The 40,408-nt window shown below is 70.2% G+C and carries 43 protein-coding genes and 2 riboswitches (1 of these 45 cut by a window edge); of the genes, 23 read left to right on the top strand and 20 right to left on the bottom strand.

Features of this window, described 5'->3' with window-relative positions; translation table 11 throughout:
- Window positions 1–527 precede the first annotated feature (527 nt).
- Window positions 528–1,361 (bottom strand): enoyl-CoA hydratase/isomerase family protein, encoded by an 834-nt coding sequence (locus tag LOZ83_RS36735; protein ID WP_236796477.1) that lies wholly within the window; start codon window positions 1,359–1,361, stop codon window positions 528–530.
- Window positions 1,362–1,431: 70 nt separating this feature from the next.
- Here LOZ83_RS36735 and LOZ83_RS36730 point away from each other — a divergent pair, with 70 nt between their 5' ends.
- The 3 genes from LOZ83_RS36730 to LOZ83_RS36720 are packed head-to-tail and all read left to right on the top strand — an operon-like array spanning window position 1,432 to window position 3,914.
- Entirely contained in the window at window positions 1,432–1,908 is a 477-nt protein-coding gene (locus tag LOZ83_RS36730; RefSeq protein WP_236796476.1) for a MerR family transcriptional regulator, read from the top strand.
- Window positions 1,808–2,953, top strand: a complete 1,146-nt coding sequence (locus LOZ83_RS36725) for a M20 family metallopeptidase (protein ID WP_308190385.1) — start codon at window positions 1,808–1,810, stop codon at window positions 2,951–2,953. The genes LOZ83_RS36730 and LOZ83_RS36725 overlap by 101 nt, the downstream gene beginning before the upstream one ends.
- Before the next feature lie 25 nt (window positions 2,954–2,978).
- Entirely contained in the window at window positions 2,979–3,914 is a 936-nt protein-coding gene (locus LOZ83_RS36720) for an o-succinylbenzoate synthase (RefSeq protein ID WP_236796475.1), read from the top strand.
- On the opposite strand, the gene LOZ83_RS36715 is transcribed toward LOZ83_RS36720, so the two are convergent.
- The gene (locus tag LOZ83_RS36715; protein ID WP_236796474.1) at window positions 3,915–6,281 is read right to left on the bottom strand and encodes a xanthine dehydrogenase family protein molybdopterin-binding subunit; all 2,367 of its coding nucleotides are present in this window, start codon (window positions 6,279–6,281) and stop codon (window positions 3,915–3,917) included.
- A 129-nt stretch (window positions 6,282–6,410) separates the two neighbouring features.
- On the opposite strand from LOZ83_RS36715, the gene LOZ83_RS36710 reads away from it, so the two are divergent.
- Complete coding sequence (locus LOZ83_RS36710) at window positions 6,411–6,623, top strand: PspC domain-containing protein (protein ID WP_236796473.1); 213 nt, start codon at window positions 6,411–6,413, stop codon at window positions 6,621–6,623.
- A 57-nt stretch (window positions 6,624–6,680) separates the two neighbouring features.
- Here LOZ83_RS36710 and groL read toward each other — a convergent pair whose 3' ends face one another.
- From groL to LOZ83_RS36690, 4 genes are all read right to left on the bottom strand, one after another.
- Window positions 6,681–8,312: a chaperonin GroEL gene (gene groL, locus LOZ83_RS36705; RefSeq protein ID WP_236796472.1), complete on the bottom strand. Its 1,632-nt coding sequence runs from the start codon at window positions 8,310–8,312 to the stop codon at window positions 6,681–6,683.
- 253 nt (window positions 8,313–8,565) lie between these two features.
- Window positions 8,566–9,963 (bottom strand): serine/threonine-protein kinase, encoded by a 1,398-nt coding sequence (locus LOZ83_RS36700; protein WP_236796471.1) that lies wholly within the window; start codon window positions 9,961–9,963, stop codon window positions 8,566–8,568.
- A 23-nt stretch (window positions 9,964–9,986) separates the two neighbouring features.
- Window positions 9,987–10,193, bottom strand: coding sequence for a cold-shock protein (locus LOZ83_RS36695; protein ID WP_139095718.1), 207 nt, complete (start codon window positions 10,191–10,193; stop codon window positions 9,987–9,989).
- A gap of 101 nt (window positions 10,194–10,294) precedes the next feature.
- On the bottom strand, window positions 10,295–10,909 hold the full coding sequence (locus LOZ83_RS36690; protein WP_236796470.1) for an AIM24 family protein: 615 nt from the start codon (window positions 10,907–10,909) through the stop codon (window positions 10,295–10,297).
- 73 nt (window positions 10,910–10,982) lie between these two features.
- Here LOZ83_RS36690 and glp point away from each other — a divergent pair, with 73 nt between their 5' ends.
- Both glp and LOZ83_RS36680 read left to right on the top strand, forming a co-directional pair.
- Window positions 10,983–12,185 carry a gephyrin-like molybdotransferase Glp gene (gene glp, locus LOZ83_RS36685; RefSeq protein ID WP_236796490.1) on the top strand — a complete coding sequence of 401 codons (1,203 nt, stop codon included), beginning with the start codon at window positions 10,983–10,985 and terminating at the stop codon, window positions 12,183–12,185.
- Between the two features lie 10 nt (window positions 12,186–12,195).
- Entirely contained in the window at window positions 12,196–12,477 is a 282-nt protein-coding gene (locus LOZ83_RS36680; RefSeq protein ID WP_236796469.1) for a GlsB/YeaQ/YmgE family stress response membrane protein, read from the top strand.
- On the opposite strand, the gene LOZ83_RS36675 is transcribed toward LOZ83_RS36680, so the two are convergent.
- Window positions 12,452–12,631 carry a hypothetical protein gene (locus LOZ83_RS36675; protein ID WP_236796468.1) on the bottom strand — a complete coding sequence of 60 codons (180 nt, stop codon included), beginning with the start codon at window positions 12,629–12,631 and terminating at the stop codon, window positions 12,452–12,454. The two genes, LOZ83_RS36680 and LOZ83_RS36675, sit on opposite strands and share 26 nt — an antisense overlap.
- A gap of 199 nt (window positions 12,632–12,830) precedes the next feature.
- Here LOZ83_RS36675 and LOZ83_RS36670 point away from each other — a divergent pair, with 199 nt between their 5' ends.
- Both LOZ83_RS36670 and pssA read left to right on the top strand, forming a co-directional pair.
- The gene (locus tag LOZ83_RS36670) at window positions 12,831–13,550 is read left to right on the top strand and encodes a phosphatidylserine decarboxylase (protein WP_236796467.1); all 720 of its coding nucleotides are present in this window, start codon (window positions 12,831–12,833) and stop codon (window positions 13,548–13,550) included.
- A gap of 3 nt (window positions 13,551–13,553) precedes the next feature.
- Window positions 13,554–14,513 carry a CDP-diacylglycerol--serine O-phosphatidyltransferase gene (pssA, locus tag LOZ83_RS36665; RefSeq protein ID WP_236796466.1) on the top strand — a complete coding sequence of 320 codons (960 nt, stop codon included), beginning with the start codon at window positions 13,554–13,556 and terminating at the stop codon, window positions 14,511–14,513.
- Here pssA and LOZ83_RS36660 read toward each other — a convergent pair.
- On the bottom strand, window positions 14,510–14,980 hold the full coding sequence (locus LOZ83_RS36660; protein ID WP_236796465.1) for a DUF6194 family protein: 471 nt from the start codon (window positions 14,978–14,980) through the stop codon (window positions 14,510–14,512). The genes pssA and LOZ83_RS36660 overlap by 4 nt on opposite strands.
- 41 nt (window positions 14,981–15,021) lie before the next feature.
- On the opposite strand from LOZ83_RS36660, the gene LOZ83_RS36655 reads away from it, so the two are divergent.
- Window positions 15,022–15,759: a MerR family transcriptional regulator gene (locus LOZ83_RS36655; protein ID WP_236796464.1), complete on the top strand. Its 738-nt coding sequence runs from the start codon at window positions 15,022–15,024 to the stop codon at window positions 15,757–15,759.
- A gap of 27 nt (window positions 15,760–15,786) precedes the next feature.
- Here LOZ83_RS36655 and LOZ83_RS36650 read toward each other — a convergent pair whose 3' ends face one another.
- Entirely contained in the window at window positions 15,787–16,656 is an 870-nt protein-coding gene (locus LOZ83_RS36650) for a CPBP family intramembrane glutamic endopeptidase (protein ID WP_236796463.1), read from the bottom strand.
- Between the two features lie 232 nt (window positions 16,657–16,888).
- Between LOZ83_RS36650 and LOZ83_RS36645 the strand changes: the two genes are divergently transcribed.
- Genes LOZ83_RS36645 through LOZ83_RS36635 form a run of 3 tightly spaced genes read left to right on the top strand, consistent with a single transcriptional unit; the run spans window position 16,889 to window position 21,018 of the window.
- Window positions 16,889–18,136 (top strand): sensor histidine kinase, encoded by a 1,248-nt coding sequence (locus tag LOZ83_RS36645; RefSeq protein WP_236796462.1) that lies wholly within the window; start codon window positions 16,889–16,891, stop codon window positions 18,134–18,136.
- Complete coding sequence (locus LOZ83_RS36640) at window positions 18,124–18,792, top strand: response regulator transcription factor (RefSeq protein ID WP_236796461.1); 669 nt, start codon at window positions 18,124–18,126, stop codon at window positions 18,790–18,792. The genes LOZ83_RS36645 and LOZ83_RS36640 overlap by 13 nt, the downstream gene beginning before the upstream one ends.
- Before the next feature lie 9 nt (window positions 18,793–18,801).
- Window positions 18,802–21,018 carry an AAA family ATPase gene (locus LOZ83_RS36635; RefSeq protein WP_236796460.1) on the top strand — a complete coding sequence of 739 codons (2,217 nt, stop codon included), beginning with the start codon at window positions 18,802–18,804 and terminating at the stop codon, window positions 21,016–21,018.
- Window positions 21,019–21,152: 134 nt separating this feature from the next.
- Here LOZ83_RS36635 and LOZ83_RS36630 read toward each other — a convergent pair whose 3' ends face one another.
- Window positions 21,153–21,782, bottom strand: coding sequence for a LytR C-terminal domain-containing protein (locus tag LOZ83_RS36630; protein ID WP_236796459.1), 630 nt, complete (start codon window positions 21,780–21,782; stop codon window positions 21,153–21,155).
- Complete coding sequence (locus LOZ83_RS36625) at window positions 21,779–22,084, bottom strand: DUF3263 domain-containing protein (RefSeq protein ID WP_236796489.1); 306 nt, start codon at window positions 22,082–22,084, stop codon at window positions 21,779–21,781. Before LOZ83_RS36625 ends, LOZ83_RS36630 begins: the two co-directional genes overlap by 4 nt.
- 127 nt (window positions 22,085–22,211) lie before the next feature.
- Here LOZ83_RS36625 and LOZ83_RS36620 point away from each other — a divergent pair, with 127 nt between their 5' ends.
- Complete coding sequence (locus LOZ83_RS36620; RefSeq protein ID WP_236796458.1) at window positions 22,212–22,775, top strand: peptide deformylase; 564 nt, start codon at window positions 22,212–22,214, stop codon at window positions 22,773–22,775.
- Window positions 22,776–22,794: 19 nt separating this feature from the next.
- Here LOZ83_RS36620 and LOZ83_RS36615 read toward each other — a convergent pair whose 3' ends face one another.
- Window positions 22,795–23,574 (bottom strand): excalibur calcium-binding domain-containing protein, encoded by a 780-nt coding sequence (locus tag LOZ83_RS36615; RefSeq protein ID WP_236796457.1) that lies wholly within the window; start codon window positions 23,572–23,574, stop codon window positions 22,795–22,797.
- Window positions 23,575–23,672: 98 nt separating this feature from the next.
- On the opposite strand from LOZ83_RS36615, the gene LOZ83_RS36610 reads away from it, so the two are divergent.
- From LOZ83_RS36610 to thiD (LOZ83_RS36585), 6 genes are all read left to right on the top strand, one after another.
- Window positions 23,673–25,244: an exonuclease domain-containing protein gene (locus tag LOZ83_RS36610; protein WP_236796456.1), complete on the top strand. Its 1,572-nt coding sequence runs from the start codon at window positions 23,673–23,675 to the stop codon at window positions 25,242–25,244.
- Window positions 25,245–25,379: 135 nt separating this feature from the next.
- A complete protein-coding gene (locus tag LOZ83_RS36605) occupies window positions 25,380–26,234 on the top strand; it encodes a S1C family serine protease (RefSeq protein WP_236796488.1) in 855 nt (284 codons plus the stop codon).
- A 142-nt stretch (window positions 26,235–26,376) separates the two neighbouring features.
- Window positions 26,377–26,817 carry a hypothetical protein gene (locus tag LOZ83_RS36600; protein ID WP_236796455.1) on the top strand — a complete coding sequence of 147 codons (441 nt, stop codon included), beginning with the start codon at window positions 26,377–26,379 and terminating at the stop codon, window positions 26,815–26,817.
- A 75-nt stretch (window positions 26,818–26,892) separates the two neighbouring features.
- A riboswitch (TPP riboswitch) is annotated at window positions 26,893–27,021 on the top strand.
- The gene (thiC, locus tag LOZ83_RS36595; RefSeq protein ID WP_304512178.1) at window positions 27,016–28,644 is read left to right on the top strand and encodes a phosphomethylpyrimidine synthase ThiC; all 1,629 of its coding nucleotides are present in this window, start codon (window positions 27,016–27,018) and stop codon (window positions 28,642–28,644) included. (Overlaps the previous riboswitch by 6 nt.)
- Window positions 28,644–29,462 (top strand): bifunctional hydroxymethylpyrimidine kinase/phosphomethylpyrimidine kinase, encoded by an 819-nt coding sequence (thiD, locus tag LOZ83_RS36590; RefSeq protein ID WP_236796454.1) that lies wholly within the window; start codon window positions 28,644–28,646, stop codon window positions 29,460–29,462. Before thiC ends, thiD (LOZ83_RS36590) begins: the two co-directional genes overlap by 1 nt.
- Window positions 29,463–29,466: 4 nt before the next feature.
- Window positions 29,467–30,285, top strand: a complete 819-nt coding sequence (gene thiD / locus LOZ83_RS36585) for a bifunctional hydroxymethylpyrimidine kinase/phosphomethylpyrimidine kinase (RefSeq protein WP_236796453.1) — start codon at window positions 29,467–29,469, stop codon at window positions 30,283–30,285.
- Window positions 30,286–30,813: 528 nt separating this feature from the next.
- On the opposite strand, the gene LOZ83_RS36580 is transcribed toward thiD (LOZ83_RS36585), so the two are convergent.
- The 4 genes from LOZ83_RS36580 to thiO form a co-directional block, all read right to left on the bottom strand.
- Window positions 30,814–31,296 (bottom strand): MarR family transcriptional regulator, encoded by a 483-nt coding sequence (locus tag LOZ83_RS36580; RefSeq protein WP_255826816.1) that lies wholly within the window; start codon window positions 31,294–31,296, stop codon window positions 30,814–30,816.
- A 62-nt stretch (window positions 31,297–31,358) separates the two neighbouring features.
- A complete protein-coding gene (locus LOZ83_RS36575; RefSeq protein ID WP_236796451.1) occupies window positions 31,359–32,120 on the bottom strand; it encodes a thiazole synthase in 762 nt (253 codons plus the stop codon).
- Window positions 32,121–32,124: 4 nt separating this feature from the next.
- Window positions 32,125–32,325, bottom strand: a complete 201-nt coding sequence (gene thiS, locus LOZ83_RS36570; protein WP_236796450.1) for a sulfur carrier protein ThiS — start codon at window positions 32,323–32,325, stop codon at window positions 32,125–32,127.
- Entirely contained in the window at window positions 32,325–33,413 is a 1,089-nt protein-coding gene (thiO, locus tag LOZ83_RS36565) for a glycine oxidase ThiO (RefSeq protein WP_236796449.1), read from the bottom strand. The genes thiS and thiO overlap by 1 nt, the downstream gene beginning before the upstream one ends.
- A riboswitch (TPP riboswitch) is annotated at window positions 33,408–33,516 on the bottom strand. It overlaps the preceding gene by 6 nt.
- Before the next feature lie 30 nt (window positions 33,517–33,546).
- Between thiO and thiE the strand changes: the two genes are divergently transcribed.
- Together thiE and LOZ83_RS36555 are read left to right on the top strand one after the other, a co-directional pair.
- Window positions 33,547–34,215 carry a thiamine phosphate synthase gene (gene thiE, locus LOZ83_RS36560; RefSeq protein ID WP_236796448.1) on the top strand — a complete coding sequence of 223 codons (669 nt, stop codon included), beginning with the start codon at window positions 33,547–33,549 and terminating at the stop codon, window positions 34,213–34,215.
- 54 nt (window positions 34,216–34,269) lie between these two features.
- Window positions 34,270–35,055 carry a DUF899 family protein gene (locus tag LOZ83_RS36555; protein WP_236796447.1) on the top strand — a complete coding sequence of 262 codons (786 nt, stop codon included), beginning with the start codon at window positions 34,270–34,272 and terminating at the stop codon, window positions 35,053–35,055.
- 4 nt (window positions 35,056–35,059) lie between these two features.
- Here LOZ83_RS36555 and LOZ83_RS36550 read toward each other — a convergent pair whose 3' ends face one another.
- From LOZ83_RS36550 to LOZ83_RS36540, 3 genes are all read right to left on the bottom strand, one after another.
- Entirely contained in the window at window positions 35,060–35,884 is an 825-nt protein-coding gene (locus LOZ83_RS36550) for a hypothetical protein (RefSeq protein ID WP_236796446.1), read from the bottom strand.
- Between the two features lie 119 nt (window positions 35,885–36,003).
- The gene (locus LOZ83_RS36545) at window positions 36,004–37,419 is read right to left on the bottom strand and encodes an MFS transporter (RefSeq protein ID WP_236796486.1); all 1,416 of its coding nucleotides are present in this window, start codon (window positions 37,417–37,419) and stop codon (window positions 36,004–36,006) included.
- 62 nt (window positions 37,420–37,481) lie between these two features.
- Window positions 37,482–38,207, bottom strand: coding sequence for a GntR family transcriptional regulator (locus LOZ83_RS36540; RefSeq protein ID WP_236796445.1), 726 nt, complete (start codon window positions 38,205–38,207; stop codon window positions 37,482–37,484).
- A 207-nt stretch (window positions 38,208–38,414) separates the two neighbouring features.
- Between LOZ83_RS36540 and LOZ83_RS36535 the strand changes: the two genes are divergently transcribed.
- Together LOZ83_RS36535 and LOZ83_RS36530 are read left to right on the top strand one after the other, a co-directional pair.
- A complete protein-coding gene (locus tag LOZ83_RS36535) occupies window positions 38,415–39,443 on the top strand; it encodes an SIS domain-containing protein (protein ID WP_374202764.1) in 1,029 nt (342 codons plus the stop codon).
- Window positions 39,440–40,366, top strand: a complete 927-nt coding sequence (locus LOZ83_RS36530; protein ID WP_236796444.1) for an N-acetylglucosamine kinase — start codon at window positions 39,440–39,442, stop codon at window positions 40,364–40,366. The genes LOZ83_RS36535 and LOZ83_RS36530 overlap by 4 nt, the downstream gene beginning before the upstream one ends.
- Here the strand turns inward: LOZ83_RS36530 and LOZ83_RS36525 are convergent.
- Window positions 40,332–40,408: the 3' end of a DUF3159 domain-containing protein gene (locus tag LOZ83_RS36525; protein ID WP_236796443.1), read on the bottom strand. The gene runs 586 nt beyond the window's last position; the window shows 77 of its 663 coding nt (coding positions 587–663); the start codon falls outside the window, past its right edge — the gene reads right to left on this strand; the stop codon is at window positions 40,332–40,334. The two genes, LOZ83_RS36530 and LOZ83_RS36525, sit on opposite strands and share 35 nt — an antisense overlap.

Below are 40,408 nucleotides of genomic sequence, written 5' to 3'. Positions count from 1 at the left end.
GGACCGCCTTCACCACCTCGGCCTTCAATTCCGGCGAATACCTTCTCTGTCTCCTGGCCATAAAAACTCCTCCGGATCCTCCACCAGCCTACTTGGAAGACATGTCCGGAAACCTCGGAGCACCTCACTTCCCATCCTTGACAAACCCTGCTTCCCGCGAACACTCAAAGATCGGGGCGGGGGAGGGCCCACGCTGGGCCGAGGGCGCCTTGCGCCCGGTTCCCGTGGTGGTGAGCCGAAAGATCAAAAGACCCAAAACCAAAAGCAAAAGATCAAAAGATGCCTCGCCGGCGGGCTGGCTCCGGGATGAGGGGGCCCAGGGGATCTCACCTTTTCGAGGTGGTTGAGTTGGGTGGTCATCCCGTCGCCTGCGGTTTTCGAATATCACTTTTCCTCAGAGCCGCAAGCATTGTGTTCTCGGCCGCAAGCCTGGCAAAAAGGTTGCGGCCCTGACGAAAAGTGATCGTTCCTGTGACAGGCGACGGGATGACCACCCAACTCGCCCCATGGGCTTTCGCCCCGTGGCCTTACGCCCCTTGCGCCTCCCTGAGAACCTCCTCGAGCCGAAGCTCACCCTCCCGGCTCTGTACGCCAGCCGCAAGAAGCTTGTGGGCCAGTGCGGCGACGTCCTCGACGGAGAGTCTGCTGACGAAGCTGCTTTCGAGGGCGAGGTCGCGTTTGGTGTAGTCGGCGGCGTCGACGGCTGTCTTGACGATGCCGATGATGGTCGGGCCCACGGAGGCGATGCGGCGTGCCAGGGTGGTGACGAAGTCGTCGAGTTCGTCTGCTGGTAGGGCGCGATTGATGAGGCCGTAGCGCTCGGCGAGTTCGGCGTCGACGAGTTCGCCGCCGAGGATGAGTTCGAGGGCGCGGGAGCGGCCGATGAGGGAGGGCATGTACTGCGTCCCGCCGCCGGCGGGGTAGATGCCCATCAGGGTTTCCGGTTGTGCCTGCCCGGATTTGCCGATCGCCGCGAAACGCATGTCCAGTGCCATCAGGAACTCGTTGCCGCCGCCTCGGGCGAGGCCGGCGAGCTTGCCGATGGTGACCTGCGGCAGCGAGCGGATCTCCTCGTTCACGGCTTGGACCGCGTTGGTGCCGGGTGGCACGTCGCCGCCGGCGTCGATCGGTGCCTGGCCGGTGAGGAAGTGCATGTCGCCGTGGGCGATGAAGAACTCCGGGTCGGCGCTCTGGAAGACGATCACCTGGACCGTGTCGTCGTGGCGTACCTCGGCGGCGAAGCGACGCAGGTCAGGGATCAGTTTTCCGTCGAGCAGGTTGAGTGGCGGGCTGTCGATCGTGACGGTCGCGACGCCCTGCTGGATGTCGACACCGATGGCCGACAGGTTCTCGTAAGTCATACGAGTATGCTAAATTCTCACGTCCATGTGAGTTTCAAGTCTCTGTGGCGACGAACACGCGGAGGACCGGATGCGCATCGGGGATCTGGCGGCACGGGCCGGAGTGAGCATCCGCTCGCTGCGCTACTACGAGGAGCAGGGGCTGCTGACCAGCGCCCGCAGCTCAGGCGGTCATCGCCGCTACACCGAGGATGACGTCGACCGGATCAACTACCTGCAGCGGCTCTACGCGGCGGGTTTGTCGAGCCGGACGATCCTCAGCGTGCTGCCCTGCCTGACGTCGCCGAGCGCCGCCACCTCTGATCAGGCGTTCGCTCATCTCGTCGAGGAGCGCGACAAGCTCATCGACCACATTTCCGGGCTGAGTCGTACCCTCGAGTCCCTCAACGAGTTGATCGACATGAACCGGGCGCGCCGGGCCGCCAACCGCGAGGAGAAGGACCCAAGTGACCGACCCGAAAGCGTTGCTGGACTGGGTGACCGAGCAGCGCGAGGACATGCTGGCCGATCTGCGAACGTACGTCGAGCTGGAATCTCCCAGCAGTGACAAGGAATCCCTGAACGCCACATTGGCGTGGCTGGACTCCTGGCTCGAAGAGCGGCTCGGCGAGGCGGAGCGGATCCGCCGGGTCGACGGCGGCGGGCGAGGCGACATCGAGGTGCGGGACTATCCCGGCCACGGCGACAAGCCGGTCCTGGTGCTGTGTCACTACGACACGGTCTGGCCGCTTGGCACGCTCGCCGAAATCCCGTTCCGGATCGAGGGTGATCGCGGTACCGGGCCGGGGATCTTCGACATGAAATCCGGTCTGGTGCACGCGGTGTGGGCCCTGAAAGCGCTTTCCGCCGCGGGCCTGGAGCGGCCGCCGATCCGGTTGCTGCTCAACGGGGACGAGGAGACGGGCAGCCTGTCCTCGCGCCCGGTGATCGAGGAGGTGGCGGCGGACGCGGCCGCGGCGCTGGTGTTCGAGGCGAGCGCCGACGGTGCGATCAAGACCGCCCGCAAGGGGGTCGGCATCTTCCGCGTCGACGCCACGGGGGTCGAGGCACACGCGGGCCTGGACCCGGCGAAAGGCTGCAGCGCCATCGACGAGATCGCCCGCGTTGTGCTCCACCTGCACGGATTGACCGATCCGGGCAAGGGCACCACGGTCAACGTCGGCGTGCTCGACGGCGGCACCCGGACCAACGTCACCGCCGGCAAGGCCGGCGCGCAGCTGGATGTCCGGGTCGCGAGCCAGGGCGAGGCCGACCGGATCGACCGCGCGCTGGCCGCTCTGCGCCCGCACGACGCGCGCGCCACCCTTACCGTGTCCGGTGCCTGGAACCGGCCGGTGATGGAGCGCAGCGAAACGACGTTCGGGCTCTACGAACGCGCCCGCACGCTCGCCGCCGAGATCGGCCTGGATCTGCGCGAATGCTCGGTCGGTGGGGCGAGTGACGGCAACTTCGTTGCCGCACTGGGCCTTCCGGTGCTCGACGGGTTCGGTGCGGTCGGCGACGGCGCGCACGCGCGGCACGAGCACATCAGCGTCCAGGGCATGCTGGAACGCACCGCCCTCGCCGCCGCCGTGCTGCACGCGCTCAGCTGAAACGCGGCCTGGGACAATGGCGCCCATGACCTTCGTGTACGCCATCCCCCTGCACAACCGGTTCCGCGGCATCACCGTCCGGGAAGGCATGCTGCTGCGGGGGCCGGCGGGCTGGGGCGAGTTCTGCCCGTTCGGGGACTACTCGGACGCGGAGAGCGCGCCGTGGCTGGCCTCGGCGGTCGAGGCCAGTGAGGCCGGCTGGCCCGAGCCGGTGCGGGACCGGATCGAGGTCAACACGACGGTGCCGGTCGTCTCCCCGTCGCGCGCACACGAGCTGGTGGCGGCCTCGGGCTGCCGGACCGCGAAGGTGAAGGTCGCCGACCCCCGTTCGTCCCTTGTGGACGATTGCGACCGGGTCGCCGCCGTCCGCGCCGCCCTGGGCCCCGGCGGCGCGATCCGGATCGATGCGAACATGGCCTGGGATGTCGAGACCGCGGTGAAGTCCATCCGCAAACTCGACCGCGCCGCAGGGGGTTTGGAGTACGTCGAGCAGCCCTGTCCGTCCATTGAGGACTTGGCAGCCGTTCGGCGTCAGGTCGAAGTGCGGATCGCGGCGGATGAGTCGATCCGGCGGGCCGAGGATCCGTTGAAGGTGGCCGTGGCCGGGGCCGCGGATATCGCCGTGATCAAAGTGGCGCCCCTCGGCGGGGTGCGGCGGGCTCTCGAAGTGGCCGAGGCCTGCGGACTCCCCTGCGTGGTCTCGTCCGCGGTGGAGACCAGTGTCGGCCTGGCCGCGGGCCTTGCCCTGGCAGGAGCCCTGCCGTCACTGGACTTCGCCTGCGGGCTGGGCACTCGTTCTCTCCTCACCGGGGATGTGACCAGCAGCGAACTGTCCCCAGTGGACGGTCACCTCCCGGTCCTGCGAACAGCACCGGAACCGGACCTGGTCGAGACGGTGACCGCGCCCCCGGAGGTGGCGGCACACTGGCGGGCGCGGCTGGAGCGCGTGCGCGAGATCTAGCTACGCCACGGCTTCGTCGGCGTCCTCCGACTTCGCGCTCGTCCGCACCGGCAAGGTGTCGAAAGCCGCCGGCGGCTCGCGCCACGGGTCGGCCGGCGTACCCGACTTCGCAGCCTGGATCGCCCGCCACACTCGCTGCGGTGTCGCGGGGATGTCGATGTGCCGGATGCCCAGGTGCCGCACCGCGTCGATCACCGCGTTCTGCACCGCGGGCGTGGAGCCGACCGTGGCGGACTCGCCGATTCCCTTGGCACCCAACGGGTTCCGCGGCGACGGAGTCTCCGTGTTGGACACCTCCAAGTCGGGCACATCGGCAGCCGAAGGCAGCAGGTAATCGGCGAACGAGGCGGTCACGGGGTTGCCGTCCTCATCGAAGGAGACCTGCTCCCACAACGCCTGCGAGATCCCCTGCACCGCGCCACCATGCTGCTGACCCCGCACCAGCAGTGGGTTCAGCACCCGCCCACAGTCGTCAACAGCGATGTGCCGCAACGGTTTCACATAACCGGTTTCGGTATCGACCTCGACGACGGAAACATGCGCACCGAACGGGAAAGTCGCGCCGTCGGGCTTGAAGTCCGCCGACTCCACCAACGGCCGGTCCTCTTCCCCGGCGGCGGCAGCCAGCTCCGCCCAGGTCATCGTCGCCGTCGGAACACCTTGCACGCCAACGGTTCCGTCCTCGGTCAGCACGATGTCCTCGACCGCGGCCTCCAGTTTGGACGCGGCCAGCTCCTTGGCCCGCCGCAGCACGAGGTCCGCCGCAGTGCGCACCGCGCTGCCACCGAGTTGCAACGACCGCGAGCCACCCGTACCAGAACCCCGCGGCACCAACGCGGTGTCCGACTGGACGAAGGTCACCCGCTCCATCGGGATGCCCAGCGCGTCCGCGAGCAGCATCGAAAACGCGGTCGGGTGCCCCTGGCCATGCCCCGAAGTGCCGACCTTGATCGTCGCGCCACCGTCGTCGCCGATCTCGACCGAGGCGAACTCCCCGCCGCCACCACCGGTGATCTCCACATACGCGGACATCCCGATACCCAGCAACACCGTCTCGCCCGCCTCGATCCGCCGCGCCTGCTCGGCCCGCAGGTCTTCGTACCCGGCGATCCGCAGCGCCTCCCGCAACGGCAGGTCGTAGTCACCGGTGTCGTAGCTCGCGCCGGTCAGCGTCGTGAACGGGAACTGTTCAGGCTTCAGGAAGTTCCGCCGCCGCAGCTCGGCCGGATCGACGTCCAGCTCGGCCGCGGCCAGGTCCATCATCCGCTCCAGCATGGCCGCCGCCTCCGGCCGGCCCGCGCCGCGGAAAGCGCCCATCGGCGTGGTGTTCGTCAGCGCGGCGATCCCCGCGTAGCTGACCTTCGGGATGTCGTAGACGCCCTGCACCATGGTGCGCGTCGGGCCGAGCGCGAGGTTGCCGCCGAACCCGGCATAGGCACCCGTGTCACCGATGACCCGGCACCGCAGCCCGACGATCGTGCCGTCCGAGCGCAGGCCCAGCTCGGCGAACTGCACCTGACCCCGGCCGTGCGGCATCGCCTGCATGTTCTCCGAACGGGTCTCGGTCCACCGCACCGCCCGCCCGAGCCGCCGCGACGCCTCGACGACGACCGCGTGCTCGGCGACGATCCCGGCCTTGCCACCGAAGCCGCCACCGACATGCGGGGTCACCACGTGGATCCGCTCGGGCTCCCAGCCGAACACCGTCGCCACGGCGGTCCGGAAACCGTGCGGCATCTGGGTCGAGACGTAGATGGTGGCGTCGTAGTCGCCGTCGCCGGGCAGGGCCGCGATCGCGTTGCCCTCCATCGGCGCGACCGCGAGGCGCTGGTTCTCGATCCGGGCCCGCACCACGACGTCCGCCCCGGCGAGCACGTCGTCATCGGCGTCCCGCACGCCGACCGCGATGTTCGAGCCGAGCTCGGGAAACTGTGCCGGCGCACCGGGTTCGAGCGCCTCCTCGGGGTCGATCGCGGCGGGCAGCGGCTCGTAGTCGACGTCCACCAGCTCCAGCGCGTCCGCCGCGGCGACCGCCGACTCGGCCACGACCGCGACCACCGGCTCACCCACGAACCGCACCCGGTCCGACGCCAGCGGGTACCGCGCGCACCGCGGGTTGACTTCGATGAACACCGGCAGCGACGGCAACCCCAGATCTTCGGCCGTGTAGACGGCCACGACGCCGGGGGCCTTGCCGGCCTCGGTGGTGTCGATCGCGGTGATCAGCGCGTGCGCGAACGGCGAGCGGACGAACGCCACGTGCAGCGCACCGTCGAACCGGAGATTGCCCACGTAACTGCCCTGGCCGCGCAGCAGCTCGGGATCTTCGACACGGCGAACCTCGGTACCCAGCAGTGAACCCGGCATACGACGACTCTATAGCGGACTTCGCTCCCTGCCCACGTGAACCAGCTCCAGCTAGGGGTTGCGAAACCCGGGTCGGCTCAGGGCCGTTCCCTGATGTTCACGGGCCCCGCGCGGCCGAGCATTGATGTCATGACGAACAACGTGGACACAGCCAAGAAACTCCGTCGCAGCAGCAGCGACCGCATGATCTCCGGGGTGTGCGGTGGCTGGGCCGAGTACCTGGGCGCCGACGCCTCGATCGTGCGGATCGCGCTCGTCGCCGCCACGATCTTCACCGGCGGCGCGGCCGCACTCGTGTACGCCGCCTGCTGGTTCATCACCCCGGAAGACACCGCCGAGTAAACCGAAAAGGGGCTCCGGTGCCGAAACACCGAAGCCCCTTCCCGAACAACCGGACTATCAGAAGTCCATGCCGCCCATGCCACCGGTCGGGTCGCCGGCCGGAGCGGCCGGGGCCTTCTCCGGCTTGTCGGCGACGACGGCCTCGGTGGTGAGGAAGAGCGCCGCGATCGAAGCGGCGTTCTGCAGCGCCGAACGGGTGACCTTCGTCGGGTCCGGCACGCCGGCCGCGAGCAGGTCCTCGTACACACCGGTCGCGGCGTTGAGGCCGTGGCCCGCGGGCAGGTTCCGCACCTTCTCCACGACGACGCCGCCCTCGAGGCCGGCGTTGATCGCGATCTGCTTGAGCGGAGCCTCGACCGCCACCTTGACGATGTTGGCACCGGTCGCCTCGTCGCCCGTGAGCTTGAGGCCCTCGAACGCAAGCTGAGCTGCCTGCAGCAGGGCGACGCCACCACCGGCGACGATGCCCTCCTCGACGGCGGCCTTGGCGTTGCGCACCGCGTCCTCGATGCGGTGCTTACGCTCCTTGAGCTCGACCTCGGTCGCGGCACCGGCCTTGATGACGGCCACGCCGCCGGCCAGCTTCGCGAGCCGCTCCTGCAGCTTCTCGCGGTCGTAGTCGGAGTCCGAGTTCTCGATCTCCGCACGGATCTGGTTGACCCGGCCCTGGATCTGGTCGGCGTCGCCGGCACCCTCGACGATGGTCGTCTCGTCCTTGGTGATGACGGCCTTGCGGGCGCGGCCCAGCAGGGTGATGTCGGCGTTCTCCAGCTTGAGGCCCACGTCCTCGCTGATCACCTGGCCACCGGTCAGGATCGCGATGTCCTGCAGGATGGCCTTGCGGCGGTCACCGAAGCCCGGCGCCTTGACGGCGACGGACTTGAAGGTGCCGCGGATCTTGTTGACGACCAGCGTGGCCAGGGCCTCGCCCTCGACGTCCTCGGCGATGATCAGCAGCGGCTTGCCCGACTGCATGACCTTCTCCAGCACCGGGAGCAGGTCCTTGACGTTGGCGATCTTCGAGCCGAACAGGAGGATGTACGGGTCCTCCATGACGGCTTCCTGACGCTCGGCGTCGGTGACGAAGTAGCCCGAGATGTAGCCCTTGTCGAAGCGCATGCCTTCGGTGAGCTCGAGCTCGAGGCCGAAGGTGTTCGACTCCTCGACGGTGACGACGCCTTCCTTGCCGACCTTGTCGAGCGCCTCGGCGATCAGCTCGCCGATGGTGCGGTCCGCGGCCGAGATCGAGGCGGTGGCAGCGATCTGCTCCTTGGTCTCGACCTCCTTGGCGGCCTTGTGCAGCTGCTCGACGACGGCCTCGACGGCCGTCTCGATGCCGCGCTTGAGGCTGATCGGGTCGGCGCCGGCGGCGACGTTGCGCAGGCCCTGCTGCACGAGCGCTTGGGCGAGCACGGTGGCGGTGGTGGTGCCGTCACCCGCGACGTCGTCGGTCTTCTTGGCAACTTCCTTGACGAGCTCGGCCCCGATCTTCTCCCACGGGTCCTCGAGCTCGATCTCCTTGGCGATGGAGACGCCGTCATTGGTGATGGTCGGCGCGCCCCACTTCTTTTCGAGCACGACGTTGCGGCCCCGGGGGCCGAGCGTCACCTTGACGGCTTCGGCGAGGGTGTTGAGGCCGCGCTCGAGACCGCGGCGGGCGTCCTCGTCGAACGCGATCAATTTGGCCATTGCGGTGTTGTCCTCCGGTATTGGGCGCTGCGTGGCCAGTCTGGTTCGTCTGCCAGCAGCAGGACACGTCCTTCGGCCAGGCTCGGTGCCCGCGACGGACGACCCTCCCCGGGTTGCACCCCGGTTCCGGCCTCACCGTCCCGACCTTTCAGGCGAGCGGTCGGCGACCACCCGTCTGGCACTCGACGGTGCCGAGTGCCAATCCCGTGTTTAGCACTCTCGCCCCCAGAGTGCAAGAAGTGGCGGTTGGCGGTCAGGACGACGGGCGGATGGGAATGCTCGCCGGCGGCGGGTTGTTGCCGGGCGAACCGGGGCCGGCGCCGCCACTGGGGCCGACCGGAATATCGGGCGAGGTCGTCTGCGGTGTGCCACCACCGCCGCCACTGCTGAGCAGGATCGCGGCGACCACCCCGCCGGCCACGACGATGGCGCCGAGCAGCAGCCAGAGCCACAGCAGGCTCTGCTTCTTCTTCGGCGGCTGGTGATACCCCTGCGGCGGGCCGAAGCCGGGCTGCGGATAGCCGGGCTGCGGGGCGCCGAACGGCGGGCTGTTGTACCCGGACTGGTACCCGGAAGGCTGGTAGCCGAACTGCTGCGGTGGGCGTTGCTGCGGCGGCGCCCAGGCCGGCTGCTGATGCCAGCCGGCCTGGTGCGGACCCCCTTGCTGCGGCGCGGGCTGCTGGGGATACGCCGTCTGCTGCGTCGGCTGGGATTCGAGGCTCCACGGCTGCGAGTCCGGGCCCCGCTGCTGAGGGCCCTGCTGTCCGGGCGACTGCATCCGCGCCACCTCCGTACGGCCATCCGTCGTGGCAGCCTCGAGCGTCTTGCGCGCGCTCGCGATGAGCTGCACGCAGTTGTCGTACCGGTCGGCCGGGTTCTTGGCCATACCCTTGCGCACGACGTCGTCGATCGCCGTCGGCACCGAGACCACCCGGGAAACCGCGGGCGGCTCCCCGGCCAGATGCCCCTTGATCACGGCGGGCACGTCGCCCTTGAACGGCGGGCCGCCGGTGAGGCACGCGTAGAGCACACAGGCGAGCGCGTACTGGTCGGTCCGGCCGTCGAGCGGTTCGCCACGCAGATGCTCGGGCGCGGCATAAGTCGGCGACCCCAGGAAATCGCCGCCGCGCGTCCGATGTCCTGTCGCACCACGACGCGTGAGCCCGAAGTCCGCGACATAGACGTGTTCGCGCGCCGACTCGCGACTGGTGACCAGCACGTTCGCCGGTTTCACGTCGAGATGCACCAGGCCACGGCTGTGCAGGCTGTCCAGGGCGTCGGCGACCTGGTCCAGCAGACCCAGCGCGCGCTCGGGCGGCATCGGGCCCGCCGAAATCAGGCTGGCCAGATCCGCCCCGTCCACCAGGCGCATCGCGATGTAGTGCATGCCGTCGATCTCGCCGAAGTCGTACAGCGGAACGACATTGGCGTGATCGATGGCCGAGGTGTTCCGGGCCTCGTCGACGAAACGCTCGCGAAACTCAGCGTCCGCACCGAGGTGCTCACCGATCACCTTCAAGGCGACCTTCCGCCCGAGCCGGACGTCGGTGGCCTTGTACATGACACTCATGCCGCCCTTGCCGAGCACTCCGTCAATACGGTAGTTACCCAGCCGGCGACCGGTGAGGTCCCCCGACACATCGCCTGTCACACAGCGCAGCCTAGCCGTTGCCCCTAGGACAGCTTGCGGACGTCCGCTGCCTGACTACGGCCGTCTCGACCGGCCTGGATCTCGAACTCGACCTTGTCTCCCTCGTCGAGAGTGCGGAATCCGTCAGACTGAATCGCCGAGTAATGCACGAATACGTCTGGGCCGTCGGGCGAAGCGATGAACCCGTAGCCTTTTTCGGAATTGAACCACTTGACCGTGCCGACTGCCACGGCGTCCTCCTTGCGACCAAAGAACACTGGGAGACCGCGCCGAACCGGAGTCCCGAGATGCGATCACGCTACCGGATTAATGGCCCCGGGCAATGGTCAATTCACTGAGATTTTCGTGCCTGAACCAGGATCGTGCCCGGTCCGGCGAAGTCAAGCGCGAGTCCTTCGCCCGTCCGGATGGACTGCGGGCCCGACGGATCGAGCGCGCGCAGCCGGCACTGGACGGTGTCCGGGTAGGCCAGCAGGTACGGCGGGCGCACCGTGACGAGCTCGCCCGGCTCGATCTTGAACGCGTCGACCGGGCCCGCGCACGCGAGCACGAGCGGCCCGGTTCCGCTGTAGTGCTCCAGAAAACCGCCGTCCCCGCCGAAAAGCGCCTGCAGCGCCTGCCAACCCGCGTCGACGCGAACCGTGGACGGCCGCGCGAGGAACGCGGCCTTCGCGACGCTCCAGCCGGTGCGGCCGTCGAGTTCGAGCGGATAGACGTCGCCGGGACCGGGGGGTGCGAGATCCACCCAGCCGCCGTCCTTCGGCGCGGTGAACACCGACGGCACGCCCTTGCCGTGGGTGCGCAGGCCGCCGCGCGACTGCTGCACCTCGGTCACCCCGAAGCTGCTGGCGAGCATGGTGTCGGGCACGGCCTGCACCCCTTCGCCGGGCGCGAGGGTCACCCGCGCGACCCCGAAGGCCGGCGTGTGCCGCGTGTGGACCTGCACCGATACCTCCCCCAACGGCTCACCGGACCGGGGTGAGTGTCGCATGCGGCGCCGCCGGGGCAGGATGGTCATCGTGGTTTCCGTCGACGAATACCGTGCCCAGATCGTCTCCCTGCTGGGCACCGCGCCCCCGGTGAGCCTGCCGCTGGCCGACTGCGCCGGGCTGGTGCTGGCCGGGGACGTGCTGGCCGGGGTCTCGCTGCCGCCGTTCGACAACTCCGCGATGGACGGCTACGCCGTGCGCGCGGCGGATGTCGCCGGGGCCAGTGCGGACAATCCGGTCGAGTTGCCGGTCGGTGAAGACATCCCGGCCGGCCGCGTCGATGTGCCCGCACTGCCGGCCGGCACCGCCCACCGGATCATGACCGGCGCGCCGATGCCGCCCGGCGCGGACAGCGTCGTGATGGTGGAGCGCACCGACGGCGGGACGGAGCGCGTCCGCATCCACGAGGCGCCGGAGCCCGACGCGCATGTCCGGCACGTCGGCGAGGACGTCGCCAAGGGTTCGGTCGCCCTGACGCGGGGCACGGTGCTCGGGCCGGCGCAGCTCGGTCTCGCCGCCGCGGTCGGGCTGGACCGGCTGACCGTCCGGAAACCGTTGCGCGTACTGGTCGTCTCGACCGGCTCCGAACTGGTGGTGCCGCCGCACGAGCTGAAGCACGGGCAGATCTACGAGTCCAACAGCATCACGCTCGCGTCCGCCATCCGCGCGCTCGGCTGCGAGGCCGAGGTCTCGATGAGCATCGACGACGTCGGGATGTTCCGCTGGGGCATCGAGCCGCGGCTCGGCGAGTTCGACCTGGTCGTCACGTCGGGCGGGGTCAGCGCGGGCGCCTACGAGGTGGTCAAGGACGCCCTCGACGGGCTCGGCGTCACGTTCCAGAAGGTCGCGATGCAGCCCGGCGGGCCGCAGGGCAACGGCCGCTGGAACGGCATCCCGGTGGTCACGCTGCCGGGCAACCCGGTGAGCGTGCTGGTGTCGTTCGAGGTCTTCCTGCGCCCGGCGCTGCTGAGCGCGCTCGGCCACACCCAGGTCGACCGGCATCGCGTGCGGGCGACGCTGACCGAGGGGCTGCGCTCACCGGCGGGCCGGCGGCAGTTCCGCCGCGGGTACTACTGGCAGCGCGACGGCCAGGTGACCGGCGAGGTCGGCCCGCGCGGCGGCCCCGGTTCGCACCTGCTCGCCGCGTTCACCCAGGCCAACTGCCTGATCGTGCTGCCGGAGGACGTCACCGACGCGCCGCAGGGCACCGAAGTCGACGTCCTGCTGTTTTAAGCTGATCACCATGGGGTTCTTCGCGTGGGTCGTGTTCGGGGCGCTGGCCGGGTGGGCGGCGAACCTCGTCGTCGGCGGGCGTGACCGGCAACGGCAGGGCTGCCTGGTCAGCGTGCTCGTCGGGGTGGTCGGCGCGGCGCTCGGCGGACTGCTCTACCGGCTGGTGACCGGCCACGAGAAGACGTTCGACTTCGACTTCCCCAGCTTCGGCGTCGCCGTGCTCGGCGCCGTCGTGCTGCTCGGCCTGATGCGGCTGGTGCTGGTCCTCACTCGGCGGCGTCCGCGGCGGTGATGTTCCGGGCCGCGCGCTCGCGGGCGGCGCACACGATCGCGACGGCGGTCGGCAGGTCGACCAGGTTCGGCATGGGCGCGCTGCTGATGTCCCTCCGCCATTGTTCGAACAGCTCCTCTAGCCATCCCTCGGATGAGATGCCGGGCGCTGACATGACGGGGTCCTCTCTGCTGTTACTACGTTCTGCATCGGGCGGCACAACTTTGCGTTAACAGATGTGCCCCGCCCGGGTTCCCCCACACAGCGTGCCCGGGCGACGCCGGTAGCGTGGTTACCCAGATCGGCGAACCACCACGCCGGTCGAGGCCCGGTCGATATCAACCGGTTACCTTTGACCAACCCTCGGGAACGTGATGAGCCGTACATCGCCGGAGCAGGCGAGCAACCCGGTTGCCCATGCCCTGCAACTGGCCCGCGAGACCCTTCCTCCGATGCACCCGGCCGGCCGGCCGTTCGTCGCCGGCGGCCTCGCCGCCACCCTGCTGCTGCGCAGACTGTGGAAGCCGCTCGGCACCATCGCCGGGCTGGCCACGCTCGCCACCGCCGCGTTCTTCCGCGAGCCGCGCCGCGTGCCACCGGAACGCGACGGCCTCGCGCTGGCCGCGGCCGACGGTGTCGTGTCGCTGATCGAGGAGGCCACACCGCCGCCCGAGCTGGGCCTGCCGGCCGAGCCGCGGATGCGGGTGAGCATCTTCCTGTCCATCTTCGACGTGCACGTGCAGCGCGCGCCCGCGACCGGCGTCGTCGAGCGGGTCGCCTACCGGCCCGGCAAGTTCCTGTCCGCGGACCTCGACAAGGCCAGCGAGGACAACGAACGCAACGCCGTGCTGCTGCGCACGGCCGACGGTCACGAACTCGTTGTGGTCCAGATCGCGGGACTGATTGCCCGCCGCATCTTGTGCGAGACCGCGGAAGGCGACAAGATCTCGGCCGGTCAGACCTACGGCCTGATCCGCTTCGGCTCACGCGTGGATCTCTACCTCCCCGCGGGTAGCCGGGTACTGGTCAGCAAAGGCCAGCGCACGATCGGCGGCGAAACCCCGCTCGCCGAGCTCCCCCAGGGGAAGGACTAGAGCATGGTCCGAGTGGTGACCCCGACCGTGCGGCTGCTGCCGAACGCGATCACCGTGCTCGCGCTGTGCGCCGGCCTGTCGGCGGTGCAGTTCGCACTGAGCCACGAGTACGTACTGGCGATCGGCGCGATCGGCGTGGCCGCGGTACTGGACAGCCTCGACGGCCGGATCGCGCGCCTGCTCGACGCGACGTCGAAGATGGGCGCCGAGCTGGACTCGCTGTCCGACGCGATCTCCTTCGGTGTCGCGCCCGCACTCGTGCTGTTCATCTGGCACACCGACACGCAGCGCATCAGCTGGGTCGCGTCGCTGGTCTTCGCGGTGTGCATCGTGCTGCGGCTCGCCCGCTTCAACACCCTGCTCGATGTCGAGAAACCGCCGTACGCCAACGAGTTCTTCACGGGTGTACCGGCGCCGGCCGGCGGCCTGCTGGTGCTGCTGCCGCTGATCCTGACCCTGCAGTACGGCGACGGCTGGTGGTCGTCGCTGCCGGTGGTCTGGGCGTGGACGGTGGCGATCGCGGCGCTGCTGATCAGCCGGATCCCGACGCTGTCGCTCAAGACCGTGAAGGCCCCGGCGCGGGCGGTCGCACCGTTGCTGGTCGGGGTCGGCCTGCTGGCCGCGGCGGTCATCCAGTACCCACTGGTCGCGCTGATCGTCGCGCTGCTGCTGTACCTCGTGCACATTCCCTACGCGGCGCGCCGGTACCACTGGCTGGCCAACCACCCGGAGGCGTGGAACGTGCCGTTGCGGGAGCGGCGGGCGATCCGCCGGGCACGCAGTACGCGGCGTTTGCGGTTACGGCGCCCGAAGCTCGCCGGTGCCGGGCGGCTCTCGGTCCGGTTGCCGCGCCCCAGCCCCGGGCACATCGTGCGGGTCCGCACGTTCCCGCCGGACAGCGAGCAGCGCAACCGCCGGCGCAGCTGGCGGCGGATCGGCCTCCGCCAGCGCGGCGACAACTAGCTTGACGCGGACCGGCGTTCGACCCGTCGCCGGTCCGCGGCGTGCGCTTCCCGGAGCGCGGACAGGGCGCGCGGGCTGGTGCGCGGTCCGGGGTTCACGATCGCGACCCACCCGTAGGGTCCGTAGAGCGGGTGCGGCAGAAATACGTCGACCGCGCTGAAGTCGACGGCCGCCGAGTCGATCCGATCGGGCGCGTAACCGATCAGCTCGGCGAACAACGCGGAGCCGGCGTGGATGTTCAAGCGCCACCGGTCCGGCGCGTCCAGTCGCGAGGCGGCGTCGCCGGGGTAGTTCTTCGTGACGATCGTGGCGTAGGGCTGCCGGTTCCGGGGAACCGTGCCGCCGGGTGCGTAGTAGAAGAAGTGGTCGCCCCAGCCCACCTCCGGGAAGTCGCTGCCCGGCTGCGGCGCGATCTCCAGCACACCGGGGAAACCTCTCAACTCCACGAGAATCTCGTTCATGCTCATGGTTCAAGTCTGACCTTGAAGTGCTTATGGAGGCTTCGGCCGTGGAAGAGACGCCGAGCGAGTACACGACGGCCGGCTTGGCGGCCGCGGTCGGCTACTCCGTCCAACAGGTCCGCGACCTCGAACGCGTCGGCGCCATCCCGCCGGCCGTACGGCAGGCCAACGGGTATCGCCGCTTCGGCCCCGACCACTTCATCGCCCTGCGCGCCTACCGCGATCTCGCCAGCGCCGTCGGCCCGGTCGAGGCGCGCAACGCCCTGCGAGAGGCGCGGACCCTGCCCTACGACCAGGCAGTCGCGCGGATCGTCGCACTCCACGTAGGACTGTCACGCTCGCGTGAGGACACCCTGGCCGCCCTGAGAGCGCTCGACGCCATCGTCAGTGAGAGCGCAGGCGAGGCAACGCCGACACCCGCAGACGCGATGACCATCACCGAGCTGGCCGCGGCCATCGGCGTGCGCTCCTCCACGCTCCGCTTCTGGGAACAAGAGGGACTGATCACCCCTGACCGCGTCACCAGTCTCAACGTCCGGCGCTATCCCCTCGCCGCGATCCGGGAAGCACGCATCATCGCTGCCCTCCGCGCCGGCGGCTACCGCATCCCCGCGCTCCGGGCCGTCATGAACTCCCTGCGCGAGTTCCAAGACCTCGACAACGCACGCGACACCCTTCGGGCCCGGCTCCAGGAAATCGCCACCCGATCCCACGCCCTGCTCCGCGCCGGCGCCGACATCGCCAACCTCGTCGACAAGGCGGGGCCGTGCTGCACCCCCAGGTAGCAGCACGGCCCCGCCTTGAGTACGCGATCAAGCCGCGGTGAGTTGCTCATGGCTCGCGGGTGTTTCAGCCCGATAGCCGAGCCGCCCGCGGGTGGCGATGATCAGCACGACCGCCACCGCGGCGAACGCGATGAGCACGATGTGCGGGGCGTACCGCCCGTTCGCCGCCGGGAAGATGCTCAGCCAGGCCACCGACATGAAGTTGTTGACGCTGGTGTGCAGGATCATCGCGACCGGGAGGCTTTCCCTGGTCCGGTTGAACACCCAGGTCATCACCACGCTGATCATGGTGGCCGCGACGACGAATTCGACGACCTGCAGCGGCTGGACGTCCGGGCCGCCCCATTCGGTCAGGAACAGCGGCAGGTGCCACAGGCCCCACAGCACACCCAGGATCAGCGTGCCGCGCAACGGACCGAACCGCGGCTGCATGCGGGGCAGGGCAAAATCCCGCCAGCCGGGCTCCTCGGCGAGACCGGTGGTGAGCATCTGGAAGACGAGACCGATGACGTACACCCCGAACACGGTGACCGCCGGCAGGTGCGGTCCGCCGGAAAACGGGAGGCTGGTCAGGGTGAGCGCGAGCGGGACGCCGAGCAGCACCCCCACATACCACCGCCAGCTGACCCGCCATTTCAGGAACCGGCCCAGCCACCGCCGCAGGCCCGGCCGCCCGTCGGCCAGCGCCGTGACCAGGAACGCCGACAGGATCGGTCCGAGGTAGGCGCCCGGCAGCACGCCCAGCAACTGGGTGGAGCCCATGATCACGGGAAACCGGATCGGCGCCAGACCGAGCCCGTTTTCCGAGAGTACGTAAGGAGTCCAGGCCAGCCAGCTCAGGGCGAAGGCCAGGGTGAAGAAGCTCGCCAGGGGATGGCGGGCGACGAGAGAGCGCACAGCACTGTCCTTTCCGGACGGTTGGTTGGCGGATTTCACCGGCGGCGGCGGTAGTTCACGACCAGTGCGGCGATCCACAGCAGCGAGCGAGTGGTGTGGACCTTGGCGGGAACGTTGTTCGTCATGCCGGAAACGCTACGAAGACGGGGCCGCGCGAACGATCCCGTCAGCGAGACACCTCGTGGTACAGCAGGCTGTACCCGGTATGGTTCCGGCGCCTGAGGAGGTGCCCATGCCATCGGCCGACGCGCAGGCGCGTCCCTGGGTCGCCCGCGCTCGCGCGGCGCTGGACGCGCTGGAGCACATCGTCAACGGGCTCGGGACCTCGGTGCTGGCGCTGGTCACGCTGGTTCTGTTGATACCCGTGACGGCGCTGTGCCTGATCGGTGTCGGCCTGCCGCTGGCGCCCCTCCTGGTGCGGATGGTCCATACCGTCGCGGACCGCGAGCGGGCGCGCCTCACCCGCTGGGGCCCGGACGTGATCAGCCCCGGCCCGCCACCCGCCCGGCTCGCGGACGCGCTGCGGCACCGCGGCACCCAGCGGGAGATCGCCTGGGTGGCGCTGCACGCGATCGCCGGGTTCGCGCTCGGCGCGCTGGGCCTGACGATCGCCCTGGACACCGTGCGGGACGGTCTTTTCCCGCTGTACTGGTATCTGCTGCCCGATGGCGAGGCGGTGCCGTCGCTGGGGCTGTGGGTGGTGCACGACGTGCCGGGCGCGTTCGCGGTCGCGCTGCTGGGTGTCGGCTGGGTGTTCGTGTCGGTCGCGCTCCTGCCTGGGATGGCGCGGCTGCAGGCGCTACCCGGACGCCGTTTGCTGCAACCGGGTCCGGACACCGACCTCGCGCTGCGGATCGCGCACCTCACCGCGACCAGGGCGGCCGCGCTCGACGCGCACACCACCGAGCTGCGGCGGATCGAGCGGTCGCTGCACGACGGCACGCAGAACCGGCTCGTCGGGGTGAACGTGCTGCTGGGCGCGGCTCGCCGGGCGCTGACCCGCGATGTGGCCGAAGCGGACGCGATCCTCGGCCGTGCCCAGGACGCCGCGGAGTCCGCGCTGGCGGATCTGCGGGCGGTCGTGCGGAGCATCCTGCCGCCGGTGCTGGCGGAGGGCAGTTTGGTCGGCGCGCTCACCACGCTCGCCGCCAACTGCCCGGTGGAGACGCGGATCGACGCCGATCTGCCCGGGCGGTACGCGTCGTCGGTGGAGGCGTCGGTGTACTTCATCGTGGCCGAAGGGCTCACCAACATCGCCAAGCACAGCGGCGCGGAGCATGCCTTGGTGACCCTGGCCCGCCGCGAGGATCTGCTCCGCGTCGAGATCGCCGACGACGGCCGCGGGGGTGCGGCCGAGCACGGCGGCACCGGGCTCGGCGGCATCCGGCGCCGGGTCGAGGCACACGACGGAACCTTCACGCTGGCCAGCCCGGCCGGCGGACCGACCACACTGATGGTGAGCCTGCCGTGCGGATTGTGATCGCCGAGGACGACCCATTGCTCCGCGAAGGCGTCGCGCTGCTGCTGCGCGCGGAGGGACTCGACGTCGTCGCCACCACGGACAACCCGGACGACTTCCTGCTCGCCGTCGACGAGCACAAGCCGGACGTCGCCATCGTCGACGTCCGGATGCCGCCGACCCACACCGGCGAAGGGATCGTCGCGGCGGTCGACGCGCGCCGGCGCCGGCCCGACCTCGCGGTGCTGGTGCTGTCCGCCTACGTCGAGCAGGCGTTCGCCACGGACCTGCTCGCCAGTGGCAGCAGCCGGCTCGGGTACCTGCTGAAGGAGCGCGTCGGGCGGGTCACGGAGTTCCTGGACGCGCTGCGGCGGGTCGCCGGCGGGGGTACCGCGATCGACCCGGAGGTGGTCGCCCAGCTGCTGTCGCGGACCCGGTCGGACGACCGGCTGGACCGGCTGAGCCCGCGCGAGCGCGACGTGCTGGCCCTGATGGCGGAGGGACTCGGCAACGGCGCGATCGCCGAGCGGCTCGTCGTCACCGACGGCGCCGTGCACAAGCACATCCGCAACATCTTCGCCAAGCTCGACCTCGCGCCCGACGACAGCGCCGACCGCCGTGTCACCGCCGTGCTGCGCTACCTGGAAAACGGCCGCGCGACGCCGGGTCGCGCCTAGAGTGGGGCCGTGAGCGATCCGCAGATCACTTTGACCGTGCGGCACACGCCGTCCGCGCTCGACACGCGCCGCGGGGTGGTGCGGCTGCACCCGGAGGTGCTCGACGCGCTCGGCCTGCGCGCCTGGGACGCGGTGCACCTGACCGGTGCCCGCCGCAGTGCCGCGCTCGCCGCGCCGGCCGACGCGGGCAACCCGCCCGGCACCGTGCTCGCCGACGACGTGACGATGTCCAATCTCGGTGTCACCGAAGGAACCGAGATCGTGGTCGCGCCCGCCGAGGTGTCGGCCGCGCGGACGGTCACGGTCGCCGGGTCGCGGCTGGCCAGCGTCTCGGTCTCCGAGCACACGCTGCGGCTCGCGCTGATCGGCAAGGTCATCACGGTCGGCGACGCGGTTTCGTTGCTGCCACAGGATCTCGCGCCGCCGCCGGGGGCGGATGTCGCGTCGGTGCGCGGGCAGCTGTCGCGCACGATCGGCGCCACCTGGACCACCGAGCTGCTGACCGTCACCGCGACCGAACCGGTGGGCGTCGTGGCGGTCGGGCAGTCCACGGTCGTCGGCTGGCGCAATGGCGCGACCACACCGGCCGCGGCCGCGGCTCCGGCGACGACCACGGTGCAGACCGCCCCGCCGGCCCCGATGTTCGAGGAGGGCGGCGAAGCGGTGCCGGTGGCCGATCTGGTGGGCGCGCAGGCACAGGCGCGCACGCTCGCCGAGTGGTTCGATCTCGCGTTCCACCGGCCCGAACTCCTGACCCGCCTCGGCACCTCGGCGCGGCTGGGCGTGCTGCTGTCCGGCCCGGAAGGCGTCGGCAAGTCGACACTCGTGCGCTCGGTCGCGGCCGCGGAGAAGATCCGGGTGCTGAGCCTCGCCGCGCCCACCATCGCCGTGCTGGAGCCGAATGCGGCCGCGGCGGCGCTGCGCGACACCATCGCCCGGGCGACCACGGGCGAGCCCACGGTGCTGCTGCTCGCCGATGTCGACGCCTTGCTGCCCGCCGCCAACCAGCCCCCGCTCGCGACGATCGTGCTCGACGAGCTGCGGACGGCGCTGGGCAGGCCCGGCTTCGCGCTGATCGCGACCACCGCTCGTCCCGAGGACTGTGACGCGCGGCTGCGCGGCCCCGACCTGCTCGACCGCGAGCTGGCGATTCCCTTGCCGGACGCCAAAACCCGCACCGAACTGCTGCGGATCCTGCTTCGGGACGTGCCGGTCGAGCCCGGTCTGGACTGCGGTGGGCTGGCCGAGAAGACGCCCGCCTTCGTGGCCGCGGACCTCATCGCGCTTCGTCGCGACGCCGCCCTGCGCGCCGCGCTGCGTCAGCGTGACGCCGAGGAACCCCGGATCTCCCAACAGGATCTGTTCGACGCGCTCGCGACCGTCCGGCCGATCTCGATGTCCACTTCGGACACCCTGGCAACCGGCGGGATCTCCCTCGACGACGTCGGCGACATGCAAGAGGTGAAGCAGTCGCTGACCGAGGCGGTGCTGTGGCCGTTGCGCTACCCGGATTCCTTTGCCCGCCTGGGTGTCGCGCCACCGCGCGGGGTGCTGCTGTACGGGCCGCCGGGTGGCGGGAAGACGTTCCTGGTGCGGGCGCTGGCGGGTACCGGGGCGCTGAGCGTGTTCGCGGTCAAGGGTGCCGAGCTGCTCGACAAGTGGGTCGGCGAGTCCGAGCGCGCCGTCCGCGAACTGTTCCGCCGCGCCGCGGAAGCCGCGCCGGCGCTGGTGTTCCTGGACGAGATCGACGCGCTCGCCCCACGGCGCGGGCAGTCCAGCGACTCCGGCGTGTCGGACCGGGTCGTGGCCGCGCTGCTCACCGAACTGGACGGGGTGGAGCCGATGCGCGACGTCGTCGTGCTCGGGGCGACCAACCGGCCGGACCTGGTCGACCCGGCCCTGTTGCGGCCAGGACGGTTGGAGCGGCTCGTGTACGTGCCACCGCCGGACGCCGAGGCCCGCGCGGACATCCTGCGCGCGACGGCGAAGAACACCCCGCTGGCGTCCGATGTGGACCTCGACGTGCTGGCGTCCACTTTGGATGGCTACTCGGCCGCGGACTGCGCGGCGCTCATCCGCGAGGCGGCGCTGACCGCGATGCGCGAGTCCCTGGACGCGACCGAGGTGACGGCCGCGCACCTGACCACCGCCCGCTCGGTGGTCCGCCCGTCACTCGACCCGGTGCAACTGGCCACCCTGGCCGCCTACGCCGAACACCGAACGTAGAACTCGCCGTCCTGGCTGTCGGACTCGGCGTCGCGAGCGTCGGACACGCGCAAGCCACACACCCGCCCCGGCGAGTCCGACACTCACGACGGTGAGTCGTACGTTCGCGACGGTGAGTCCGACGCTCGCGACCCTCAGGAACCCTTGACGCGCAAGCCCTGGTAGTCGTTGGTGACGATGACGATCACGCCGGGGCTCGCGCTCTGGATGCCCTGGAAGCGGACGTCGGACTTCATGCCGAACGATGTCGCGATCGCCTTCGCCGCGGTCTCCTCGTCCGTTCCCGGGGTGTAGAACGCCGTCGTGGTCGGGATGATCCCGTACGGATAGTTCGACACCTCGGCGACGTTCCAGCCGTCGGCCCGCAGGTCGTCGGCGGCGCGCGCGGCGAGCCCGTGGATCGTGCTGTTGTTGTAGACCCGCACCGGCACCCACTTCGCCGCGGCCTGGTCGGCCGGGACCCCGCCGTTCGGTCCGGGCGTCGGCGCCCCCGCGGGAGCGGAAGACGGCGGCGCGGCGGACGTCGTCGCGGGCGGTGGGGTGGTCGCGCTGGGCGGCGCGGCCGACGGCGAAGTGGTCGGCGACGCGCTGCCGCCACCCGGGCCGGGCGACGGCGGTGCGGCGGACGTCGTCGGCTCGGCCGTGTTGGTGGGGCCACCGGACACGGCGGTCACGATGCCGACGATCGCGGCACCGGCGGCGATCACGAGCAGCACCGCACCGGCCAGGCGCATCGGCCGGGACAGGCCCTGGAAGAAGTTCATCGTCCCTCGATTCCCAGCCGCCGGGCCACCCGGCTGCGCGCGCGCGTGGTGCGCAGTTTGCGCAGTCGCTTCACCAGCATCGGATCCGCCCGCACTGCCTCGGGTTTCTCGAGCAACTGGTTGAGCAGCTGGTAGTACCGCGTCGGCGAGAGGCTGAACTGCTCGCGGATCCCCTCCTCCTTGGCCCCGGCGTAGCGCCACCACTGGCGCTCGAAGGCCAGGATCGCGACCTCGCGCTCCGACAGGCCGGCAGGGCGGGGCGGGGACGGCCGACCGCCGGCCATCGACTCCGCGGCGTCCATCAGACTCCTCAAATCACCGAAGAACACGGTTGTCATTCCGCCGCGTCATTCAACCACGGGCAGGGGGCCCCAGTGCGGGATCACGGCCCGGCGCGTCACGATGCGGCGGTAGGTACGATCGCCGATTGTGACGATTCACCCCATCTGCATCGCCGGTGATCCCGTGCTGCACCACCCGACGCGCGAGGTCGACAAGTTCGACGACGAGCTGCGCACGCTCGTCGACGACATGTTCGAGACCATGTACGCGGCCGAGGGGGTGGGGCTCGCGGCCAACCAGATCGGTCTCGACCTGCGGCTGTTCGTCTACGACTGTCCCGACGACGAAGGCGTCCGGCACAAGGGCGCCGTGGTGAACCCGAAGCTGGAGACGTCGGAGATCCCGGAGACCATGCCGGACCCGGACGACGACTGGGAAGGCTGCCTCTCCGCCCCCGGTGAGTCGTACCCGACGGGCCGCGCGAAGTGGGCGAAGGTGACCGGGTTCGACGTCGAGGGCACGCCGATCGAGGTGGAAGGCACCGGCTACTTCGCGCGCTGCCTGCAGCACGAGACCGACCACCTCGACGGGTACATCTACCTGGACCGCCTCATCGGCCGCTACGCGCGCGAGGCGAAACGGATGCTGAAGAAGAACAAGTGGGGCGTGCCTGGGCTCTCCTGGCTGCCCCCCAAGGAACCGAAGGACTGAATTCCGGCCGGACGCGCGGCTACTCGCAGGCCACGCCGTCCTTGTCGCGGTCCAGCGCGGGCCGGTAGCCGGGGTCTCCGATGTGGAGCGGCGCGGCGTGCGCCGCCTTGGCCTCGGTGCAGTTCGCGTAATACACGCCACTGTCCACATCGGGCTCCGTGGTGCGCTCCGCAGTGGACGGCCGCGCCTCCTCCGTCGTCACGCGGGTGGTGGGCTTCGGCTTCGTGGTGGTGGTCACCGGGACCGGGCTCGGCGGCGGGGGCGGCGGCGTGAACGCCGGGTGGTCGATGTCACCGTTGCAGGGTGGCGCCCACAGACCGAGAACTGCCGTGCGCGCCTTGGCCTCCGCCGCCTGCAGGGGTGCCACGCCGGCCCTCGCGTACCCGGCTCCGATGACCGCGCTCGCGTAGTCGGTGCCGTTCGCCAGCACGATGCCTCCGTCGGCGGCGAGGGTCAGCCGCTGGTTCGCCAGCAGAGTGGTCGCCCCGGCAATGGACTCCGGCGCGAAACAGGCCGTCGCCGCCAGGGGCGCCTTCACACCGGGCACCTGCACCGTCTTCCGCGCACCCTGGGCATCGCTGACCACGACCGTCGCCGCGTCGACGACGGTCACCACCGTGTACCCGTCGGCCGGCGGCTGGGTGGTCGTCGTGGTGGTGACCGGTGCCGGTGCTGCTGTGTTCGTGGGCGGTGATTTCGCACCGAAAACAGCGCCGAGCAAGAAAAGTACCGCCAGTGCGCCGAGTATGATCAAGAGCCAGCGTGGCGGGCGCCGGGAAACCGGCGCGACGGAAGTCATGCCGGTTTCCTCGCGCCGGATGGTCATTCCGTTACAGCGCTCATTGCGAGTACATAACGGGCCGTCACGCGACGCGTGAAAATTCCGATGATCCGGACGTGCCCGAAGTCATCGACGTACTCAGACTGTCCCGAACCGGCCGGTTCGACCCCCGTGGCCTGGAGTTCACCGCGATCGACTTCGAAACGTCGGCGCTGGCTCCCGGTCATATCGTGGAACTCGCCGCGGTCCGGACCACCGCCGACGGAATAGTGCTCGGCGAACTGTCCACAGTGGTCAATCCAGGTCCGGGTATTTCCCCGGGACCGGTTCACGTGCACGGGATCACCCGGGGAGAACTCGATTTCGCACCCACTCTCCCGGAGGCTTTCGCCTATCTTTCCGACTTTCTGCGCGACAGTGTGCTGGTCGCGCATAACCTCGACTTCGAGGCGCGGTTCCTGCGGCGGGAACTGGACCGCTACGGCATCGGTCTGGCCGGGCTGCCCGGGCTGTGCACGCTGACCACCGCGAAGGACACCTTGCGGCTGCCTAACTATCGCCTCGCCACGGTCGCGCGCTCGCTCGGCCTGGCGGACTTTCCGGCGCACACGGCGCTCGGTGACGCCCGCGCCTGCGCCCAGGTGGTCACGACGCTGATGAGCGCGCACGGCCTGCGTCTCACGGACCAGCCGCGGTTCGCCATGGTGCCGCAGTTCGCGAAGTCGCGGCCACTGGCGCCGCGCCGCGCGACGCTACCCGCGCGCGTCCCGGCGTGGACCGCTGAGCTGCCGGAGCGGATCCCCGCGGCCGCGGCCTCCTCGCTGGAAGAGGCGTATCTGGACCTGCTGGGGAATGCCTTGGCGGACCGGCACATTTCCGCCGACGAGGCGGCGGCCCTGACCCAGCTCGCCGCTGCGGCTGGACTCGCGGGCGAGGACCTGCGGCGAGTCCACACCGGATTCGTCGAGGGCATGCGTACGATCGCGGAGTCCGACGGGATCCTGACGGCGGAAGAGGTGGCCGACCTGAAAACGGTCGCGGCCGCGCTGGACGTCCCCGGCCTGGTCGCAGGCCTCCGCCCGACCAAGCACGCGGGCGGCCCGACGCGGGTACTCGTCCTGGGCGGCGAGGCGGATGCGGACGTCTTCCGCGCGGCGGTGCTCAGCAACGGCCTGCAGCTGGCGCAGCGGCTCACGGCGTCCGTGACGCATCTGGTCGCCTGCCCGGACGTCGCCGATTCGGAACCCCGACTCGGCCGCGCGGCGGAACTCGGCATCCCGGTACTGGACGTCGACACCGCACGGACCCACCTCCTGCCCGCGCCCGAACAACAGTCGGCGCCCGCCGCGCCACCCACGCCGGAAATCCACACGCCGCGACAGCCCCCGGCATTCACCCCGGCCACCCAGCAGTGGGCGCCTCCGCAGCCCACCATGGCGTTCGCACCCGCCGTCCCGCCGCAGACTCCCCCACAGCCGCCCGCGCAGGCCGGCGCCAGAACGCACCTCGCGCGCTTGGGCGGCTTGGCGATCACCGCCCTCGGCCTGATCCTCGCCTTCGCGGCCGCCGTCGCCGGGTTCGGTGGCAGCGCCTTCGGAACCGATCTCGTCCTCTTCCTCGTCGGCGCCGGGATCGCCCTGGGCGGCTGGTATCTCGGCGAGCGGTGGGCCCGAGTTCGCTCCTGGTGAACGAATCGCACGACCGGACATCGCGGGCGCACACTGGATTGCAGAAGTAACGCTGTAATCGAGGTGGTGGTTGTGGTGACGGACGCCGATGCCCTCGATGCCTATTCACGGACGGTGAGCACGGTCGCGGCGGAGATGACGCCGCATGTGGCGAGCCTGCGGCTGGCGCGCGGCGGTGGTTCGGGCGTCGTCTTCACCGACGACGGGTTCCTGATCACGAACGCGCACGTGGTCGGCCGGGATCGGACCGGGGTCGCGACGTTTTCCGATGGCACGGAAGCGGACTTCACGGTGGTGGGCGCGGACCCGCTGTCGGATCTCGCGGTGGTCCGGGTCCGGGAGGCGCCGCCCGCGGCGACCCTCGGGGACGCGGACAAGCTGGTCGTCGGGCAGCTGGTGGTCGCGGTCGGCAGCCCGCTCGGGCTCGCCGGGTCGGTGACGGCCGGGGTGGTCAGCGCGCTCGGGCGGTCACTGCCGGTGCGCACCGCGCGGGCGGGGCGCGTGATCGAGAACGTGATCCAGACCGATGCGGCGCTCAACCCCGGCAACTCGGGCGGCGCGCTCGCGGACTCCGGCGGGCGCGTCGTGGGCGTGAACACGGCGGTCGCCGGGATCGGGCTCGGGATGGCGGTGCCGATCAACGCGACGACCCGGCGCATCGTCGACACCCTGCTGGTCGAAGGCAAGGTTCGGCGCGCGTATCTCGGCGTGGTCGGCGTGCCGGCGCCGCTGCCGGACGAGGTCGCCGAGCACACCGGCCAGCGCGCGGGACTGCGCGTGGTCGAGGTGGTGCCCGGCGGACCGGCCGCGCGGGCCGGCCTGAGCGCGGGTGACCTGGTGCTGACCGTCGGTCGCGCGCGGGTTTCCGACGCGCAGGACATCCAGCGTCAGCTGTTCGGTGAGGTGATCGGCACCCGGCTGCCGATCACGGTGCTGCGCAACGGCGCGATGGTCGACGTCATCGCGGCGCCGACCGAGCTCGCCGGTTGACAACGCTCGGAAACGCGGGGCCGAGGGCCTGATGACAGCGAACAAGAGCCTCAAACGCCACGTCCGGGCGCGTATGCGTCGTACCGGGAAGTCGTATACCGCTGCTCTCAGCAACCTTCGGCGCGATCCGAGGAGACACCTGATGCAGTGGCAACGTGTCGAGAAACCCGATTTCGGTTACGCCGTCCGGATTCCGCGGGGCTGGGACGAGCGGCCGCCGAACCTGAAGAACAGCCCGTGGGAGACCGCCCGGTTCGGTGACGTGCCCGATCGCCGGCACAGCGTGATCGTCTTCCGGCAGCCGGTGAAACCGGACCGGGACGTGATGGAGCTGGCCGAGCTGGTCCAGCCGTCGCTGGCGCGATCGGGTTTCACCGATTTCGAGATCGCTTCGGCGACGATGGCGGGCCGCCCGGCGGCCCTCCTGCGGTGCGCGAAGCACGACGCCGGGCGCACCTGGGCGGTGCGGGAGTACCTGTCCGTGCGGGACGGTGTGTCGTTCTGCCTCGGCTGCGGCACGTCGGTTCCGGACGAGGACGAGGAGCTGTTCGCGAGCATGGCCGAGGGCTTCGAGCTGCTGTGATCCGGTGCGGGTCCCGGCCCTGCGCCGGGGCCCGCACTTGTTCTTCGCGTCGCCGCATGGCATGGTCGAGAGCACAACAGAAATCGCGGGAGCTCGCGCCTTGGCGGGCTGAGAGGGTGACTGGTCGTCCGTTCCGGACCCGGTGTCACCGACCGCCGAACCTGACCGGGTAATGCCGGCGTAGGGAGTGACTCTGCTTTGACGACCCTGGAGAACAACGCTGCCGTCAGCGTCACCACAGGTCCGATCACCGGGTCACGGAAGGTCCATCACGCCACGGAATCGGGGCTTCGGGTCCCCGCGCGGCGGATCGACCTTTCCAACGGTGATCATTTCGATGTCTACGACACGTCCGGCCCGTACACGGATCCCGACGCGCGGATCGACGTCCACAGTGGACTTCAGCCGCTGCGCAGCGGCTGGTCGCAGGAGCACAACACCCAGCTGGGCTGGGCGAAAGCGGGTGTGATCACCCGCGAGATGGAGTTCGTCGCGGCGCGGGAGCGGGTCAGCGCGGAGTTCGTCCGCGACGAGGTCGCCCGCGGCCGGGCGGTGATTCCGGTGAACCGTAAGCATCCCGAGAGCGAACCGATGATCATCGGGAAGAACTTCCTGGTGAAGGTCAACGCGAACATGGGCAACTCGGCCGTGTGGTCCTCGGTCGAGGAAGAGGTCGACAAGATGGTCTGGGCCACCCGCTGGGGTGCCGACACGATCATGGACCTGTCCACCGGTAAGCGCATTCACGAGACACGCGAATGGATCGTGCGCAACTCGCCGGTGCCGGTCGGCACCGTGCCGATCTACCAGGCGCTGGAAAAGGTCGACGGGGAGCCGGAAAAACTCACCTGGGAGATCTACCGGGACACCGTCGTCGAGCAGTGCGAGCAGGGCGTGGACTACATGACCGTGCACGCCGGGGTGCTGCTGCGCTACGTGCCGCTGACCGCGAACCGGGTCACCGGCATCGTGTCGCGCGGCGGGTCGATCATGGCCGCCTGGTGTCTCGCGCATCACCAGGAATCCTTCCTGTACACGCATTTCGAGGAGCTCTGCGAGATCCTCCGGCAGTACGACGTCACGTTCTCCCTCGGTGACGGCCTGCGTCCGGGGTCGATCGCCGACGCCAACGACCGTGCCCAGTTCGCCGAGTTGGAGACCTTGGGCGAGCTGACGCACATCGCGCGTGCGCACGACGTGCAGGTGATGATCGAGGGCCCGGGCCACGTGCCGATGCACAAGATCAAGGAGAACGTGGAGCTGGAGGAACGGCTCTGCGGCGAGGCGCCGTTCTACACGCTCGGTCCACTTGCGACGGACATCGCGCCGGCGTACGACCACATCACGTCGGCCATCGGGGCTGCGCAGATCGGCTGGTACGGCACGGCGATGCTGTGCTACGTCACCCCGAAGGAGCACCTCGGCCTGCCGAACCGGGACGACGTGAAGACCGGGGTGATCACGTACAAGATCGCCGCGCACAGCGCTGATCTCGCGAAGGGGCACCAGTACGCGCAAGACTGGGACAACGAATTGTCCAAGGCGCGCTTCGAGTTTCGCTGGAACGACCAGTTCAACCTGGCGCTCGACCCCGACACCGCGCGTTCGTTCCACGACGAGACGTTGCCCGCCGAGCCGGCGAAGACCGCGCACTTCTGCTCCATGTGCGGGCCGAAGTTCTGTTCGATGCGCATCACCCAGGACGTGCGCAAGTACGCCGCGGAGCATGGTCTGTCCACTGTGGATGCCATCGAAGCCGGTATGCGCGAGAAGTCCGACGAGTTCAGCGAGCACGGCAACCACGTGTACCTCCCGGTCGTCGACTGATGACCGGAACACCGCGGACTGCCCTCACCATCGCCGGTTCCGATTCCGGTGGTGGTGCGGGCATCCAGGCCGACCTGCGGACGTTCTTCGCCTGCGGGGTGCACGGGATGACGGCGGTCACCGCGGTGACCGTGCAAAACTCGCTGGGAGTGCAAGGATTCACCGAGATCCCGGCGGAGGTGGTCAGCGCACAGATCAAGGCCGTCGCCGACGACATGGGCGTGGACGCGGCGAAGACCGGCATGCTCGCGACGGCCGAGATCATCGAATCGGTCGCCAAGACGCTCGACGAGGTCCACATCGGACGGTCGGCGGAGACGCCGTTCGTGGTGGATCCCGTTGCCGCCTCGATGACCGGGCATCCGTTGCTGCGTGAGGAAGCCCTGGAGGCGATTCGCACCGAGTTGTTCCCGCGGGCGACACTGGTCACCCCGAACCTCGACGAGGTGCGATTGTTGACGGGTGTCGAGGTGACGGACCGGGACAGCCAGCGCCGTGCGGCTGAGGCGTTGCTGGAGTTCGGGCCACAATGGGTGCTGGTCAAGGGCGGGCATCTGGAGTCGGATCCGGAGTGTGTGGATCTGCTGTCGGATGGTGTGCAGTACATCGAGCTGAGCGGGCCGCGGTACCAGACGAAGAACACGCATGGTGGTGGTGACACCCTGGCCTCGGCGATCACCGCGTCGCTGGCGCAGGATCTCGGTGTGCCCGATGCGGTGGCCGAGGGCAAGCGGTTCATCGAACGGTCGGTGTTGGATGCGTACGACCTGGGTGCGGGTGTCGGCCCGGTGTCCCCGTTCTGGCGGCTGCGACACTAGGCGGATGGTTCCCAGTGCGCTGACGATCGCGGGTTCGGACTCTGGTGGTGCGGCGGGTTTGCAGGCTGACCTGCGAACCTTCCTGACATGTGGCGTCCACGGGCTGGTCGCGGTCACGGCGGTGACAGTGCAGAACACCCTTGGCGTGCACGACCGGGCGGACATCCCGCCGCATATCGTCGCCGGCCAGATCGAAGCCGTCGCCACGGACATGGGCGTCAACGCGGCGAAGACCGGCATGCTCGCGTCGGCGGAGATCATCAAAACGGTCGCGGAGGCCTGCGACCGGGCCAACATCGGCCGGGATGGGATGATCCCGTTCGTCGTGGACCCGGTCGCCGCCTCGATGCACGGCCACCCCCTCTTCGACGAGGCAGGCCTGGCCGCCCTGCGAGACCTACTCTTGCCACGGGCGACGGTGCTCACCCCGAACCTCGACGAGGTGCGCCTGCTGACGGGTGTCACAGTGACCGGACGGGCAGACATGCACGAGGCCGCCGTTGCCCTGCATACACTGGGGCCGCGGTACGTTTTGGTCAAAAGTGGACACTTGACGGACGACCCGGACTGCGTCGACCTTCTCTACGACGGCAAGACTTTCCTGGAACTGCCGGGCCCCCGCATCGCAACACCCCACACCCACGGCGCAGGCGACTCAATGGCATCGGCACTAACAGCAGGACTAGCACGCGGCATGGCGATGCCAGAGGCAGCGGAATTCGCAAAATGGTTCGTCAGCAACGCAGTAAAAAACGCCTACCCCATGGGCAAAAACGTAGGCCCAGTCTCAGCCTTCTGGCGCCTAGCCCCAGAAACGCGGTAAAAACAAACCGCCACCGGGCAACACAACCCAGCACCGCACACCGCCCACTCCCTCCCCCACCCCGATCCCAAGCCGCCCTTGCGGGAAGCGGGTTTTGTCAAGGCATCTTTCCCGCCTTGACAAAACCCGCTTCCCGCGAACACTCAAAGATCGGGGCGGGGGAGGGCCTGCGCCGGGTCGAGGGCGCCTTGCGCCCGGTCCCACCACAATCCGGCAGGGCACCTGCGGGAGCCAAAAGCCAAAGCCAAAGATCAAAAGAAAAAGATGCCTCGCCGGCGGGCTGGCTCCGGGATGAGGGGCCCAGGGGATCTCACCTTTTCGAGGTGGTTGAGTTGGGTGGTCATCCCGTCGCCTGCGGTTTTCGAATATCACTTTTCGCCAGGCCCGCAAGCATTGTGTTCTCGGCTGCACGCCGAGTACGGATGTTGCGGCCCTGACGAAAAGTGATCGTGCCTGTTTCAGGCGACGGGATGACCACCCAACTCGCCCCGTGGGCTTTCGCCCCCCTGCCTGCCGCCCCTCGCCTGCCTAGTCCTCGTCGGACAACAAGGCTTCCATCGCCAGCAAACCCCTCGCCAGATCATGTTGCAGTTCTGGGGATAGGCGGTCGATGCGTTTGTTCAGTTCGTGTACGCGGGTGGAGCGGAGGCCGGACAGCATGCGCTCGCCGTCCTCGGTCGCTGTGGCCAGCCAGGCTCGGCGGTCGATGGGGTCGGGTTCGCGGCGGGCGTATCCGGCGTCGACCAGGCCTGCGACGATCCGGGACATGGTCGCTGCTGCCACGCCTTCTTTCGCTGCCAGGTCACCGAGCCGCATCGATCCCGAAGCGGCCAGGGTCGCCAGGGCCGAGATCGACCCGTGCCCGGGACCGGGTGACCCGGCTTGCCGCAGCGATCGGGACAGCCTGCCCACTGCCAGGAACAACCGCCCGGCGACATCTTCGGTCGTCGACGTGTCCACCTCGGGCTCCTTCTGTTTGCCGTTCCCCCCACCAAGGGTGCGGACAACCATACGTGGTTCCGCTGTCTGAATACGGTGAACACCCGTATCGCAGTAATCCGTGCGGTGAAACGTCACCGGGCGGGCGACGAGGCTTGCGCCCAGAAACGTTGCGGGATCCGGCCGGCGCCCCGGGCGAGGCGTCCGGCGACCACCGCCGAGCGCATCGCGTGTGCCATCCGTTCCGGGTCCTGTGCCCTGGTCACAGCCGTCGAAAGTAACACCGCGTCACAGCCCAGTTCCATCGCGAGCGCGGCATCCGAGGCGGTCCCGATGCCCGCGTCCAGGACGATGGGCACCCCGGCCCGCGAAACGATCAGCTCGATGTTGTGCGGGTTCCGGATCCCGAGACCCGTACCGATGGGCGCACCGAGAGGCATCACCGCGGCACAACCGGCCTCCTCCAACCGCAACGCGAGCACCGGATCGTCATTCGTGTAGGCGAAGACCGTGAACCCATCGGCCGCCAGTTGTTCGGCCGCGTCGAGGGTTTCCACCGGATCAGGTAACAACGTCCGGTCGTCGGCGTGCACTTCGAGCTTGATCAGGTCCGTCTCGAGCGCCTCCCGCGCCAGCCGCGCCGTCAGCACGGCCTCGGCGGCGCTCCGGCAGCCCGCGGTGTTCGGCAGCAGCCGGATACCCAGCCGTCGCACCAATTCCAGCACCCCGGACCCGCCATCGGCATCCGCTCGCCGCATCGCGACGGTGGTCAGCTCCGTGCCGGACGCGACGAGCGCCCGTTCCAGCACGGCGAGGTTCGCCGCACCACCGGTCCCGATGATCAGCCGCGAACTCAGCTTGTACGGCCCGATCGCGAGATCGTCACCTTCGAGCATGCGATCACCCACCTTGTACCGCCGTCAGGATTTCCAGCCGCGCCCCGGCCGGCACGACCACCTCGGCCCAGTCGCCCCGCCGGACGACCTCGCCCTCGAGCGCCACGGCGATACCCTTCGGCAGCGTGCCGAGCGCTTCGAGCAGCCCGGCGACCGTGGTCCCGTCCGGGAACGCCCGCCAATCGCCGTTGACCTGTACTTCCATCAGTTCACTCCCAGCCGGTGTGGATGAGCCGCCTCGACCTGTGCGGGTGGGGCGGTGCCGTCGAGCAGGGCGACGATCGCGTCCGCGGTCACCGGGGCCCCCAGCAGCCCGTTCCGATGGTGCCCGGTCGCCGCGAGCACACCGTCGCCCAGCTCGCCGATGAACGGCAGCGTGTCGGCACTCGCCGCGCGCAGGCCGGCGGCCGATTCGATCAGTTCGTACTCGTCGATGCTCGGGAAGATCCGCGCCGCGCCTTCGAGCAGCTCACGCACCCCGCGTGCGCTCACCGTCTCGTCGAACCCGGCCTCGTACTGCGTCGCGCCGAGCACCAGCTCGCCACCTTCCCGTGGCACGAGGTAGATCGGGCGCCCCTCGACGACGGCCCGCACCGTGCGTGAAGGCGGCGGCAGGCTCGACCGCCGCGCACGCAACCGCAGGATCTCGCCCTTCAGCGGCCGGACCGCCAGCGCGGGATGCAACCGCCCGCTGCGCGCGCCGGCGGCGATCACGGCGACATCGCAGGTCACGGCACCGGAGACGGTCCGGACCCCGCCGGGCCCGACTTCGGTCGCGTGGTCGTCGACGAACTTCACGCCCCGCCGGATCGCCGCGGCCTGCAAGGAACGCAACAGCTTCCGGTTGTCGACCGCGAGATCACCGGGCACGAGGAGCGCCCGCGACCCGCTCACGCCCGGTTCGAGCGACCGCAGCCCGCGCCCGGTGACGGACTCGACCTCCCGGCCGACCGAACGGAGGTAGTCGGCGAGCACGCCCAGCTGGTCGGCGTCGCCGCGGTCGAGCGCGACCACGACGGTGCCCGCCGTCGACAAGCCTGGGTCACCACCGTCCGAGGACAGCGCGTCCGCGAACTCCGGCCAGCGCCGCAGCGACTCCTCACCCAGCCGCAGCGCGGGTTCCTCGCCCGGCCAGGCCTCGGTGATCGGCGCGAGCATCCCGCCCGCGACCCACGACGCGCCGCGCCCCGGCGAAGGATCGATCACCGTCACGTCGTGCCCGGCGGCCGCGGCACGCCAGGCCACGGACAGCCCGATCACACCGCCACCGACGACCGCCACTTGGTTGACCACAGAAATCACGCTCCCTGCGCCGGCATGATCCGGATCAGGTTCCACGGTCGGAGCGGTTCCGGCTCCCTCTCAGCCCGTACCTCGGGCTCCCGTGCGGACAATCCCACGTTACCTCTCGGCTAGCGTGGTGACCATGCCAGGGCTCACCGGAGACGACATCAGGAAACGGCTCGACGCGGCACGGCTGTACCTGTGCACCGACGCCCGCGGCAGCCGCGGTGACCTCGCCGAGTTCGCCGACGCGGCGCTGTCCGGGGGCGTCGACATCATCCAGCTCCGCGACAAGACCGGCGGCGCGCCGCTGGAGGCGAAGCAGGAACTGGCCGCGCTGGAGGTACTCGCCGAGGCGTGCGCCCGGCACGGCGCACTGCTCGCGGTGAACGACCGCGCGGACGTGGCGCTCGCGGTCGACGCGGACGTGCTGCACCTGGGCCAGGACGACCTGCCGGTGCCCCTCGCCCGCCGGGTCATCGGGGACGAGCCGGTCATCGGCCGCTCCACGCATTCGGTCGAGCAGGCCCGGGCCGCCGAGGCGGAACCGGGCGTGGACTACTTCTGCACCGGCCCGTGCTGGCCGACCCCGACGAAACCCGGCCGCCCGGCGCCGGGACTGGACCTGGTGCGGACGATGGCGGGGTCGAAGCGGCCGTGGTTCGCGATCGGCGGGATCGACCAGGAACGCCTGCCCCAGGTCATCGAGGCCGGCGCGACCCGGGTGGTCGTGGTGCGGGCGATCACCGAGGCCGAGGACCCGGCGGCCGCGGCCCGCCGGATCGTCCACGGACTCGCCGGTCCGCGATGAGTTCCGGCCGGTTCGCGCGTCTGTCTGTACGACGCGAGACACCAGGAGGACACCATGACCGCGCTGCCCGGCCGCCCACCCATCGTCGACCTGGCCACCTGGCAGGCCGCCCGTGACGAGCTGCTGATCCGCGAGAAGGCCCATACCCGCGAGGGCGACGCCATCGCCGCGGCCCGCCGGCGGCTGCCGATGGTGGAGTTCGACGGGACGGTCGAGGTCGTCGGAGCCGACGGCCCGGTCCCGTTCCTGGACCTTTTCCAGGGCCGCGAGGAGCTCGTGGTCTACAAGCACATGTGGTACGACGGCGCGCCGCACCAGGGACAGTGCGAGGGCTGCACCACCACGGCCTGGCACCTGCGGGACGCCGTCTACCTCAACGCCCGCGGCGTCTCGTTCGCCATCCTGACCACGGGCCCGTGGGCCGAGGTGGCCGCGTACACCGAGTTCATGGGCTACACCCAGCCCTGGTACTCGGTGCGCGACGTGGCGGCGCCGGTCGGCGACCGGATGGGTCACCTCACCTGCTACCTGCGCGACGGCGACCGCACGTTCCTCACCTACGCCACGACCGGCCGCGGCAACGAGCGGGTCAACGGGGCCCTCGGCCTGCTCGACATGACGCCCTACGGCCGCCGCGAGGCGTGGGAGGACACCCCGGCGGGCTGGCCCGAGGGGTCGACCTTCCAACCCGGCGACTTCACCGCGAACGGCGCGTGCTGGTACTGGCGCACGGACGCGGATGGGCACGCCGACTGGGGCCCGGCCAGCCGCCCGGTCCCGCAGTGGACCCGCCCCGGCGCGACCCCCGCGGACACCCTCGGCCGCCGGCAGGGCCACTGACGAGCTAGCTGCTCGGCGTGGGGCTGGCGGTCTGCTGCGTCGGCGTCTGCGAGGGGGTCGCGGTGGCGCTGCTCGGCGGCTGCACCTGCTGTGACTGCGGGGTGGGCGTCGTCGACGGCTGGCTCTGCTCGCTCGACGGGGCCGTGGTCCTCGACTGCGACGAGGGCGGCTCGGTGACCGTCGTGGTCTCGTGCGTCGTGGTCGAGGGGCTCGGCGCGGACCGGCCCACGACCTGGCTGAACGTCGTGCCCGAGCCGCCCGACACGGCCTGCCCGGTGACCTTCTCGAACCCGGTCAGCGCCAGCATCCCGATCACGAACGCGACCACGCTGGTGCCGATGATGAGGAACCACCGGTTCTTCCACCACGGTTTCGTGGTCGGCGGCTGCTCCGGCGGCGGGACTGGGGCGTCCGGGCGCGGGAGGAAGACCGTACGTTCCTCGCCGGGCCGCTGAGTCACCCCGGCCGACGCCATCGGCATGGTGCGCTGCGGATCGAACGCGGCCGTCGGCGCCGGTCTTCGCTGGACCAGCGGGTTCGCTGGCGCCGGCCGTGGCGGCTCGGCGTACCGCGTCTCCTGCCGGAGCCGGGTGTCCAGGGCCAGCGCGGAAGCCGTCTTGCGCGCGGCCTCCCTGGTACGCCGCAACGAGCGCAGGTACAGCTCGCCGCCGACCGTCGTGATGACGCTGGCGATCCCAGCGCCGGCGATGGTGCCGCCCACCCCCAGTGTCGAACCCAGGAACGCGGCGGTGATCGCGGCCAGCGCCGAAGCGAACACCTGTGCCGGCTTGAGACCGGACTTCCCGGCCTCGTCCTTTTCCTCGGTCATGATTCCGATCTACTCGCGAGTTGCCAAAACGTTATCTACAACGTGCTTGTCGACCGGAATGCTCCCGACGTTAGCCGCTTCGTGAGAAGCGCCACGACGGACAACCGTCCACTATGGACTTAACGGAAATCACGCACCTGCGTCGGCGGCCCCTCCACCGCGCAGTGCAGGCATTTCCCAAGATCAGATTTCTCTTGCGGCGCAACGTCTTCCGACTTCAACACGGAGTTACGGACACCGAGCCCGAGTAGCGCGCCGACCACCCCGAGACCGGCGCACACCGCGAGCGCCGTCCGCCAGCCCTCGGTGAGTGCGACCGGGTCGGAATACGCCCCGCCGGTCAGTCCGGCGATCGCCGGCAGCACCGCGATCGCGATCAGATTTCCGGAACGGGCAATCGCATTGTTGACCCCCGAAGCGACACCGGCGTGCTGGTCCGGCACCGCGGCGAGCACGGTCGCGGTCACCGGCGCGACCATCGTCGCCAGCCCCAGCCCGAACACCACGACCGCGGGCAGCACCGTGCCGAGGTACGACGCGCCCGGCCCGACGCGCATCAGCAACAGCATGCCGGCGGCCAGCACGAGCGGCCCGGCGACGAGCTGCGCGCGCGGCCCGATCCGCTGCGCGAGCGCGCCCGAGCGCCCGGACAGCAGCAGCATGATGATGGTGACGGGCAGCGTGGCCAGGCCGGACGCGGTCGGCGAGTAGCCGAGCGCGACCTGCAGCACCAGCACCAGCAGCATCAGCACGCCGCCGAGCGCCGCGTAGACGACGAACGTCAGCCCGTTGGCCAGCCCGAACGTCCGGTCGGCGAACATCGCCGGCGGCACCAGCGGGGTCGCCTCGTGCAGCTGCAGCCACACAAACACAGCCAGCCCGGCGACGCCCACCAGCCCGGCGACGATCACCAGCGGGTCGGCGAGACCCCGCACCGGCGCCTCCACCAGCGCGGCCGTGATCCCGGCCAGCCCGAGCGCGCCGAGCACCGAACCCCGCACGTCGAGCTTGCCGGTCACCGTCTCGTCCCGGGACTCGGGCACGTACCGGCGGGCGAGCCCGACGCACACCACCGCGATCGGCACGTTGATCAGGAACGCCAGCCGCCAGGACCACGCCTGCACGAGCAGGCCGCCGACGAGCGGCCCGACCGCGGCAGCGATCCCGCCGAGCCCGGACCACGTGCCGATCGCGCGCGGACGGTCGTCGTGCGCGAACGTCGCCTGCAGGATCGCCAGCGAACCCGGGGTCAGCAGGGCGCCGCCGATGCCCTGCAGCACCCGGGTCGCGACCAGCATCTCGGTCGACACCGCGAGACCGCACAGCACGGACGCGGCGCCGAACCAGATGACGCCGAGCACGAACATCCGCCGCCGGCCGTAGCGGTCGCCCAGCGAACCCGCGATCAGGATCAGCGAGGCCAGCGCGAGCAGGTAGCCGTCGAGGATCCACTGCAGTCCGGCGACGGTCGCGTGCAGCTCGGCGCCGATCCGCGGCAGCGCCACGTTGACGATCGAGCCGTCGAGCATGGCCATCCCCGAGCCGAGAATGGTCGTGGCGAGGACCCCGCGCGCCTGCGGCGACCCCCACCGGACGGTCACGGCCGGCTCAGCGTCGTGATGAACTTGTAGCGGTCACCGCGGTAGATCGACCGGACGAACTCGACCGGTTTCCCGTCCGAGCCGAACGAGTGCCGGGACAGCAACAGCACGGGCATGCCCACGTCCGCACCCAGCAGCTCGGCCTCCTGCGGGCCGGCGAGCGACGTTTCGATGGTCTCCTCCGCGCGCTCCATCTCCACGTCGAACTGCTCGCGCAGCACCGCGTACAGCGAGCCGCCGGCCGAGACGTGCTTGCGCAGGCCGCGGAACCGGCTCAGCGGCAGGTGCGTGGTCTCCAGCGCCATCGGCTCGTTGTCGGCGAGCCGCAGCCGCCGCATCCGCAGGATCTTCGCGCCGCTGCGGATGCCGAGCAGTTTCGACATTTCCGGTTCGGACGGAAGTTCCTCGATCTCCAGCAACTTCGACGACGGCTCACGACCTTGGGCGCGCATGTCCTCTGTGTACGACGAAAGCTGTAGCCGCTGGGCTAGCTTCGGCTCGGCCGCGAAGGTGCCCTTGCCCTGCACACGGTGCAGGCGGCCTTCCGCGGTGAGATCGGCCAGCGCCTGGCGCACCGTCGTGCGGGACACCCCGAAGTCGTTCGCGAGCGCGCGCTCGGTGGGAATGGACGAACCAGGCGGCAGGCTCTCCAGCAGGTCGAGCAGATGCTGCTTCAACGTCCAGTACTTGGGCTCGCGCTGTCCGCGCGTAGGTGACTCCATGACCGACTCCCTCTTTTGCCAAAACGCACACCGGGCGCAGGACGAAACTACCCTTTCGCCTCGTCACCGCGCCTGGGTTAATATTGGTCTAGACCTTAATGGGCAGGTACTGCGAAGATGCGGGAAACCTACCCGATCACGGGCACGATCCAGGTGCGCGACGCAGCGGGCGGCACGCGCACAATGACGACTGACGAGAGGACGGCTATGACGACCCCCGGACAGCACATGGCAGCAGAGATCGCGGAGCAACCCGCCGTGCTGGCCGGCCAGGTGGCCCGCCGCGCGGAGTTCGCCGAGATCGCTCACGTCATCGCCCGCCGGCCGCCGCGGTTCGCGCTGCTGGCCGCGCGCGGATCGAGCGATCACGCGGCGCTGTACGCGAAGTACCTGATCGAGGTACTGCTGGGGCTGCCGGCAGGTTTGGTCTCCCCGTCGACCGTGACACTCTACGGTGCCCGCCCTGACCTGCGCGATGTCCTGTTGATCTCGGTCAGCCAGAGCGGCGGTTCACCCGACCTGCTGGAGTTCACCGGCACCGCGCGCAAGCAGGGCGCGCTGACCGTGGCGGTCACGAACACCCCGTCCTCGCCCCTCAACGGGGCCGCCGAGCTGGCCGTGGACATCGGCGCGGGCGCCGAGCAGGCGGTCGCGGCGACGAAGACCTACTCGGCGACTTTGCTGGCGTTGTACCTGCTCATCGATGCCGTGCGCGGCGGCGACGGCTCGGCCGCGGCGGAGCTGGGCACGCTCGCCGAGGAGGCGCTGCAGGCTCCCGTACAGCGTGCGATCGACCGGTACCGCTTCGTGGACCGGATCATCACCACCGGCCGTGGCTATTCGTACGCGACAGCGCTGGAGTCGGCGTTGAAGCTCGCCGAAACGAGCTACCTCGCGGCCCGTGCCTACAGCGGCGCGGACCTGTTGCACGGTCCCGTCGCGGCGATCGACGGCGACACCGCGGTGCTCGCGGTGACCGGCACCGGGCGCGGCGGCAGCGCGATGAACGACGTGTTGAAAGCGGTTTCCGAACGCGGTGCGGACGTGCTCGCGCTCGGCTCGGCGAGCGAGGAAGTGCCCGCCGCGGTGCGGATCCCGGTGCCACCGGTCGCCGAGGAGCTGGCGCCGGTGCTGGAGGTACTGCCCGTGCAGCGGCTCGCGCTGGGCCTGGCGATCGCGCGCGGCGGCGACCCGGACAACCCACGCGGCCTGCGCAAGGTGACCAAGACGCGATGAACTTCGTCGTGGGGGTCGACGCGGGCGGCACGTCCACCCGCGCGATCGCGGTCGCCGCGGACGGGACGGTGCTGGGCACCGGGCGTTCCGGCGGCGGGAACCCGAACTCGCACCCGCCCGCCGAGGCGGCGGCGCATCTCGCCGAAGCGGTCGGCGCCTGCCTTCGTGGTCTGGACCCGCAGGACGCAAGCGCTTGCGTGGTCGGCATGGCGGGTAACAGCAAGCTCACCGACCCGGCCGTGGCCGCGTTGTTCGAGACCACCTGGCAGCGCCTCGGGCTGCGCGAGGTGCTCGTGCTGAGCGATGCCGAGGTCGCGTTCGCGTCGGCGACCCCGGCGCCCGAGGGCACCGTGCTGATCGCCGGCACCGGCTCGATCGCGGGCCGGATCCGCAAGCGGCGCATGGTCTCGACCGTCGGTGGCTACGGCTGGTTGCTCGGCGACGAGGGTTCGGCCTACTGGCTCGGCCGCGAAGCCGTCCGCAGCACCTTGGGCGCGCTGGAGACCGACGGCGCACTGGGCGATCTCGCCGAGTCGGTGCTCGCCGAGGCCGGCGTCGACGGTTCCGATCGGCGCCGGGCGTGGCAGCAGTTGATCACTGTCGCGAACGCCGAGGCCCCCATCCGGCTCGCCCGGTTCGCCCCGCTGGTCAGCGCCGCGGCGGACGCCGGGCCGATCCTGGACCGCGCCGCCGAACATCTCACTGCGATCGCGCTGGCCGCCCGCGAGCCCGGCGAGGACACCCCCGTCGTGCTCGTCGGCAGTGTGCTCGGCGGACCGGTCGGCGACCGCGTTCGCGCGCGGCTCAGCGGACTCGACGTCCTGACGAGCGAAGACGGCGTTTACGGCGCGGCCTTGCTGGCCGCGGTCGAGGCCTTCGGCGAAGGGGCTACTTTTCCTCTGCCGGTTTCTCGGCGGGTTTGAGCCGCAGCCCAGGGTGATCGTCCGGCAGCAGCCGGTACAGCA

The organism is Amycolatopsis sp. GM8, assembly GCF_021653975.1.
GTDB lineage: Bacteria > Actinomycetota > Actinomycetes > Mycobacteriales > Pseudonocardiaceae > Amycolatopsis_E.
This window is presented reverse-complemented; position numbering and strand designations above follow the sequence as displayed.

What these genes read in the sequence shown, in the direction of transcription:
- LOZ83_RS36600 (WP_236796455.1), top strand. Translation starts at nt 26,377, where the DNA reads ATGCAGTGGCAACGTGTCGAGAAACCCGATTTCGGTTACGCCGTCCGG.
- LOZ83_RS36555 (WP_236796447.1), top strand. Translation starts at nt 34,270, where the DNA reads ATGACCGCGCTGCCCGGCCGCCCACCCATCGTCGACCTGGCCACCTGG.
- LOZ83_RS36715 (WP_236796474.1), bottom strand. Translation starts at nt 6,281, where the DNA reads ATGCCGGGTTCACTGCTGGGTACCGAGGTTCGCCGTGTCGAAGATCCC.
- LOZ83_RS36625 (WP_236796489.1), bottom strand. Translation starts at nt 22,084, where the DNA reads ATGGACGCCGCGGAGTCGATGGCCGGCGGTCGGCCGTCCCCGCCCCGC.
- LOZ83_RS36730 (WP_236796476.1), top strand. Translation starts at nt 1,432, where the DNA reads ATGCGCATCGGGGATCTGGCGGCACGGGCCGGAGTGAGCATCCGCTCG.
- LOZ83_RS36680 (WP_236796469.1), top strand. Translation starts at nt 12,196, where the DNA reads ATGGGGTTCTTCGCGTGGGTCGTGTTCGGGGCGCTGGCCGGGTGGGCG.
- LOZ83_RS36710 (WP_236796473.1), top strand. Translation starts at nt 6,411, where the DNA reads ATGACGAACAACGTGGACACAGCCAAGAAACTCCGTCGCAGCAGCAGC.
- LOZ83_RS36675 (WP_236796468.1), bottom strand. Translation starts at nt 12,631, where the DNA reads ATGTCAGCGCCCGGCATCTCATCCGAGGGATGGCTAGAGGAGCTGTTC.
- LOZ83_RS36660 (WP_236796465.1), bottom strand. Translation starts at nt 14,980, where the DNA reads ATGAGCATGAACGAGATTCTCGTGGAGTTGAGAGGTTTCCCCGGTGTG.
- LOZ83_RS36535 (WP_374202764.1), top strand. Translation starts at nt 38,415, where the DNA reads ATGACGACCCCCGGACAGCACATGGCAGCAGAGATCGCGGAGCAACCC.
- LOZ83_RS36580 (WP_255826816.1), bottom strand. Translation starts at nt 31,296, where the DNA reads ATGGTTGTCCGCACCCTTGGTGGGGGGAACGGCAAACAGAAGGAGCCC.
- LOZ83_RS36615 (WP_236796457.1), bottom strand. Translation starts at nt 23,574, where the DNA reads ATGACTTCCGTCGCGCCGGTTTCCCGGCGCCCGCCACGCTGGCTCTTG.
- LOZ83_RS36605 (WP_236796488.1), top strand. Translation starts at nt 25,380, where the DNA reads ATGACGCCGCATGTGGCGAGCCTGCGGCTGGCGCGCGGCGGTGGTTCG.
- thiD (WP_236796453.1), top strand. Translation starts at nt 29,467, where the DNA reads ATGGTTCCCAGTGCGCTGACGATCGCGGGTTCGGACTCTGGTGGTGCG.
- thiD (WP_236796454.1), top strand. Translation starts at nt 28,644, where the DNA reads ATGACCGGAACACCGCGGACTGCCCTCACCATCGCCGGTTCCGATTCC.
- LOZ83_RS36735 (WP_236796477.1), bottom strand. Translation starts at nt 1,361, where the DNA reads ATGACTTACGAGAACCTGTCGGCCATCGGTGTCGACATCCAGCAGGGC.
- thiS (WP_236796450.1), bottom strand. Translation starts at nt 32,325, where the DNA reads ATGGAAGTACAGGTCAACGGCGATTGGCGGGCGTTCCCGGACGGGACC.
- LOZ83_RS36575 (WP_236796451.1), bottom strand. Translation starts at nt 32,120, where the DNA reads ATGCTCGAAGGTGACGATCTCGCGATCGGGCCGTACAAGCTGAGTTCG.
- LOZ83_RS36720 (WP_236796475.1), top strand. Translation starts at nt 2,979, where the DNA reads ATGACCTTCGTGTACGCCATCCCCCTGCACAACCGGTTCCGCGGCATC.
- LOZ83_RS36540 (WP_236796445.1), bottom strand. Translation starts at nt 38,207, where the DNA reads ATGGAGTCACCTACGCGCGGACAGCGCGAGCCCAAGTACTGGACGTTG.
- LOZ83_RS36645 (WP_236796462.1), top strand. Translation starts at nt 16,889, where the DNA reads ATGCCATCGGCCGACGCGCAGGCGCGTCCCTGGGTCGCCCGCGCTCGC.
- pssA (WP_236796466.1), top strand. Translation starts at nt 13,554, where the DNA reads ATGGTCCGAGTGGTGACCCCGACCGTGCGGCTGCTGCCGAACGCGATC.
- LOZ83_RS36530 (WP_236796444.1), top strand. Translation starts at nt 39,440, where the DNA reads ATGAACTTCGTCGTGGGGGTCGACGCGGGCGGCACGTCCACCCGCGCG.
- LOZ83_RS36670 (WP_236796467.1), top strand. Translation starts at nt 12,831, where the DNA reads ATGAGCCGTACATCGCCGGAGCAGGCGAGCAACCCGGTTGCCCATGCC.
- groL (WP_236796472.1), bottom strand. Translation starts at nt 8,312, where the DNA reads ATGGCCAAATTGATCGCGTTCGACGAGGACGCCCGCCGCGGTCTCGAG.
- thiE (WP_236796448.1), top strand. Translation starts at nt 33,547, where the DNA reads ATGCCAGGGCTCACCGGAGACGACATCAGGAAACGGCTCGACGCGGCA.
- LOZ83_RS36630 (WP_236796459.1), bottom strand. Translation starts at nt 21,782, where the DNA reads ATGAACTTCTTCCAGGGCCTGTCCCGGCCGATGCGCCTGGCCGGTGCG.
- LOZ83_RS36550 (WP_236796446.1), bottom strand. Translation starts at nt 35,884, where the DNA reads ATGACCGAGGAAAAGGACGAGGCCGGGAAGTCCGGTCTCAAGCCGGCA.
- LOZ83_RS36545 (WP_236796486.1), bottom strand. Translation starts at nt 37,419, where the DNA reads ATGGCCATGCTCGACGGCTCGATCGTCAACGTGGCGCTGCCGCGGATC.